Below are 55,248 nucleotides of genomic sequence, written 5' to 3' on the forward strand. Positions count from 1 at the left end.
CTCTACTGGGGGAAACCCTGAACGGCCCCTGACCCGTCCCCGGGATGCGGCCGGATGCGGTCCGGGCAACCCTGATCCATGTTTGGATTGATCCATGACAACCCTCCCGGTGCGCCCGCCCCTGGCGCGGAGCAGCGACCGCGTCATCGCGGGAGTGTGCTCTGGCCTCGCCGCGCACCTGGGCTGGCCGGTCCGTAACGTCCGGGTAGGTATGGTTCTTGCCGCGTTCGCCGGAGGGGCCGGCCTGGTCTTCTACGCCTGGCTCTGGATCATGGTGCCCACCGCGGATGAGGCCGCGCGGCGCAACGCCCGCCGGCCGGCGTCGCCCATTGCTCCCGCCGTAAGCCAGCCCGCACAGGGTCAGACGTTGCAAGGCCAGCCCATGCGGGAAGCACCGTCCGACGGCGGAACATCCGCAGGTGCCGCCGGACCCGCTGACGGGGCCGCGGAGTCCCCCTGGTTCCGGGTACGCGGGATGCGGTACGGCAAGGAAATCCTGCTCGGCTGCGGGCTCCTGCTGGTGGCCGGCATCATGATCGCGCAGATGCTGGGCGTGGATGTGTCCCTGGGGACGCTGATCCCCGCGGCGGCGGTGCTGGGCGGCGCGTCAATCGCGTGGATGCAGCTGGATGAAACCCGGCGCGCAGGGCTGGTGGACAAAACCAAAGCGGACCAGGCAGGCGGGTGGGGCAGGCTCGCTGCAGGTCTGGCGCTGGTGGTGGCCGGGGTCCTGGTGATGGTGTCCGGCTCGGGCTCCTGGGAACAGACATGGCTGGCCCTGCTGGCTTCCGTGGCCGTCCTGGGCGGCGTGGTGCTGGTCCTGCTGCCGTGGGCGCTGAAGTTTTGGCGGGACCTGGAAACCGAACGGGCCGGCAGGATCCGGGAGACGGAACGGGCGGAAATTGCTGCCCACCTGCACGATTCCGTGCTGCAGACCCTCGCGTTGATCCAGCGGCGCGCGGGCAATGAGCATGACGTCGTCCGGCTTGCGCGTGCCCAGGAACGCGAGCTGCGCGGCTGGCTGTTCCAGGATCCCGGCCGCGAAAGCGGACAGCTTTCAGACAGGATCAAGGCTGTTGCCGCCGAGGTGGAGGACCTGCTTGGCAATCCCGTGGAAGTAGTCACCGTTGGTGATGCCGCCATGACCGAGGCGCACGAGGCCCTGGTCCAGGCAAGCCGGGAAGCCATGCTCAACGCCTCACGGCACGGCGGCGGAACCGTGTCGGTCTACCTTGAAGCATCGGAAGGCCAGGCCGAGATCTTCATAAAGGACAGGGGACCCGGTTTCCAGCTGGGGGATGTCCCGGCGGACCGGCTTGGCATCAGGGAATCAATCATCGGCAGGATGAAACGGCACGGCGGCTCGGCGGCCATCCTCAGCACGGGCGACGGCACCGAGGTCCGCCTGGGGCTGCCCGCCGCAGCAGAACATGTGGAAGGAAAATCATGAACACCATCCAGGGGACAGCTGCCGGAAGCACCCGCCCGGCCAACTCCGTGCGGGTTGTCATTGTGGACGACCACGCCATCTTCCGGTCGGGACTCAAAGCGGACCTGGATTCCAGCATCCAGGTGGTGGGTGAGGCTGCCACTGTTGAACAGGCCATCGCCGTGATCGCCCAGCAGCGGCCCGACGTCGTGCTCCTGGATGTCCACCTGCCCGGCGGCCTGGGCGGCGGCGGCCGCGAAGTCATTGCCGGCTCCGCGCCGCTTCTGTCCACCACCCGCTTCCTTGCCTTGAGCGTCTCCGACGCGGCAGAGGACGTGGTGGCCGTGATCCGCGCCGGCGCCCGCGGCTACGTCACCAAGACCATCTCCGGGGCCGAGATCACCGACGCCGTGTTCCGGGTGGCCGGCGGCGACGCCGTCTTCTCCCCGCGCCTTGCCGGGTTCGTCCTGGATGCCTTTGGCACCGCTCCGGCGGATATTGCCGACGACGAGCTGGACAGGCTCTCCGCCCGTGAACTCGAGGTCATGCGCCTCATCGCCCGGGGCTACAGCTACAAGGAGGTGGCCAAGGAGCTCTTCATCAGCATCAAGACCGTGGAGACCCACGTATCAGCGGTACTGCGAAAGCTGCAGCTCTCAAGCCGCCACGAACTGACCAAGTGGGCCGCGGAGCGCCGCCTCCTCTAGCCCAACGCCCGCTCACCTTTGGCAGCTGTTTCCCAACGCCCGCTCACCTATGACGTTTTAAACACCAACGCCCGCTCACTTTCCTCAAGGAAGTGAGCGGGCGTTGTTGTTTGGGCTGCCGGAAGTGAGCGGGCGTTGTTGTTTGGGCTGCCGGAAGTGAGCGGGCGTCTACTGGGCCTTGCCCAGGAAGTCCTGCAGGCGCTGGACGCCGGTGGCCAGATCCTCATCACCCAGCGCGTAGGAGAGGCGCAGGTAGCCGGAGGGGCCAAAGGCTTCGCCCGGAACCACTGCCACCTCAACCTCGTCAAGGATGAGCGAGGCCAGCTCGGCGGAGGTCTGCGGCGTTGCGGTGCCGGACGCCGTCGGGAACTCCTTGCCCAGCAGCCCACGCACGTCCGCGTACACGTAGAAGGCGCCCTTCGGCGTCGGGCATTCCACCCCGTCGATCGCGTTCAGGCCGGCAACGATGGCCTTGCGGCGGCGGTCAAAGGCAACCTTCATCTCGTCCACCGCGGTCAGCGGGCCCGACACCGCGGCGAGGGCGGCGATCTGCATGATGTTGGAGACATTGGAGGTGGCGTGCGACTGCAGGTTGGTGGCTGCCTTGATGACGTCTGCCGGGCCGATCATCCAGCCCACGCGCCACCCGGTCATGGCGTACGTCTTGGCCACGCCGTTGAGGATTACCACCTTGTCGCCCAGTTCGGGGGCGGCGGTGGCGATCGACGTGAACGGCACGCCGTCGTAGGTCAGGTGCTCGTAGATTTCGTCCGTGACCACCCACAGGCCCTTGGCGGCGGCCCACTTGCCGATCTCCGCCACCTGCTCAGGGGAGTAGACGGCGCCGGTGGGGTTCGACGGCGAGACGAACAGCAGGATCTTGGTGCGGTCCGTCACGGCTGCTTCGAGCTGTTCCACCGTTACGAGGTAGTCCTGTTCGGGCCCGGCGAAAACCTCCACGGGGACGCCGCCGGCGAGCCGGATGGCCTCCGGGTACGTGGTCCAGAAGGGGGTGGGAACAATGACTTCGTCGCCCGGGTCCACCAGGGTGGCGAAGGTGTTGTACACGGCCTGCTTGCCGCCGTTGGTCACCAGGACCTGGGAGGGGTCCACCTGGTAGCCGGAATCGCGCAGCGTCTTCTCCGCAATGGCCTTCTTCAGCTCGGGCAGGCCGCCGGCAGGGGAGTAGCGGTGGTACTTGGGCTGACCGGCAGCTTCGATGGCCGCCTGCACAATGTAGTCCGGGGTGGGGAAGTCTGGTTCGCCCGCGCCGAAACCAATAACGGGCCGGCCGGCTGCCTTCAGCGCCTTGGCCTTGGCATCGACGGCCAGGGTTGCGGATTCGGCAATTGCGGAAATGCGTTGGGAAACGCGGGCGGCAGACATGGCAGGTCCGTTCTTCGCAGGCAGCCGGGAGGCTGGAATGTGGGATTCGACGAGTTCTACTCTATGCTGTTCACCGGACCCTCCGGGGAGCCGGTTTTGATTTATGACTGCCCCGCGCAGCACCTTTCAGGCCGGACTTCGGACGGACCGGGCAAGGCTGGTTTTACCTACGCGAAGTTCTTGCGTAGACTGGTTCACCGGTGTTGAAACACGGATGATGACGTGCGCCCCAGTTCAAGCTGGTGCCGGGTTGTCAAAGAGTGGATTTCACTCCATAGGGTAGTGGCGCAATTGGTAGCGCAGCGGTCTCCAAAACCGCAGGTTGCAGGTTCGAGTCCTGTCTGCCCTGCGCAAGCTGCTCCGGGCGAAAGCCCGGAGCAGGCGCAGCAACCATGGTTCTGATCAGGGCCGGGTAATCCACCATTGCAAAGATGAGCGAGGACCAGGTGACCGAAACAGCTGCCAGCAGCTCCAAGGGCCGCCCAGCTAAGAAGGAAGCCAAGGCAAACTTCTTCGCCCGCATTGCACTCTTTGTCCGCCAGATTATTGGCGAGCTGAAGAAGGTTGTTGCCCCCACCCGCAAGGAACTGATCAACTACACGCTCGTGGTGCTGGTGTTCGTGGCCATCATGATGGTCATCGTCAGCCTGCTGGACATCGGTTTCGGAACCGCTGTCGGCTGGATCTTCGGCGGCACCGGCCCCAAGGACAGCTAAGGCTGCACGGTCCGCAGGCCGCGTGTTCCGCCCGGGAAGCCGGAAGGGACGCGACGGCGTGCGGGATTGAGCCATTTAAATAGGCATGTTAGGCAATGAGGAAGCAGGAGACCAAGTGTCTGAGCAGGAGCTCGAGGTAACCGAGACGGGGCTGGAAGAATCCCCGGACGTCACGGCAGAAGCCGGTGAAGAGTCCGAGGTTGAGTCCTCCACGCCCGAATTCGACGACGCCGCCTCCGACGATGCAGAAGCCGCCGAAGGCGACGCTTCAGACGCTGACGGGGAAGACGAGCCCGCCGACGCCCTTGCCGCCGCGGCAGCAACCGCAGCCGTGGACCCCGCAGAGGAGTTCAAGGCCAAGCTGCGCCGCCAGGAAGGTGACTGGTACGTCATCCACTCCTACGCCGGTTACGAAAACCGCGTGAAGGCCAACCTTGAAACCCGCATCCAGACCCTGGACATGGAAGATTACATCTTCGAAATCCAGGTGCCCATGGAGGAAGTCGTGGAGATCAAGAACGCCCAGCGCAAGGTGATCAACCGCGTCCGCATCCCCGGCTACGTCCTGGTCCGCATGGACCTGACCGACGCCTCCTGGGGCGCCGTCCGCCACACCCCCGGCGTCACCGGCTTCGTGGGCAACGCCCACAACCCGGTCCCGCTGCGGCTGGACGAGGTCTTCTCCATGCTCGCCCCTGTCTTCGAGGAGGAGCAGGCCGAGAAGGGCAAGCCGGTCAACAAGCAGAACCAGGCTCCCGTGGCCGTCGATTTCGAGGTCGGCGAGTCCGTCATCGTCAAGGAAGGCCCCTTCGAGACCCTTCCCGCCACGATCTCCGAGATCAAGCCCGAGTCCCAGACCCTCGTGGTCCTGGTTTCCATCTTCGAGCGCGAAACGCCCGTCACCCTGGCGTTCAACCAGGTCACCAAGATCTGAAAATCCTAGAATTCGTCCCGGCGCCGCCTGCTTAGCGGCACCGGAACGGCCGGCCGCCTTGCCATGGCGGCCACAAACCTGAGGCACGCTCCTGTGCCCCAGGACGTTATTGAGAGAAGGACCCTACATTGGCTCCCAAGAAGAAGGTCACCGGCCTCATCAAGCTGCAGATCCAGGCAGGTGCCGCCAACCCGGCCCCGCCGATCGGTCCTGCGCTTGGCCAGCACGGTGTCAACATCATGGAATTCTGCAAGGCGTACAACGCTGCGACGGAAGCCCAGCGCGGAAACGTCATCCCCGTGGAAATCACGGTCTACGAGGACCGTTCCTTCACGTTCATCACCAAGACCCCGCCGGCTGCAGAACTCATCAAGAAGGCTGCAGGCGTCGCCAAGGGTTCAGCAACCCCGCACACCGTCAAGGTTGCCAAGCTGACCCAGGCCCAGGTCAACGAGATCGCCTCCACCAAGATGGAAGACCTCAACGCCACCAGCCTCGAAGGCGCAGCGAAGATCATCGCCGGCACCGCCCGCTCCATGGGCATCACCGTCGAGGGCTAATACCCCTTTCCGCTGTCCAGCGTCAGGCTAATTGACGACGACGGGCGGCACCGCCGGGACACCGGCACCAAACAATTGAAATGTTGGTCATCCGGGCCGGATAACGAACCGGATCACCGACTGTGGCAGGGCCCAGCGCGGTCCGCAGACCACAACTGCACAAGGAGAAATAAGCAGCATGGCAAAGCGCAGCAAAGCATATGAGGCAGCAGCCGCCAAGATCGACGCGGAGAAGCACTACGCACCGTTCGAGGCAGTAACGCTGGCCAAGGACACCAACCCGTCCAAGTTCGACGCCACGGTTGAGGTTGCCTTCCGCCTCGGCGTTGACCCCCGCAAGGCTGACCAGATGGTCCGCGGCACGGTCAACCTGCCCCACGGCACCGGTAAGACCGCCCGCGTCCTGGTCTTCGCCACGGGCGACAAGGCTGAAGCCGCAATCGCAGCCGGCGCCGACTTCGTTGGTTCCGACGACCTGATCGAAAAGATCGCAGCCGGCTGGACCGACTTCGACGCCGCAGTTGCCACCCCTGACCTCATGGGCAAGGTTGGCCGCCTCGGTAAGGTCCTGGGCCCGCGTAACCTGATGCCGAACCCGAAGACGGGCACCGTGACCCCCGATGTCACCAAGGCCGTCAACGACATCAAGGGTGGAAAGATCGACTTCCGCGTCGACAAGCACTCCAACCTGCACTTCATCATCGGCAAGGTTTCCTTCGACGCCGTCAAGCTGGCTGAGAACTACGCAGCAGCACTGGAAGAGGTGCTTCGCCTGAAGCCGTCCGCTTCCAAGGGCCGCTACATCCAGAAGGCAACCGTTGCCACCACCTTCGGTCCCGGCATCTCTGTTGACCCCAACGTCACCAAGGTGCTCACCGACGCATAGTCGTTGAAAGAAGTTCCTGCACCGGATTGATTCCGGCGCAACCGAAGACCGTCCTGGCCCAAACGCCGGGACGGTCTTCTTTTTTGTCCGTACCCTCTGCCTAAGCTGACTGAATGGACCGGACCGAGCCAACCGAACCAGCGCCAATTCCTGGCCCCCATGCTTTGGCGATTGCCGCCGTCGGCCTTCCGCCGGGAGGGGATCCGGGCAGCCGTGGTGACGCCGCCGGACTGTCCCCGGACTTCCTGGCCTGCCAGGCCATGAAGGAGGCCCACGCCCTGGCTGTCTGGGGAAACCTGGAGCGTTGCGCCACCGTGGCCGAGGCGCTGGAGTTCTGGCGTGGGAGCCGGTATGAGGAGCGGCATCTGTTCCTGGCACGGATCGGCCCGGAACCCGTGGGACTGTGTTCCGTCACGTTGCCCCTGCGGGAGAACCTGGCCACCGCAGGAATTGATGTCCTGGTGGTTCCCCAATGGCGGCGCAGGGGAGTGGGGCGCGCCCTGCTGGACCACGCCGAAGCGATGGCGCGGACTCACGGCAGGTCCTCCCTCGATTCCTTCCATGAACTGCCGCTCGACGCAGTGCGGGCTGGATCGCAATTGGTCACCGCCGCGTCCGGGGCGGGTGGACTGCCGCTGGATGACCCGGCCACCGCATTCGCACTGGCCGTCGGCTACCGGCTGGAACAGGTGGAGCGTTCCAGCCGGCTGGAGCTTCCACTTCCGGAAGGACTGCTCGACCGGCTCGAGTCTGATGTGCTTGCCCGTGCAGGGGACTATGTGCTCACGGGCTGGGACGGACGCTGCCCGGAATCGCTCGTCGCCGCTTATGCCGGGCTGCGGGCGCGAATGAGCGCAGATGCCCCCACCGCAGGCATGGATTGGGAGCGCGAGGACTGGGACGAAGACCGCGTGCGTGACGACGAGCTAGTGCTGGTCCGGGGCGGTGTCCAGTCAACTGTGACGGCAGCCCTGCACCGCAGCAGCGGCGAGCTGGTGGCCTACACCGTCCTGACCTGGCGCCCGCTGGTGCCGGAGTCGCTGATGCAGCAGGACACTTTGGTGGCGGAGGAGCACCGCGGTCACCGGCTGGGCATGCTGGTCAAGGCGGCCAACCTCCGCCGCGCGCAGGAAAAGTGGCCCCGGGCGCGCTCGGTCCTCACATGGAATGCCAGCGAAAACCAGCATATGCTGGCGATAAATACCGCACTTGGATTCAGGCCCGCTGGCTATGAAGGTGAGTGGCAGAAACGGCTGGGATGATGCCCGAATGGCAATAGACGTAAAGATCGAACAGCTATGGATCCCCGACTCACTGGACACGCCCGACGCAGCGGAATTCCTCGCCGCCGTCGAAGTGGGCCGCAAGGTACGGATGGCAACGTGGGGCAGCGACGACCTGGCCTACGGTCCGCTGGAGAAGCTGCTTGAGTTCGCGGACCCCTATGAGCGCCAGCTGATCCTCGTGGCCAAAGTGGACGGCGTCATCGTTGGAACGGTTGACATTGCGCTGCCGCTGACGGACCACCTGGACCTCGCCGAGCTGACCCTCGACATCCTGCCTGAATTCCAGCGGCAGGGCGTGGGCCGGCGGCTCCTCGAGGCTGCCGAACAGCTGGCCAAGGGCGAAGGCCGCTCCATGATCCTGGTGGACACCAACCATCCCGGCGCATCCCTGCACGAGTTTGAACAGGCACAGCTGGTCCCCGGCTCCGGCCAGGGGTTCGTGCCGCTGGAGAGCCGGGAAGTGGAGTTCGCCCAGAAGACCGGCTACACGCTGCAGCACATTGAACAGTTCAGTTCCTGCCTGCTGCCCCTGGATACCAAGCTGGTGGCCGACCTCCAGGCTGAGGCCGACGAAGCGAACAATGGCAGATACCGCCTGCACCACTGGACCGACCGTTGCCCGGAGCGCTGGCTGGAGGCCGTGGCCGTCCTGGAAAACCAGGCGGGGGCCGAACTTGACCCGTCGCTTGACGCGCCCGTTGAGCAGGAGATGGTGTTCGACGGCGGTCTGCTGCGGGAAGCGGAGGACGTCGCCATCGCGCAGGGCCGCAGAACGGTGGTCACCGCCGTCGAGCACATTGCCACCGGAGCCCTGGTGGGCCTGACCACCATCACGGTGCTGGCGCACCGCGCCGACGTCGTCTTCCAGGACGATACCCTGGTGCTGCAGGAACACCGCGGCAACAAACTGGGCCTGCTGATCAAGGTGGCCAACATGGAGCGGCTCAGCGAACAGTTCCCGGACGCCCGCATCATTTACACCTGGAACGCGCCGGAGAACCGGTACCTCCTGACCGTTAACCGGCAGCTCGGATTCCAGACGGCCGGCGTGACCGGGATCTGGCAAAAGGAGCTTCCCACGCTGCATACCAGCACCAGTTGAGTGCCCGATTTGGTGGAGGGGCAACGCCTCGCGTAAGCTGGGAGTACCAAAGACCGTCGGTTGTTGGAAATCCACTCTCCTGAACATGGCTCAACTCTGCAGTTGTGCGCTGGAGGCCACAGTGGCTTTCCGGACGAAGGACCCTCAACGCAGGGCGGCCGGCGCAGGTGAACGAAGCAACGTTCCACGGTACAGCCGTGTTGAGCCAAGCCCCGTGCATCTGCGCGGGGCGTTTTTAGTTTTAGCTCTCTTGAGCGGGGACCGTCGAATACCGGCACTATCCCCGGAAGGAGGGTTATGGCAACGCCTACCAAGGTTTCAGCAGTAGCTGAGATCACTAACGATTTCAAGGAATCGAACGCCGCTGTCCTGACCGAATACCGCGGGCTCACCGTTGCACAGCTCAAGCAGCTGCGTGTTTCTCTCGGCCAGGACACCAAGTTCGCGGTCGTCAAGAACACCCTGACCGCCATTGCAGCCAAGGAAGCCGGCGTCGAAGCATTCGACGGCCAGCTTGCCGGCCCCACTGCAATCGCGTTCATCAAGGGTGACGCAGTTGCCGCTGCCAAGAGCCTGACGGATTTTGCCAAGGCCAACAAGCAGCTGGTCATCAAGACCGGTTACTTCGAGGGCAAGGCGCTGGACGCCACCGAGGTTGCCGCACTTGCTGCCCTCGAGTCCCGTGAGCTGCAGCTCGCCAAGGTTGCAGGTGTCCTCAAGGCACCCGCCGCCGCAGCCGCACGCATCATCGACGCACTGCGCCTCAAGCTTGAAGAAGAGAACGGTGCACCGGCAGCTGCCGAAGCGCCCGCCGCTGAAGAAGCCCCTGCCGCTGAAGCTGAAGCTGCCGCTGAAGCTCCCGCTGCCGAAGAGAACTAATTCTCTTACCCCCACCAGACTCCGGTGCCCGTCCGGCCACGCGCCGTTCGGACACCACAACAGGAAGGACGCCTACCATGGCGAAGCTCAGCAACGAAGAGCTCATTGAAGCTTTCAAGGAACTGACCATCATCGAGCTCTCCGAGTTCGTCAAGCTCTTCGAAGAGACCTTCGAAGTTACCGCCGCTGCTGTTGCAGTTGCCGGCCCCGCCGGTGGCGGAGCTGCTGAAGAGGTTGAAGAGAAGACCGACTTCGACGTCATCCTCGAAGCTGCTGGCGACAAGAAGATCGCAGTGATCAAGGAAGTTCGCGCCATCACCTCCCTCGGCCTCAAGGAAGCCAAGGACCTGGTTGACGGTGCCCCCAAGGCTGTCCTCGAAGGCGCCAACAAGGAAGCTGCCGAGAAGGCCAAGGAGCAGCTCGAGGCTGCAGGCGCTACCGTTACCCTCAAGTAACAACGCCTTTTCCTTCGGAAACCCCGTCCACTCCGGTGGGCGGGGTTTCCTGCTTTAAAACGGCAGTCCTGCGTTCCGCGGCGCTCCTCTGCTTAGGCGGGATCGCTGATGTCCGCCACCACTGCTTCCAGGGCTGCGGTGAGGGCGTCGGCGTCGACGAAGGCGCTGTAGCCGTGGGCGCCTGCTCCCATGGAGATCCGGCGCCCGGTTATCGTCGCGTCGGCATAAACCGGCCAGGCGGTGGTGCTCCCCAACGGGGTGATGGTGCCCCGTTCGTAACCGGTCGCCTCCAGTGCGGTATCGGCGGGCGGGAGGGACAGCTTGTTGACTCCCACCAGGGCCCGGAGCTTGGGCCAGGAGATCTGCCGGTCGCCCGGGATCAGGGCAAACAGGAAGGTCCCGTCCTTGTGCTTGACCACCAGGGACTTGACGATGTCACCTGGGCTGATGCCCAGGATGCCGGCGGCCTCTTCAAGGCTTCTGGCGGCGGGGCGCTCCACCACGTCAACCTGCAGGCCCCGGGCCGCGGCGTCGGCCAGGAAGCGTTCCCGTCCGACGCCGTCCGTCCCGTTTCGGGTTGGGCCCGCCATCAGTCGCGGTACAGCAGGAGGGCTTCGCCCTGCCCGCCCCCGCCGCAGAGGGACACCGCGGCCTTGCCGGTTCCGCGCCGTTTCAGCTCATGGGCGGCATGGGCCGCAAGCCGTGCCCCCGATGCCCCGATCGGGTGTCCCAGGGCGATGGCCCCGCCGTGGATGTTGCACTTCTCCAGGGGGTAGTCCAGGTCCTTGATGGACTGCACGGCCACGGAGCCGAAGGCCTCGTTGATCTCGATGAAGTCAAGGTCCGCGGTGCTCCACCCGGCCTTGCCCAGGGCGTTCATGATGGCGTTTGACGGCTGGGAATGCAGGGAGTTGTCAGGGCCAGCCACCTGCCCCGGCTTTCCCACCACGGCCAGGTACTCCAGTCCGTGCTCCTCGGCGTAGCCGCGGGATGCGAGCACAAGGGCGGCCGCGCCGTCGGACAGGGGAGAGGAGTTGCCGGCGGTAATGGTCCCGTCAGTCACGAACGCTGCCCGCAGGCCGGCCAGCGACTCAACCGAGGTGTTCGGGCGCACGCCTTCGTCGGTGTCCACCACAAAGGGATCACCCTTACGCTGCTTGACGCTGATGGGTGCGATCTCGCCGTCGAACGTTCCGTTCTTTGCCGCCAGCGCCGCGCGCTGGTGGGACTGGGCCGCAACGTTGTCCTGGGAGGCGCGGTCGATGCCGAGCGTAAGGTTGCGGGTCTCGGTGGACAGGCCCATGGACTGTCCGTCAAAAGCGTCGGTCAGTCCGTCATGGGCGGCAGCGTCCAGCGCCTGGATGGAGCCGTACGTCCACCCCTGGCGGGAACCCGGGAGCAGGTGCGGCGCGCGGCTCATGGATTCCTGGCCGCCTGCCACCACCACGGCGGCCTCGCCGGCGCGGATCATCCGCGCAGCATCGATCACGGCAGTCAGGCCGGACAGGCACACCTTGTTGACCGTCACCGAGGGAACGTTCCATCCGATGCCGGCGCCGACGGCGCTCTGCCGCGCGGGATTCTGCCCCGCTCCTGCCTGCAGGACCTGGCCCATGATCACGGCCTCCACGTCACCGGCGTCGACGCCGCTCGATTCCAGGGCGGCCCTGATGGCGTGCGCGCCGAGGTCCACTGCAGTAAGGCTGGACAGTTGGCCGTTGATCCGGCCCTGCGGAGTCCGCGCTGCCCCAAGGATGACAACGTCATTGCTGTCAGGAGAGTTGGCCATGGTTACCACTTTCAATCCGGTTCCGGTGTAAGCCACCAAGGCTATCGTGAGCCTGGTCACCCATCTATTCAAACGCTGGAAGCGTTATGTGCATTCCTCAGGGGCAGGGGGAGAGGTCCCCATCGCCGGGGTTATGCGCGACGGCGGCCGCTTGCGTAGGGTGGACGGCGAGGCTTTGCAGGGGGAGTGCTTTGCAGCGGGACACAAGGTCCGGGGCCGGGACGGACGGAGAGAGAACGTGAAGAAGGCCTTTACCGCAGGGGTCATCGCCGCCACGGCCGCACTGACCGGCGGGGTGCTGGCAGGTTGCTCGGTGTCCACGCCGGCGCCGGCAGAACCGGTCAAGCCGGCGTCGTCCCCGGCGTCAACGCGGGACGGTGCCGCCAGCCCTGCAGCCGGCGGCACCGCAAGCCAGGGCGCCAAGGCAGCCGGAACCCGGGAAGCCTGCGAACTCTTCAACAAACTGGTGGTGGATTACGCCGCGGTTTCGCCCGCCGACTCCAAGGGCTACGAGGACGTTTACCTGAAGGCCCAGGACGCCAAGGACAGCGTCACCGGGGACCTGCAGGGCCTGTTCGCCTCCCTGGGCCTGCTGGCCATCGACCACTCATCGGCAGCGGAGTCCGGCGGCAAGCCGTCCCCGGAGTCGCAGGACGCCGTGCGGGATGCAGTCTTCGCAAACTCCGCGGCCTGCACGGCGGAGGGCGTTACGCTGCGGCTCTAGCAGGCGCAAGCGCAGGATCCTGGAGGCTGCGGCGGAAGCCCCGAAATCAAGTGCTTGCAATCCGGCCGGAAGTGGGGTAGACACGTAGGTTGTTTTGCCGTATCGTAGATATTTGCGTCTTCCCTGTTTACCTTCAGCCTTCATATAGCGGTGGGCTTTGCCTGGCAGCTGGCAATCAACGTGCCGTAACAACGGTCACAGCATAGTCAGTTCAGGCCCCGGGTCATATAGCGGAACCGGATGGTAGCGCTGCGGAGTCACTTCGCAGGGTGCACAGCGGGGGAGATCTGAAAACGCCTGAAGGTCTGTGGAAGGATCCCTCTTGGTCGCCTCGAGCACCTCTAATAACGAAACCGCTAACACTGCCGACAGCACTGATGGTGCCACTCGCCGGCTCTCATTCGCAAAGATTCACGAACCTCTTGACGTTCCGAATCTGCTTGCCCTGCAGACGGACAGCTTTGACTGGCTGGTCGGCAATGAGCGCTGGCAGGCACGCGTGGCAAAGGCTGTCGAAGAAAACGATCTCAGCGTCGCCACCACGTCCGGCCTGTCGGACATCTTTGAAGAGATCTCCCCGATCGAGGATTTCCAGGGCACCATGTCCCTGAGCTTCTCCGATCCGGAGTTCGCTGACCCCAAGTACACCATGGCCGAGTGCAAGGACCGGGACGCAACGTACTCGGCTCCGCTGTACGTCAAGGCCGAGTTCATGAACAACAACACGGGCGAAATCAAGCAGCAGACCGTGTTCATGGGTGACTTCCCGCTGATGACCGAGAAGGGCACCTTCGTCGTCAACGGCACCGAGCGTGTCGTCGTCTCCCAGCTGGTCCGTTCGCCGGGCGCCTACTTCGAGCGCGCCGCCGACAAGACCAGTGACAAGGACATCTTCACCGCGAAGATCATCCCGTCCCGCGGTGCGTGGTTCGAGCTCGAGATCGACAAGCGTGACCAGGTCGGTGTCCGCCTCGACCGCAAGCGCAAGCAGTCCGTCACGGTGCTGCTGAAGGCCCTTGGCTGGACCGAAGGCCAGATCCTCGAAGAGTTCGGCCAGTACGACTCCATGCGGGCAACCCTGGAGAAGGACGCCACCGAGACCCGCGAAGACGCCCTGCTGGACATCTACCGCAAGCTGCGTCCGGGCGAGCCGCCCACCGTCGAGGCTGCCCAGTCCCTGCTGGACAACCTGTACTTCAACTCCAAGCGCTACGATCTGGCCAAGGTTGGCCGCTACAAGATCAACCGCAAGCTTGGCATCGACCGCTCCCTTGGTGACAAGGAAGCCTCTGTCCTGCACGTTGAAGACATCGTGGCCATGATCAAGTTCCTCGTCGCGCTGCACGCCGGCGAGAAGACCATCAAGGGCACCCGCGATGGCCAGGAAGTGGATCTGCGCGTCGAGATCGACGATATTGACCACTTCGGCAACCGCCGCATCCGCGCCGTCGGCGAGCTCATCGAGAACCAGGTCCGCACCGGCCTGTCCCGCATGGAGCGCGTTGTCCGCGAGCGTATGACCACCCAGGACGTCGAGGCCATCACGCCGCAGACCCTGATCAACATCCGCCCCGTGGTTGCTGCCATCAAGGAGTTCTTCGGAACTTCCCAGCTGTCGCAGTTCATGGACCAGAACAACCCCCTCTCGGGCCTGACCCACAAGCGCCGCCTGTCGGCCCTTGGCCCCGGTGGTCTGTCCCGTGACCGCGCCGGCATGGAAGTCCGTGACGTGCACCCGTCCCACTACGGACGTATGTGCCCCATCGAAACTCCTGAAGGCCCCAACATTGGCCTGATCGGTTCGCTGGCATCGTACGGACGCATCAACCCGTTCGGCTTCATTGAGACCCCGTACCGCCTGGTCAAGGACGGCGTCGTGTCCGACGACGTCCAGTACCTGACCGCCGACGACGAGGCCGAAGTGCTGATCGCCCAGGCCAACGCGCCGCTGGACGAGAACAACAAGTTCGCTGAAGACACCGTCCTGGTCCGTGCCCGTGGTGGTGGCGGCGAGCCCGTCCTCGTTCCCGCTGCGGATGTCGAGTTCATGGACGTCTCCCCGCGCCAGATGGTGTCCGTGGCTACCGCCCTGATCCCGTTCCTGGAGCACGACGACGCAAACCGCGCACTCATGGGTGCCAACATGCAGCGCCAGGCTGTGCCGCTGGTCCGTTCCGAGGCTCCGTTCGTGGGCACCGGCATGGAGCGCGCCGCCGCCGTCGACGCCGGTGACGTTGTCATCGCCAAGAAGGCCGGTGTGGTCACCGAGGTTTCCGCCGAGCTCGTCATCATGCTCAACGACGACGGCACCGAGACCAACTACCGCATCAACAAGTTCGCCCGCTCCAACCAGGGCAACTGCTACAACCACCGTGTCCTGGTGAACGAAGGCCAGCGCCTGGAAGTTGGCGGCATCATTGCCGACGGCCCGGCAACGGACCAGGGTGAACTTGCACTGGGCAAGAACCTGCTCGTGGCATTCATGTCATGGGAAGGCCACAACTTCGAGGACGCCATCATCCTCTCGCAGCGCATCGTTGCCGAGGACGTCCTTTCCTCCATCCACATCGAGGAGCACGAGATCGATGCCCGCGACACCAAGCTTGGTGCCGAGGAAATCACCCGTGACATCCCCAACGTGTCCGAGGAAGTCCTGGCCGGCCTGGACGAGCGCGGCATCATCCACATCGGTGCCGAGGTTGAAGCAGGGGACATCCTGGTTGGAAAGGTCACCCCGAAGGGTGAAACCGAACTGACCCCGGAAGAGCGCCTGCTGCGCGCCATCTTCGGCGAGAAGTCCCGCGAAGTCCGCGACACGTCCCTGAAGGTGCCCCACGGCGAGTCCGGCACCGTCATCGGCGTGCGCGTCTTCGACCGCGACAACGACGACGAGCTGCCCCCGGGCGTGAACCAGCTGGTCCGCGTCTACGTGGCCGCCAAGCGCAAGATCACCGACGGCGACAAGCTCGCCGGCCGCCACGGCAACAAGGGTGTTATCTCCAAGATCCTCCCCGTTGAGGACATGCCCTTCCTTGCCGACGGCACCCCCGTTGACATCGTCCTGAACCCGCTGGGTGTTCCGGGCCGTATGAACGTGGGCCAGGTGCTCGAAACCCACCTTGGCTGGGTTGCCAAGACCGGTTGGAAGATCGAGGGCGAGCCCGAGTGGGTCAAGCAGCTGCCGAACCTGCCGCGCGAAAGTGGTCCCACCACTGTTGCAACGCCGGTGTTCGACGGTGCCCGCGAAGAGGAAATCACGGGCCTGCTGGATTCCACCAACGTGACCCGCGATGGTGACCGCCTGATCAACTCCTCCGGCAAGACCCGCCTGTTTGACGGCCGCTCCGGCGAGCCGTTCCCGGATCCGATCTCGGTCGGCTACATGTACATCCTGAAGCTCCACCACCTGGTGGACGACAAGATCCACGCACGCTCCACCGGCCCGTACTCCATGATCACGCAGCAGCCGCTGGGTGGTAAGGCACAGTTCGGTGGCCAGCGCTTCGGTGAAATGGAAGTGTGGGCGCTCGAAGCTTACGGCGCCGCCTACACGCTCCAGGAACTCCTCACGATCAAGTCGGATGACATCCACGGCCGCGTGAAGGTCTACGAAGCGATCGTCAAGGGCGAGAACATCCCCGAGCCGGGCGTTCCCGAATCCTTCAAGGTCTTGATCAAGGAAATGCAGTCGCTGTGCCTGAACGTGGAAGTTCTTTCCACGGACGGAACCACAATTGAAATGCGTGACTCTGATGACGCAGTCTTCACGGCTGCGGAGGAACTGGGCATCGATCTGTCTCGCGCAGAGCCCAGCTCCGTAGAAGAGGTCTAGCAGGCGGTTGACGACGGCGGGTGACCACCCGCCGTCGTACGCCCCCTCCCTCATCCCGCACCTAAGACTTCAGAATTTAGAGAACAAGAGAGAACAGGGACCATATGTCCAGCGAATCCTCCTTCGGCCTCATGCAGATCGGCCTCGCCACCGCGGAAGACATCCGCGGCTGGTCGTACGGCGAGGTTAAGAAGCCGGAAACCATCAACTACCGCACGCTCAAGCCCGAGAAGGACGGCCTCTTCTGCGAGAAGATCTTCGGCCCGTCCCGGGACTGGGAATGCTACTGCGGCAAGTACAAGCGCGTGCGCTTCAAGGGCATCATCTGTGAGCGCTGTGGCGTTGAAGTCACCCGCGCCAAGGTCCGCCGTGAGCGCATGGGCCACATCGAACTGGCCGCACCTGTAACCCACATCTGGTACTTCAAGGGTGTTCCGTCCCGCCTGGGCTACCTCCTTGACTTGGCTCCGAAGGACCTCGAAAAGGTCATTTACTTCGCTGCCTACATGATCACCAGCGTCGACGAGGCTGCCCGCCACGAGGAACTGCCCAACCTGCAGGTTGAGCACGACATCGAGAAGAAGCAGCTGATCGACAACCGCGACGCCGACATCGCCGCGATCGCCCGCGACCTCGAAGGCGAAATCGCACGCCTCGAGGGCGAAGGCGCCAAGGCTGCCGACAAGAAGAAGGCCCGCGACTCCGCAGACCGCCAGATGGCCAACGTGCGCAAGCGTGCCGACGCCGACATCGAGCGCCTCGAGCAGGTCTGGGACCGGTTCAAGAACCTCAAGGTCGCCGACCTCGAAGGTGACGAGGGCCTGTACCGCGAACTGCGCGACCGCTACGGCATGTACTTCGAAGGCTCCATGGGTGCCGAAGCCATCAAGAAGCGCCTTGAGAACTTCGACATGCAGGCCGAGTCCGACCTGCTGCGCGACGTCATCGCCAACGGCAAGGGCCAGCGCAAGACCCGTGCCCTCAAGCGCCTGAAGGTGGTCAACGCGTTCCTGACCACCAACAACAGCCCGCTTGGCATGGTCCTGGACGCCGTCCCGGTGATCCCGCCGGAACTGCGCCCCATGGTCCAGCTGGACGGTGGCCGCTTCGCGACCTCCGACCTCAACGACCTGTACCGCCGCGTGATCAACCGCAACAACCGCCTCAAGCGCCTGCTTGACCTGGGTGCTCCGGAGATCATCGTCAACAACGAGAAGCGCATGCTTCAGGAAGCTGTTGACAGCCTCTTCGACAACGGCCGCCGCGGCCGTCCGGTCACCGGACCGGGCAACCGTCCGCTGAAGTCCCTGAGCGACATGCTCAAGGGCAAGCAGGGCCGTTTCCGCCAGAACCTCCTCGGCAAGCGCGTCGACTACTCCGGCCGTTCGGTCATCGTCGTCGGCCCGCAGCTGAAGCTGCACCAGTGCGGCCTGCCCAAGCAGATGGCCCTGGAGCTCTTCAAGCCGTTCGTGATGAAGCGCCTGGTTGACCTCAACCACGCCCAGAACATCAAGTCGGCCAAGCGCATGGTTGAGCGCTACCGTCCGCAGGTCTGGGACGTGCTGGAAGAGATCATCACCGAACACCCGGTGCTGCTCAACCGTGCACCCACCCTGCACCGCCTGGGTATCCAGGCGTTCGAGCCGCAGCTTGTTGAAGGCAAGGCAATCCAGCTTCACCCGCTGGTTTGTGGCGCTTTCAACGCCGACTTCGACGGCGACCAGATGGCAGTCCACCTGCCGCTGAGCCCCGAGGCCCAGGCTGAGGCCCGCATCCTGATGCTGTCCTCGAACAACATCCTGAAGCCCTCTGATGGACGTCCGGTCACCCTGCCCTCGCAGGATATGATCATCGGCCTGTACCACCTGACCACCAAGCGCAAGGGGTCAGCCGGCGAAGGCCGCATCTTCGGTTCGGTTTCGGAAGCCATCATGGCGTTCGACGCCCGCGAGCTGCACCTGAACTCGCAGGTCAAGATCCGCCTCGAGGGCTTCGTGCCCTACGCCGGCTGGGAAGCTCCGGAAGGCTGGGAGCCGGGTCAGCCCGCGCTCGTCCAGACCTCCCTGGGCCAGGTCCTCTTCAACGAGACCCTGCCCGAGGACTACCCCTGGGTTGAGGCTGTTGCCGACAAGGGCGAACTGTCCCGCATCGTCAACGACCTCGCCGAGCGTTACCCGAAGGTTGTCACCGCCGCAACGCTGGACAACCTGAAGGATGCCGGTTTCTACTGGGCCACGCGTTCGGGCGTCACCGTCGCCATCTCCGACATCGAGGTCCCGGCTGCCAAGCCGGAAATCCTTGCCGGGTACGAGGAGCGGGCCGCCAAGATCCAGGGCCAGTACGACAAGGGCCTGATCGACGACGACGAGCGCCGCCAGGAACTGATCGAGATCTGGAACAAGGCCACCAACGACATCGCCTCGGTGATGCGCGAAAGCCTGTCCCCGATGAACACCATCAACCGCATGGTGTCCTCCGGTGCACGTGGTAACTGGATGCAGGTCCGACAGATTGCGGGTATCCGTGGCCTGGTGGCCAACCCGAAGGGTGAGATCATCCCGCGCCCCATCAAGTCCTCCTACCGTGAGGGCCTGTCGGTGCTGGAATACTTCATCGCCACGCACGGTGCCCGTAAGGGTCTGGCCGATACCGCCCTGCGTACCGCCAACTCGGGTTACCTGACCCGTCGTCTGGTGGACGTCTCGCAGGACGTTATCGTCCGTGAAGAGGACTGCGGCACCGAACGTGGCCTGGTCACGCCGATCGCCGTCGCCGACTCCAACGGTGAGCTCGTCCTGGACGAGAACGTCGAGAACAGCGCGTACGCACGTACGCTGGCCGTCGACGTCGTGGACTCCGAGGGCAACGTCCTAGCAGCCGCCGGCACCGACTGCGGCGACGTCGTTATCGACGAGCTCTTCAAGGCAGGCATCACCGAGGTCAAGGTCCGCTCCGTACTCACCTGTGAGTCCAGCGTCGGCACCTGCGCCCTGTGCTACGGCCGTTCGCTGGCCACCGGAAAGACCGTCGACATCGGCGAGGCCGTGGGCATCATCGCCGCACAGTCCATCGGTGAACCCGGTACCCAGCTGACCATGCGTACGTTCCACACCGGTGGTGCTGTCTCCGCCGGCGGTGGCGACGACATCACCCAGGGTCTGCCCCGTATCCAGGAGCTCTTCGAAGCCCGTACTCCCAAGGGTGTTGCCCCGATTGCTGAAGCAGCCGGCCGCATCACCATTGAAGAGTCCGAGCGCCAGATGCGCCTGGTCATCACCCCGGATGACGGAACGGAAGAGATCGCTTACCCGGTCCTGCGCCGTTCACGCCTGCTGATCGAAGACGGCGACCACGTCTCCGTTGGACAGAAGCTGATCAACGGCCCGGTGGACCCCAAGCAGGTCCTGCGCATCATGGGTCCGCGTGCGGCACAGAAGTTCCTGGTGGACGAAGTCCAGGGCGTGTACCGCAGCCAGGGCATCGGTATCCACGACAAGCACGTCGAGGTTATCGTCCGCCAGATGCTGCGCCGCGTCACGGTCATCGAGTCCGGCGAATCGGACCTGCTGCCCGGCGAGCTCGCCGAGCGCAGCCGGTTCGAGGACGCCAACCGCCGCGTTGTGTCCGAGGGCAAGACTCCGGCTTCCGGACGTCCTGAGCTCATGGGCATCACCAAGGCGTCGCTGGCCACCGAGTCCTGGCTGTCCGCAGCTTCCTTCCAGGAGACCACCCGCGTCCTGACGCAGGCGGCCATGGAAGGCAAGAGCGATCCGCTGCTGGGCCTGAAGGAAAACGTCATCATCGGTAAGCTGATCCCGGCCGGCACGGGCCTCCCGCGCTACACCGAGGTCACCGTGGAGCCCACTGAGGAAGCAAAGGCCAACCTGTTCACCGGCCCCAGCGCATTCAGTGACTTCTCGTACGACACCCTGGGCGGTGATGGAGCTCCCGAGTTCCACGCCATCCCGCTGGATGACTACGACCTGGGCAACGACTTCCGGTAACCAACTCCGGTAGAGCCTTACCAAGGGATGGTCCCGCACCGCAAGGTGGGGGACCATCCCGCTTTGACCCAGGGGGAGGGGCCCCGATTAAGGCATGGAGCCCGTCCATGCTAGACTTGTTACCAATTGTTATTGTGGCAGTGGATGAGAGCGCCGGTTTCAGCTGAAAGGCTGGGCCAGAGCGACGTTTCCGGTTTGCAGGGTTCTTGTGCAACGTATGCCACATTTTTGCATGCCTAGGGACTTGTTCGACACCAGTCGCCCCCCGGAATGCGATCCGACTATTAAGGCTTCGCCTTCGCCGCCCTGGAGATCTTCTTCAAGGCCCGGGCGGCGGGGCAACGCAACAGGAGAGTGGCCGGAAACAGCCACTCCGGAAAAACGGAGAACACGAGAGTGCCTACGATTAACCAGCTGGTCCGCAAGGGCCGCACGCCTAAGGTCTCAAAGACCAAGGCTCCCGCGCTTAAGGGCAGCCCCATGCGCCGCGGTGTCTGCACCCGCGTCTACACCACCACCCCGAAGAAGCCGAACTCGGCTCTGCGTAAGGTGGCCCGTGTGCGCCTCAACGGCGGCGTGGAAGTTACCGCCTACATCCCCGGTGTTGGCCACAACCTGCAGGAGCACTCCATTGTGCTCGTTCGCGGTGGTCGTGTTAAGGACCTCCCGGGTGTCCGCTACAAGATCGTCCGTGGCGCCCTCGATACCCAGGGTGTGAAGAACCGTAAGCAGGCCCGCAGCCGCTACGGCGCAAAGATGGAGAAGAAGTAATATGCCTCGCAAGGGTCCGGCCCCCAAGCGGCCGCTCGTTTCGGATCCGGTATACGGGTCCCCGCTGGTAACCCAGCTCATCAACAAGGTGCTCGTTGACGGCAAGAAGTCCACGGCAGAGCGCATTGTCTACGGTGCACTCGAAGGCGCACGCGCCAAGTCCGGCGGCGACCCCGTTGCAGCCCTGAAGAAGGCCATGGACAACGTCAAGCCTTCGCTTGAGGTCCGCTCCCGCCGTGTCGGTGGCGCCACCTACCAGGTTCCGGTTGAGGTCAAGCCGGGCCGCTCCACCGCACTCGCCCTGCGCTGGCTGGTTGGCTACTCCAAGGCCCGCCGTGAAAAGACGATGACCGAGCGCCTCCAGAACGAAATCCTGGATGCCTCCAACGGTCTCGGTGCCGCTGTGAAGCGTCGCGAAGACACCCACAAGATGGCCGAGTCCAACAAGGCCTTCGCACACTACCGCTGGTAATACTCCCCGGACGCCGCCGGCTCGATCGAGCCGGCGGCGAACGCGTAGTCCATCCCAAAAGGAGACCCCGTGGCACAGGACGTGCTTACCGACCTTAGTAAGGTCCGCAATATCGGCATCATGGCCCACATTGATGCCGGCAAGACCACCACAACCGAGCGCATCCTGTTCTACACGGGTGTGAACCACAAGATCGGCGAAACGCACGACGGCGCTTCGACCACCGACTGGATGGAACAGGAAAAGGAACGCGGCATCACCATCACGTCTGCCGCCGTGACCTGCTTCTGGGAAAACAACCAGATCAACATCATCGACACCCCGGGCCACGTGGACTTCACGGTTGAGGTAGAGCGCTCCCTGCGCGTCCTCGACGGTGCAGTTGCCGTGTTCGACGGCAAGGAAGGTGTTGAGCCGCAGTCTGAGACCGTTTGGCGCCAGGCTGACAAGTACAACGTTCCGCGTATCTGCTTCGTCAACAAGATGGACAAGCTGGGCGCTGACTTCTACTTCACCGTCGACACCATCATCAGCCGCCTCGGTGCCAAGCCGCTGGTCATGCAGCTGCCCATCGGTGCCGAGAACGACTTCATCGGCGTCGTGGACCTGCTCTACATGCGCGCCCTGGTGTGGCCCGGCGATGCCAAGGGTGACGTCACCATGGGTGCCAAGTACGAGATCCGTGAGATCCCGGCTGACCTCCAGGAAAAGGCCGAGGAGTACCGCGCGAACCTCGTCGAGACCGTCGCAGAGTCCTCCGAAGAACTCATGGAGAAGTACCTCGAGGGTGAAGAGATCTCGATCGACGAGCTCAAGGCCGGCATCCGCAAGATGACCATCAACTCCGAGCTGTACCCGATCTTCTGTGGTTCCGCCTTCAAGAACCGCGGCGTTCAGCCCATGCTCGATGCAGTTGTGGACTACCTGCCCAACCCGCTCGACGTCCCCCCGATGGTCGGCCACGACCCCCGCGACGAAGAGAAGGAACTGACCCGCAAGCCTTCTTCCGAAGAGCCGTTCTCGGCCTTGGCGTTCAAGATTGCTGCTCACCCCTTCTTCGGCCAGCTCACCTTCATCCGCGTGTACTCCGGTCACGTTGAGGCAGGCGCCCAGGTGGTCAACTCCACCAGGGGCAAGAAGGAGCGCATCGGCAAGCTGTTCCAGATGCACGCCAACAAGGAAATGCCTGTTGAGGGCGCTACCGCCGGCCACATCTACGCAGCGATCGGTCTGAAGGACACCACCACGGGTGACACCCTGTGCGACTCCGCCAACCAGATCGTCCTCGAGTCCATGAGCTTCCCGGAGCCCGTGATCTCGGTTGCCATCGAGCCGAACACCAAGGGTGACCAGGAGAAGCTCTCCACGGCCATCCAGAAGCTCTCCGCTGAGGACCCCACCTTCCAGGTGTCCCTCAACGAAGACACCGGCCAGACCATCATCGCCGGCATGGGCGAGCTCCACCTGGACATCCTGGTGGACCGCATGCGCCGCGAATTCAAGGTCGAGGCCAACGTGGGCAAGCCCCAGGTCGCCTACCGCGAAACCATCAAGCGCGCTGTCGAACGCCACGACTACACGCACAAGAAGCAGACCGGTGGTTCGGGTCAGTTCGCAAAGATCCAGATTGCCATCGAGCCGCTGGACACCGCCGAGGGCGAGCTGTACGAGTTCGAGAACAAGGTCACCGGTGGCCGCGTTCCGCGCGAGTACATCCCGTCTGTTGACGCGGGCATCCAGGACGCACTGAACGACGGCGTCCTGGCGGGTTACCCGGTTGTCGGCATCAAGGCCACGCTGATCGACGGCGCGTACCACGATGTTGACTCCTCGGAAATGGCCTTCAAGATCGCCGGCCGTATGGCTTTCAAGGAAGCTGCACGCAAGGCGAACCCGGTCCTGCTCGAACCGCTGATGGATGTCGAGGTCCGCACCCCTGAGGAATACATGGGTGAAGTTATCGGTGACCTCAACTCCCGCCGTGGCCAGATGCAGTCCATGGAAGATGCACAGGGCGTCAAGGTCATCCGTGCGCACGTTCCGCTGTCCGGCATGTTCGGCTACATCGGTGACCTGCGCTCCAAGACCCAGGGCCGCGCTGTGTACTCCATGACGTTCAACAGCTACGCCGAGGTCCCGAAGGCTGTTGCCGACGAGATCATCCAGAAGTCCCGCGGCGAGTAGTCCCCGGACTGTTCAAAGCAACAAACTCGGGTGCGCTTGCCGGCAACGGAAAGCACAGCCTGTGCAGGAGGCCGGGCCCATCGGATTCATCCGGCAGCCGGTCCGGCCCCTGCACGAACAGGATCCTGGGACTAGTATTAGTTCCTGAATCTGCAATTTCACCAAACCAAAGCCCCCCAAGTAGACTTACCTGAGTTTCTGCCGCGACAAGAGCGGCAGGAGGGTATGTCATTTGAAAACGTTCTAGGAGGAACCTGTGGCAAAGGCAAAGTTCGAGCGGACTAAGCCGCACGTCAACATCGGCACCATTGGTCACGTTGACCACGGTAAGACGACGCTGACGGCCGCCATTTCCAAGGTGCTGTACGACAAGTACCCGGATCTCAACGAGAAGCGCGACTTCGCGTCGATCGACTCTGCTCCCGAAGAGCGTCAGCGTGGCATTACCATCAACATCTCCCACGTGGAGTACCAGACCGAAAAGCGCCACTACGCACACGTAGACGCCCCGGGTCACGCTGACTACATCAAGAACATGATCACCGGTGCTGCCCAGATGGACGGCGCAATCCTCGTGGTTGCTGCTACCGACGGCCCCATGGCACAGACCCGCGAGCACGTTCTGCTCGCCCGCCAGGTTGGTGTTCCCTACCTGCTGGTCGCCCTGAACAAGGCCGACATGGTTGACGATGAGGAACTGCTGGACCTCGTTGAAATGGAAGTTCGTGAGCTCCTGAGCTCGCAGGGCTTCGATGGTGACGAAGCTCCCGTGGTCCGCGTTTCCGGCCTGAAGGCCCTGGAAGGCGACCCCGAGTGGGTCAAGTCCGTTGAGGACCTGATGGCTGCTGTCGACGAGTCCGTTCCGGACCCCGTACGTGACCGCGACAAGCCGTTCCTGATGCCGATCGAAGACGTCTTCACCATCACCGGCCGTGGCACCGTTGTTACGGGCCGCGCCGAGCGTGGAACCCTCGCCATCAACTCCGAGGTCGAGATCGTTGGCATCCGCCCGGTCCAGAAGACCACGGTTACCGGTATCGAGATGTTCCACAAGCAGCTCGACGAAGCATGGGCCGGCGAGAACTGTGGCCTCCTGCTCCGCGGTCTGAAGCGCGACGATGTCGAGCGTGGCCAGGTTGTCGTCAAGCCGGGTTCCATCACCCCGCACACCGACTTCGAGGCCAACGTCTACATCCTCTCCAAGGACGAAGGCGGACGTCACAACCCGTTCTACTCCAACTACCGCCCGCAGTTCTACTTCCGTACCACGGACGTAACCGGCGTTATCACCCTGCCCGAGGGCACGGAAATGGTTATGCCTGGCGACAACACTGAGATGACCGTTGCGCTCATCCAGCCGATCGCTATGGAAGAGGGCCTCGGCTTCGCTATCCGCGAAGGCGGCCGCACCGTTGGTTCGGGACGTGTTACCAAGATCATCAAGTAATACTTGTTGAACTGAAAGAACAGCCCCGCTGCAGTAGCAGCGGGGCTGTTCTTTTTAGTTAACAGGCCACTGATACTGTTGCAGCACTGAAAGGAGATCATCATGGGATGGCTTATTTTCCTGATCATCGCAGTTGCCGTTGTAGCCAGCGTGCTCTGGACCCGCAAATATTTCCGGCATGAGATTGACCGGGCCAAGCGGATCAACAGGTCAAACAAGAACCAGTAGCAGGGACAGCCGCCACATGCCGGTAGGCCTTATTCCTACTTTTCGGTATACCTAAATTCGCGGTATCCTCGTTGTATCGACGCCCGCAACGACGAGGACTACGTGATGGCTGTTTCAACAATGACGGCGGAACCCGCCACCACCAGGCTCTGGTCGCGCCTGCTGCTGCTCGGACCCGCGTTCGTGGCCGCCATTGCGTATGTGGACCCGGGCAACGTGGCCGCGAACCTGACCGCGGGCGCCAGCTTCGGGTACCTCCTGGTGTGGGTCCTTGTGGCTGCCAACGGGATGGCCGTGCTGATCCAGTACCAGTCCGCCAAGCTCGGGCTCGCCACCGGCATGAGCCTGCCGGAAATACTCGGCCAGCGCCTTGGCACGCGCCGCCGCCGCGCCTACTGGGTTCAGGCTGAGATCGTTGCCGGAGCCACGGACATGGCCGAAGTCATCGGCGGGGCAGTGGCCCTCAACCTGCTGTTCGGCCTGCCGCTGCTGACCGGCGGAGTCATCATCGGGCTGGCGTCCATGCTCCTGCTGACGCTGCAGTCGCACCGCAGCCAAAAGTCCTTCGAATTTGCCATCCTCACCCTGTTGGGCGTGATTGCGGTCGGGTTCGTTTCGGGCCTCTTCGTCGCACCGCCGGACGCCGGGGGAGCCCTGGCCGGGCTGGTGCCCCGGTTCGAGGGAACCGATACGGTTCTGCTCGCGGCGAGCATGCTCGGTGCCACCGTCATGCCGCACGCCATCTACCTGCATTCGGCCCTGGCCCGAGACCGCCATGGCTTCTCGGAAGATCCGGCCGTCAGGACCCGCCTGATCCGAACCACCCGCGTGGACGTCGCCGGCGCTTTGCTGCTGGCCGGCGTCGTCAATATCGCCATGCTGCTGCTGGCTGCCTCCAGCCTTCGGGGCGTGGAGGGAACCGACACCATCGCCGGTGCCCACGCTGCGGTGACGTCCGCGCTCGGGCCGGTGATCGGCGTCGTCTTCGCGGTGGGCCTCCTGGCATCCGGCCTGGCATCCACATCGGTGGGATGCTACGCGGGTGCCACCATCATGGGCGGCCTGCTGAAGGTGCGGATTCCGTTGCTGGCCCGCCGGACTGTCACCTTGATTCCCGCGCTGGCGGTTCTCGGCGCCGGCATCGAACCCACACTGGCTTTGGTGCTCAGCCAGGTTCTCCTGAGTTTCGGCATTCCGTTCGCCCTGATTCCATTGATCCGGCTCACCGGCAGCCGCAAGGTGATGGGGGTCCACGCCGACTCGAAGCCGCTTCGGATCGCCGGATGGACCAGTGCCACCCTGATCGTCGGCCTGAACTGCGTCCTGATTTTCCTCACGGTGGTGGGACAGGGTTAGCAGCGGGGACCCGGGGCCGGCGCGCCCCGCCGTGCACTACGCCCGGCGGTGGCTCCGCGCCCTGGACAACGCCTGGTACCAGTAGAAGGACCGCTTGGGACTCCGCTCCTGCGTCTCGAAGTCCACGTGCACCAGTCCAAAGCGCTGCGAGTAGCCTGCTGCCCACTCGAAGTTGTCCATCAGCGTCCAGACGTAGTAGCCCCGGAGGTCAACGCCCTCGGCCTTGCCGCCGGGAGCGGTGGCATCCAGTGCCGCTCCCAGATGCGCGGCCAGGTACTCCACCCGGTCGGTGTCCTCAAGTGTTCCGGCAACACGGTCGGGTTCAGGGAAGCTGGCACCGCCCTCGGTAATGTAAACCGGCGGGAGGGCCTCCCCGTACCGGTCCCGCATTTCCTGCAGCAGGATTCCCAAATGGTCCGGCGCCACCGGCCAGCCAAATCCGGTGCTGCCAAACTCCGCGTAGCCCACCTCATGGAAGGGCAGCTTGGCCACTTCCTTGTGCATATCCGCAGGCATCGGCGTGATGCCCGGGCCCAGGGCCACCTTGACCGGGAAATAGTAGTTGAGCCCGTAGAAGTCCAACGGCTGGTGGATGGTGCGGAGGTCGGCATCGGAGATTTTTCCGAGGGAACGCAGCCAGGGCTTCGCGTACAAGGGCAAGGTGGGGTACCGGCCCAGCAGGACGGGGTCGGCGTAGATCCTGTTGGCCAGCAGGTCGTACAGATGGGCCACCAGTCGGTCGCCGATCTTCCGGCTGGCGGGCCGGACGGGCGAGTGCAGGTTGGTCAGGCCGATGCCCCCCAAAACTCCGGCCGCCCGCAGCGCCTGCACACCGAGCCCGTGAGCCAGGAGTTGGTGGTGGATGGACGGAAGGGCGTTGAACATCAGCCGGCGCCCGGGCGCATGGACGCCCAGGGCATATCCGTTCAAGGTGACCGAAACGGGTTCGTTAAGGGTGACCCACTGCGCCACCCGGTCACCGAACCGTTCGCCGGCGGCCCTGGCATACTCGCCAAACCGCTCTGCCGTCTCCCGGTTCAGCCAGCCGCCACGGTGTTCCAGGGGCAACGGGGTGTCCCAGTGGTAAAGCGTTGCCATGGGGGAGATGCCGGCTTCGAGGAGCTGGTCGATCAGCCGGTCGTAGAAGTCCAGGCCCTCCGCATTGAAGCCGCCCCGACCGTCGGGCTGGATACGCGGCCAGGAGAGCGAGAACCGGTAGGAGTCGACGCCCAGCTCCTTGAGCAATGCCACGTCCTCCGGGAACCTGTTGTAGTGATCGCAAGCCACAGCGGGGGAGTGACCGTCCTGGATGGCGCCAGGTTTCTCCGCAAAGGCGTCCCAGCCAGATGGTCCACGGCCACCGGCCTTGAGCGCGCCTTCGATCTGGAACGCCGCCGCCGCGACGCCAAGAGTGAACGACGGCGGCACGCGTCCGGCCAGTTCCGTCACCGATTCAGTGCCTTCGAGGGTCATGCCCCTATCATCCAGCGCGTTCCTGTCCCCGGCAATGGGCTGCAATGGCCCTTGACCAGGCCGGACCGGGAGCCGATTCGCATCTGCCACGGATTTCCGGCATACTAGATGAGTTGTTCAAGCGCTTCTTCGCGTCCCGATCCGGATAATGCCGGGTGCAGGGTCCAAGCTGAAGACCAAACATAACCCACCCCAATGGAATTGCGGATTTGTATGCGTGTTCAGCGCGACACGCCCGACCGCGGGGGTCGGTTGCGCCGGCAGGTTGAGGAACCCGGAGTCATCCGGATTCAGCTTGTGCGGCGGATGGTGGTTACGACCTCAAATGCTTCGGCAGCCATACAACGAGTAAGTGAACAGGGCAGCCCTAAACCGGGGAAGCACAGACTGAAAGAGAGTCAGGCGACATGGCGGGACAAAAAATCCGCATCCGGCTGAAGTCATACGACCACGAGGTCATTGACGTTTCAGCACGGAAGATCGTTGAGACGGTCACGCGCGCAGGCGCAACGGTAGTCGGCCCCGTGCCGCTGCCGACGGAGAAGAACGTGTACTGCGTGATCCGCTCTCCGCACAAGTACAAGGACAGCCGCGAGCACTTTGAAATGCGCACGCACAAGCGTCTTATCGACATCATCGATCCCACGCCGAAGGCTGTTGACTCGCTCATGCGTCTCGACCTGCCGGCTGACGTGAACATCGAAATCAAGCTGTAGGGAGGTGCTGAGAAACTATGACCGCAACCCGTAACGTAAAGGGCCTGCTGGGCACGAAGCTCGGCATGACCCAGGTCTGGGACGAGAACAACAAGCTCATCCCCGTCACTGTGGTCCAGGCAGACTCGAACGTCATCACCCAGCTGCGCAATGCAGAAGCTGATGGCTACGTCGCCGTTCAGATCGGCTACGGCCAGATCGATCCCCGCAAGGTCACCAAGCCGCTGGCTGGTCACTTTGAAAAGGCAGGCGTCACGCCTCGCCGCCACGTCGTCGAACTCCGTACCGCAGATGCTGCCGAGTACGAGCTGGGCCAGGAGCTCTCCGTAGAGGTCTTCGAAGCCGGCCAGAAGATCGACGTCATCGGCACCACCAAGGGTAAGGGCTTCGCCGGTGTTATGAAGCGTCACGGCTTCCACGGTGTTGGAGCTTCCCACGGTGCCCACAAGAACCACCGTAAGCCCGGTTCAATCGGTGGCGCATCCACCCCGAGCCGCGTCTTCAAGGGCATGAAAATGGCCGGCCGCATGGGCGCCGTTCGTCACACCACGCTGAACCTCACGGTCCACGCGGTTGACGTCGAGAAGTCGCTGCTCCTTATCAAGGGTGCCGTTCCCGGCGCCCGCGGCCAGGTCGTCCTCGTACGCACCGCCGTGAAGGGAGCCTAATCCAATGGCTAACACTGTCCAGGTTGACCTGCCTGCAGAGATCTTCGACGTTCAGACCAACGTGCCGCTGCTGCACCAGGTTGTCGTTGCCCAGCTCGCTGCTGCCCGCCAGGGAACCCACAAGACCAAGACCCGCGCTGAAGTTTCCGGTGCAGGACGCAAGCCGTTCAAGCAGAAGGGCACCGGCCGCGCCCGTCAGGGTTCAATCCGTGCTCCGCACATGACCGGCGGTGGCATTGTCCACGGTCCCACCCCGCGTGACTACAGCCAGCGCACCCCCAAGAAGATGATTGCTGCTGCACTGCGCGGCGCACTGTCTGACCGGGCACGCAACGGTCGTATCCACGTTGTCGCAGAACTGGTTGAAGGCACCAAGCCCTCCGCCAAGACCGCACTGGCAACGCTCCGCGGTGTTTCCGACCGCAAGAACCTGCTGGTCGTCATCGAGCGCGATAACGATGTTGCCGCACTGTCCGTGCGCAACCTCGCCGGCGTTCACGTTCTGTACGTAGACCAGCTGAACACCTACGACGTTCTCGTCTCTGATGACGTTGTCTTCACCAAGGCTGCCTACGACGCATTCGTTGCCGCTAAGGCAGCTAAGAACGAGGAGGATGCCAAGTGAGTGCAGCCACCATCAAGGATCCCCGCGACGTCGTGCTTGCACCCGTCGTGTCGGAAAAGAGCTACGGCCTGATCGACGAGGGCAAGTACACCTTCCTGGTGGACCCCCGTTCGAATAAGACCGAGATCAAGCTGGCCGTGGAGAAGATCTTCTCCGTCAAGGTCGAATCGATCAACACCATCAACCGTGCCGGTAAGCGCAAGCGCACCAAATTCGGATGGGGTACCCGCAAGAACACCAAGCGTGCGATTGTCACCCTCAAAGAAGGCACCATCGACATCTTCGGCGGTCCGCTCGCGTAGCGGAGACCACTTTAACGAGGAAATAAATTATGGGAATCCGTAAGTACAAGCCGACTACCCCGGGCCGTCGTGGCTCGAGCGTAGCGGACTTCATCGAAATTACGCGGTCGACGCCGGAAAAGTCGTTGGTACGTCCGCTGCCCAAAAAGGGCGGCCGTAACAACACCGGTAAGATCACCACCCGTCACAAGGGTGGTGGACACAAGCGCCAGTACCGTCTGATCGACTTCCGTCGCCACGACAAGGACGGCGTCAACGCCCGCGTTGCCGAAATCGAGTACGATCCGAACCGCACGGCTCGCATCGCCCTCCTGCACTACGTTGATGGCACCAAGCGTTACATCATCGCTCCCAACAAGCTCTCCCAGGGTGACGTTGTAGAGGCAGGTGCCGGTGCTGACATCAAGCCCGGTAACAACCTCCCGCTGCTCAACATCCCGGTGGGTACCGTCATCCACGCAGTGGAGCTGCGTCCCGGCGGCGGCGCCAAGATGGGCCGCTCCGCCGGCGCATCGATCCAGCTTGTTGCCAAGGAAGGCCGCTTCGCCCAGCTGCGCCTGCCTTCCGGCGAAATCCGCAACGTTGACGTGCGCTGCCGCGCAACCGTCGGCGAGGTGGGCAACGCCGAGCAGTCGAACATCAACTGGGGCAAGGCCGGCCGTATGCGGTGGAAGGGCGTTCGCCCGACCGTCCGTGGTGTTGCCATGAACCCGGTTGACCACCCGCACGGTGGTGGCGAGGGTAAGACGTCCGGTGGACGTAACCCCGTCAACCCGAACGGTAAGCGGGAAGGCCGCACCCGCCGCCCCAACAAAGAGAGCGACAAGCTTATTGTGCGTCGCCGTCGTACTGGCAAGAACAAGCGATAGGAGCCTGGACACATGCCACGCAGCCTGAAAAAAGGTCCTTTCGTTGACCAGCACCTCTTTGTGAAGGTAGCCAGGGAAAACGAAAAGGGCACCAAGAACGTCATCAAGACCTGGTCCCGCCGTTCGATGATCATCCCCGACATGCTCGGGCACACGATCGCCGTGCACGACGGACGCAAGCACATCCCGGTGTTTGTCACTGAGTCGATGGTCGGGCACAAGCTCGGCGAATTCGCTCCCACGCGGACATTCCGCGGCCATGTCAAGGACGACCGTAAGGGCAAGCGCCGCTAGGCGCCTGCGTTTACGTCAAAGACGAGAGAAGGAAAGCAATGGAAGCCAAGGCAATTGCGCGCCACATCCGCGTAACGCCTATGAAGGCCCGGCGCGTCGTCAACCTTGTTCGTGGATTGCAAGCGAATGAGGCTCTGGCAATTCTGAAGTTTGCCCCCCAGGCAGCTTCGGAGCCGGTATTCAAGGTAGTTCAGTCGGCAATCTCCAACGCCCGGGTCCTCGCGGACCGCGACGGCGTGGCGTTTGACGAAGGCGACCTCATCATCAGCGAAGCGTTTGTTGATGAAGGCCCGACCATGAAGCGGTTCCAGCCGCGTGCCCAGGGTCGTGCATTTCAGATCAAGAAGCGCACCAGCCACATCACCGTGGTAGTCGCTACCCCGGAGAAAGAGGAGGCTCGCTAAGTGGGACAGAAAGTAAACCCGCACGGGTTCCGACTCGGCATCACCACCGATCACGTATCGCACTGGTTCGCTGACAGCACCAAGGCCGGCCAGCGGTATAAGGACTTCGTTCGCGAAGACATCCGCATCCGCCAGCTCATGTCCACGGGCATGGAGCGTGCCGGTATCGCCAAGGTCGAAATCGAGCGCACCCGTGACCGTGTCCGCGTGGACATCCACACGGCCCGTCCCGGCATCGTCATCGGCCGCCGTGGAGCAGAAGCAGACCGCATCCGCGGCGAGCTCGAAAAGCTCACCGGCAAGCAGGTCCAGCTGAACATCCTCGAGGTCAAGAACCCCGAGATGGAAGCCCAGCTTGTGGCCCAGGGCGTTGCAGAGCAGCTGACTTCCCGCGTGGCGTTCCGCCGTGCGATGAAGAAGGCCATGCAGTCCGCACAGCGTGCAGGTGCCAAGGGCATCCGTATCGCCTGCTCGGGCCGCCTGGGTGGCGCTGAAATGTCCCGCTCGGAGTTCTACCGCGAAGGCCGTGTGCCCCTGCACACCCTCCGCGCGAACATCGACTACGGCTTCTACGAAGCCAAGACCACCTTCGGCCGCATCGGTGTGAAGGTTTGGATCTACAAGGGTGACGTCACCGCCAAGGAACTGGCCGCACAGGCTGCTGCCGCACCGTCCCGCGGTAACCGTGGCGACCGTCCCGGCCGCCCGGGTGGCGCTGACCGTGGTGACCGGCGTCGTCGCAACGACCGCCCGGCCGCTGACGCAGCTCCTGCTGCCGAGGCACCGGCAGCTGAAGCAGCACCTGCTGCTGTAGAAGGAGGACAGGCTTAAATGCTTATCCCACGTCGAGTCAAGCACCGTAAGCAGCACCACCCGGGTCGTTCCGGCGCTGCCACGGGCGGCACCGAGGTCTCGTTCGGTGAGTGGGGTATCCAGGCACTGAGCCCGGCATACGTCACCAACCGTCAGATCGAGTCCGCTCGTATCGCGATGACCCGCCACATCAAGCGTGGCGGTAAGGTCTGGATCAACATCTACCCGGACCGTCCCCTGACCAAGAAGCCGGCCGAAACCCGCATGGGTTCCGGTAAGGGTTCACCGGAATGGTGGGTCGCCAACGTAAAGCCGGGCCGGGTTCTCTTCGAACTCTCCGGTGTCAATGAAGAGGTAGCTCGCGAGGCCCTGCGCCTGGCAATCCACAAGCTGCCGTTGAAGGCACGCATTGTGCGTCGCGAAGGTGGTGAGTAGAAATGGCAGTAGGATCCAAGGATCTGGCTCCCGCACAGCTGGACGGTTTCGACAACGAGCGTCTCGTTGAAGAACTCCGCAAGGCCAAGGAAGAGCTGTTCAACCTGCGTTTCCAGTCCGCCACCGGACAGCTGGAGAACCACGGTCGCCTGCGCGCGGTAAAGAAGGACATCGCCCGCATCTACACCGTTCTCCGCGAACGCGAGCTGGGCATTCGTGCCGAGGTTGCCGCACCGGTTGTGGAAGCCAAGGAAGAAAAGAAGTCCAAGAAGGCTTCAACCAAGAAGGCCGACAAGGCTGAAAAGGCTGAGACCGAGGAGGACGCCAAGTGAGTGAAAAGGACCAGAACGTGACCGAAACTGCTACCGCAGCCAAGGCTGGGCAGCGCGGTTACCGCAAGACCCGTCGCGGCTACGTGGTCTCCGACAAGATGGAAAAGACCATTGTTGTCGAGGTTGAAGACCGCGTGAAGCACGCACTGTACGGCAAGGTCATCCGCCGCACCTCCAAGGTCAAGGCGCACGACGAAGAGAACACCGCCGGCATTGGCGACCTCGTAGTCATCGCCGAGACCCGTCCGCTGTCCGCCACCAAGAACTGGCGGCTCGTGGAAATCCTCGAGAAGGCCAAGTAGCACCTGCTGCTTAGCTGTTGCCCCTGCTCCCTTCCGGGAGCGGGGGCTTCCTCGTTTAACCGGCAGTGTGGTTGCCCCCCCACGTCACGCCAGGCCGGCTTTGGAGCCAGCGGCCGACCGCGGGGCGCGGGTTGGCGGGGGAGTGGCACCCCGGTGCGCCGAAAGACTGCCGTCCGTGACGCCGTCGTGCACCCCACACAAACGCCCGCTCATTTCTGACGCCTTTTCCTTGGACGCCCGCTCATGTCTGGCGAGGGTTCCCCCGACGCCCGCTCACTTTCCTGCCATAACTCTTAAAAAGCGGAATTGATGTGAGCGGGCGTTGGGTTGGGGGCTGCCAAATGTGAGCGGGCGTTGGGTTGTGGGATGCCAAATGTGAGCGGGCGGACGACGGCGGGGCCCGGGCTGGCGGGGGAGTGGCACCCAGGGCGCGCTGAAAGACTGCCGTGCGTTGCGCCGTCGTCCGTCTTGCCGGACTGGTGCTTCCGTTTTGCAGGGCAGGGGACGGTGGTGATATGGGGACTGGCGGAAAACGTGCTAGGATATTGAGTTTGTATGGCGCCTTTCGCGCGCCATCATCAACCTCGTAAACAAGCGTGCCACAGCATAGTGCCCCTGTGCGCCCGGGATCCGTCCCGGACCGGATGGGAGCAACTGCTTCTGGCACGGGCGTTTAGGCCTGGTCTGGCAAAATCCAGGCAGGTCAAGAGACACCCCGATCAACCGTTCCGCAAGGCTCATTCCGTAGCAAGACCACGGCCTGAGAACCGGCGCGACGCAAGGAGTAAATAGTGATTCAGCAGGAGTCGCGACTGAAGGTCGCCGACAACACGGGTGCTAAGGAAATCCTTACCATTCGCGTTCTCGGTGGATCCGGCCGTCGCTACGCAGGCATTGGTGACGTCATTGTCGCCACCGTCAAGGATGCAATCCCGGGCGGCAACGTAAAGAAGGGCGATGTGGTTAAGGCCGTCATCGTCCGTACCAAGAAGGAACGCCGCCGTGCGGATGGTTCCTACATCAAGTTTGACGAGAACGCAGCTGTGATCCTGAAGAACGACGGTGACCCCCGCGGTACCCGTATCTTCGGACCGGTTGGTCGTGAACTGCGTGACAAGAAGTTCATGAAGATCGTTTCTCTGGCTCCGGAGGTGCTCTAGTCCATGGCTGCAAAGATCAAGAAGGGTGACCTGGTTCAGGTCATCACTGGCGCCAAGGCGGAGCGCGGCGGCGACCGCGGCAAGCAGGGCAAGGTTCTGCGCGTATTCACCGACACCAACCGCGTGCTGGTTGAGGGTATCAACCGCGTCACCAAGCACACCCGTGTTGGACAGTCGCAGCGCGGCACCAAGACCGGCGGCATCGAGGTCGTAGAGGCCCCGATCCACATTTCCAACGTGGCCCTGGTTGACCCGTCGACCAAGAAGCCGACCCGCGTGGGCTTCCGCCTCGACACCGTGGAGAAGAACGGCGTCAAGAAGACCGTTCGCATCCGCGTGTCCAAGAGCTCCGGGAAGGACATCTAATGACTGAGACTCTCGAGACTCCGGCAACGAAGATCGTTCCTCGTCTGAAGACCAAGTACGCCGACACCATCAAGGGCCAGCTCCAGGATGAGTTCAAGTACGCCAACGTGAACCAGGTTCCCCGTCTGGTCAAGGTTGTTGTGAACATGGGTGTTGGAGATGCCGCCAAGGACTCCAAGCTGATCGACGGCGCCGTCCGCGACCTCACCCAGATCACCGGTCAGAAGCCGCAGGTTACCAAGGCCCGCAAGTCGATCGCACAGTTCAAGCTGCGCGAAGGCATGCCCATCGGTGCACACGCAACCCTGCGTGGCGACCGTATGTGGGAATTCGTGGACCGCCTGGTCACCCTTGCACTGCCCCGTATCCGCGACTTCCGCGGCCTCAGCGGCAAGCAGTTCGATGGCAACGGCAACTACACCTTCGGTCTGACCGAGCAGGTTATGTTCCACGAAATCGACCAGGACAAGATCGACCGCGTCCGCGGTATGGACATCACGGTCGTCACCACCGCCAAGACCGACGACGAAGGCCGCGCGCTGCTCAAGGCGCTTGGTTTCCCGTTCAAAACCGAAGCTTAATTAACTACGTAAAAGGTCCGGCCGCTCCGCTCCGTCAAGGACGGAACGGCGGAAACCGTTACGAGGAAGGGCATGAGCCCACATGACAATGACAGATCCTGTCGCAGATATGCTTACGCGCCTGCGTAACGCAAACTCGGCATACCACGACTCCGTGTCTATGCCTTACAGCAAGCTCAAGGCACGCGTTGCCGACATCCTCAAGGCCGAAGGTTTCATCGCCGGCTGGAAGGAAGTGGACGCTGAGGTTGGCAAGAAGCTGACCCTCGAACTCAAGTTCGGTCCGAACCGCGAGCGTTCCATCGCCGGTGTACGCCGTATCTCCAAGCCGGGTCTCCGCGTTTACGCGAAGTCCACCAACCTGCCTCACGTGCTCGGTGGCCTGGGTATCGCAATCCTGTCCACCTCTTCCGGCCTCCTGACTGACAAGCAGGCCGGCAAGAAGGGCGTGGGCGGCGAAGTCCTCGCGTACGTCTGGTAACGGGAAAGGAAGAGAATAATGTCACGTATTGGACGTCTCCCCATCACCGTTCCTGCCGGCGTTGAGGTCAAGGTTGACGGCTCTGTCGTCAGCGTCAAGGGTTCCAAGGGCGAGCTGAGCCACACTGTGGCCAGCCCGATCGAGGTTGCCCTGGACGAGAACACCCTGACCGTCAGCCGCCCGAACGACGAGCGCGCCTCCCGTTCACTCCACGGCCTGACCCGCACCCTGATCGCCAACATGATCCAGGGCGTCACCGCAGGCTACGAGAAGAAGCTTGAAATCGTTGGTACCGGTTACCGCGTTCAGGCCAAGGGATCTGACCTTGAGTTCGCTCTCGGCTTCAGCCACCCGGTCAGCGTTGCAGCTCCGGCCGGCATCACCTTTGCAGTAGAGGGACCGACCAAGCTCTCTGTCTCAGGTATCAATAAGCAGCAGGTCGGCGAAGTTGCTGCCAACATTCGTAAGCTGCGGAAGCCTGACCCGTACAAGGGCAAGGGTATCCGTTACGCCGGCGAAGTCATCCGCCGCAAGGTCGGAAAGGCTGGTAAGTAACCATGGCCATCTCCATTAACAAGAAGCGTACGAACAAGAGCAAGGCTGCTGCCCGCAGCCGCCGCCAGCTTCGTATCCGCAAGCGCATTTCCGGTACGGCTGTCCGCCCCCGCCTGGTGGTCAACCGCTCCGCACGCCACGTATTTGTCCAGGTTGTCGATGACAGCATTGGCCAGACCGTAGCAAGCGCATCCACCCTGGAAGCCGACCTTCGTGCATTCGACGGTGACAAGACCGCCAAGGCCAAGCGCGTTGGCGAGCTCGTTGCCGAACGTGCCAAGGCTGCCGGCGTCGAGGCTGTCGTGTTCGACCGTGGTGGCAACAAGTACCACGGCCGCATTGCCGCCGTCGCCGACGGTGCACGCGAAGGTGGGCTGTCACTGTGACCGAAGCAAACAACGAAAAGGACACTGTGTCTGCAGATCAGAAGGCCCCCGAGGCCGCCGCTGCTGAGACCACTGCCCCCGCTGCCGACGACCGCCGTGGTGGCGCCCGTCGCGGCGAGCGTGGCGACCGCGGCCAGGGCCGTGGCGACCGCGGTGGCCGTGGCGGCCGCGACGGTGGCCGTGAAGCCGAAAAGAACCAGTTCGTAGAGCGCGTTGTCACCATCAACCGCGTTTCCAAGGTCGTCAAGGGTGGTCGTCGCTTCAGCTTCACCGCACTGGTCGTCGTTGGTGACGGTAACGGCATGGTCGGCGTGGGCTACGGCAAGGCCAAGGAAGTTCCCGCTGCTATCGCCAAGGGCGTTGAAGAGGCCAAGAAGTCCTTCTTCCGCGTTCCCCGCGTTGGCAACACCATCCCGCACCGCGTTCAGGGTGAAGCCGCTGCCGGCGTCGTAATGCTGCGTCCGGCTTCCGCCGGTACCGGTGTTATCGCCGGTGGTCCGGTCCGTGCAGTACTGGAGTGCGTGGGCATCCACGACATCCTCTCCAAGTCGCTCGGTTCCTCCAACGCCATCAACATCGTTCACGCGACCGTTGATGCACTGAAGCGCCTCGAAGAGCCGGCAGCAGTGGCAGCACGCCGCGGCCTGCCGCTGGACGAGATCGCTCCGGCTGCACTGGTGAAGGCTCTCCTGGCTCCGAAGGCAGGTGTTTAGTCATGGCTAAGAACCTGGTCCCCTCCGACGCTCAGTTGGAGATCACTCAGATCAAGTCCGCCATTGGCGGCAAGCAGAACCAGCGCGACACCCTGCGGTCCCTCGGCCTGAAGCGGATCGGACACACCGTTGTCCGCACCGCCGATGCCGTGACCGTTGGCATGCTCAACACGGTTCCGCACCTGGTAAAGGTAGAGGAGGCGAAGTAAATGGCAGAGAACACTGCTGATAAGGCACAGGCTGCTGAGAAGCAGAACGCCCTGAAGGTTCACCACCTGCGTCCCGCTCCGGGTGCCAAGACCGCCAAGACCCGTGTTGGTCGTGGTGAGGCATCCAAGGGTAAGACCGCCGGTCGCGGTACCAAGGGTACTGCTGCCCGCTACCAGGTGAAGGCTGGCTTTGCCGGCGGCCAGCTGCCGCTGCACATGCGCCTGCCGAAGCTGCGTGGCTTCAAGAACCCGTTCCGGGTTGAGTTCCAGGTTGTAAACCTGGACAAGCTCAGCGAGCTGTTCCCGGAAGGTGGCGCAGTCACCGTGGAGAACCTGGTCGAAAAGGGTGCCGTTCGCAAGAACCAGCCCGTCAAGGTGCTGGGCACCGGCGACATCACCGTCAAGGTTGACGTCACCGCCCACGCATTCTCGGCCAGTGCCGCTGAAAAGATTGCTGCAGCAGGCGGAAGCACCACCGCCCTCTAAGGGACGGCGCCAGCTGTTGAAACTCCCGGTATCCATGGGCTTCGGCCCCGGATACCGGGAGTTTTCCATATCCACCGGGCGTATTTTTCCCGCCTTCCGGCGCATCGGCGCCGGCTCGGATTGTTCGCACGGCACATTGAACCGTTAGACTCGGTTGTCGGGATTTATCAAGTTCCGCCACCCCACTCTTATTGACACCACAGGAGGACGCTTGCTTAGCGCATTTGGCCGGGCCTTTCGCACGCCTGATCTGCGACGCAAGTTGTTGTTCACGCTGGGAATCATCACCATATTCCGCTTGGGTGCTTTCATTCCCTCGCCCGGTGTGAACTACCAGAATGTCCAGCAATGCTTGCAGAACGGTCAGACCGCCGGCGGGCTGTACCAGCTCGTTAACCTCTTCAGCGGCGGTGCGCTGCTCCAGGTGTCCATCTTCGCCCTGGGCATCATGCCCTACATCACGGCGAGCATCATCGTCCAGCTGCTCCGGGTGGTCATTCCCCGGTTCCAGCAGCTCTACGAAGAGGGCGCGTCGGGCCAGTCCAAGCTGACCCAGTACACCCGCTACCTCACCATCGCGCTGGGCCTGCTCAACGCCACCACCCTGGTATCGCTGGCCCGCTCCGGGCAGTTGCTTCCCGGCTGCCAGCTCCCGATCATCCCGGATACCAGCATCATCACCACCATCCTGATCATCATCACGCTGACGGCCGGCACCGGCCTGATCATGTGGATGGGCGAGCTCGTCACGGAGAAGGGCGTGGGCAACGGCATGTCGCTGCTCATCTTCACCTCCATCGCCGCGCAGTTCCCCACCTCGCTGGGTGCCATCTGGACCTCGCAGGGCCCCGGGACGTTCTTCATTGTCCTGGCCGTAGGCCTGCTCACCGTGGCGCTGGTTGTCTTCGTGGAGCAGTCGCAGCGGCGCGTTCCCGTCCAGTACGCCAAGCGGATGATCGGCCGGCGCACCGTGGGCGGCACCAGCACCTACATTCCCATCAAGGTGAACATGGCCGGTGTCATTCCGGTGATCTTCGCTTCCTCCATGCTCTACCTTCCCGGGCTGATCGCTCAGTTCAACCAGCCCCGGAACGGCGAGCCAATGCAACCGTGGGTTGAGTGGATCAACAACAACCTCACCCGCGGTGACCACCCGATCTACATGGCGGTTTACTTCGTCCTGATCGTGTTCTTTACCTACTTCTACGTCGCGATTACCTTCAACCCTGAAGAAGTCTCAGACAACATGAAGAAGTACGGCGGCTTCATTCCAGGTATCCGCGCCGGCAGGCCGACCGCTGATTACCTGCAGTACGTGCTCTCGCGGATCACCCTGCCCGGCGCCCTCTACCTGGGCTTCGTGGCACTGATCCCGCTGGTGGCACTGGTACTGATCAACGCGAACCAGAACTTCCCGTTCGGTGGCACCTCGATCCTGATCATGGTGGGCGTTGGTTTGGAGACCGTAAAGCAGATTGATGCGCAGCTACAACAACGTCACTACGAAGGGCTTTTGCGATGACGAGAATGCTGATTATTGGACCTCCCGGTTCCGGAAAAGGAACGCAGGCAGAGCGGATTTCAGAACGCCTCGGCGTTGTGGCCATCTCTACCGGCGACATCTTCCGTGCCAACGTGAAGGGTGAAACTCCGCTGGGCCTCGAGGCCAAGAAGTACATGGACAACGGGGACTTTGTTCCGGACAGCGTGACCAACAAGATGGTCCGCGACCGCCTGGGCGAGTCCGACGTCGAAAACGGCTTCCTGCTGGACGGCTACCCGCGCACCACCGCGCAGGTGGATTACCTTGACGAGATCCTCGCCGATGGCGACGAGAAGCTCGACGTGGTCCTGCAGCTGACCGCCGATGACGAGGAACTGGTGCACCGGCTGCTCGGCCGGGCCAAGGAAACGGGCCGGAGCGACGACAACGAAGCCGTCATCCGCCACCGCCTGGACCTCTACCACGAGCAGACCGAAGCCGTGGTGGCGAAGTACGCCGAGCGCGGCATCCTCACCCAGGTTGACGGAATCGGTCCCATCGACGAAGTTACCAACCGCGTGATGCAGGCCATCAAGGCCGCACAGGCAGCCTGACCAAGGCGCCCGGTTTATTGAGGCTCCTCCCGGCATCCGGGAGGAGCCTCAGCCATTTGAAAGGAAACACCATGGCCTTCGGCCAGCCCCGGATCGAATTCAAGAACAACGCCCAGATGCGCACCATGCACGAGGCCGGCCTGGTCCTCAGCCGTGCACTGGATGCAGCCGTTGCCGCCGCGGTGCCGGGGGTTACCACCAAGCACCTGGACGACGTCTTTGCCGCCGTCCTCAACGAGGCGGGCGCCAAGTCCAACTTCCTGGGCTACCACGGCTTCCCGGCCACCATCTGCACGTCCGTCAACGAGGAAGTGGTGCACGGCATCCCCGGCAGCCGCGTCCTGCAGGACGGCGACATCATCTCCATCGACGGCGGCGCGATCGTCAACGGCTGGCACTCGGACTCCGCGCGCACGGTGATCGTGGGAACCGCGGACCCCGAGGACCAGCGGCTCTCCGACGTCACCCGGGCAGCCATGTGGCGGGGGATCGCGGCGCTGGCCACCGGCACCCATGTGGGGGACATTGGCGCCGCCATCGACGACTACGTCTCATCCGTTCCGGGCAAGCCGTTGGGCATCCTGGAGGACTACGTGGGCCACGGCATCGGTTCCGAGATGCACATGGCCCCGGATGTCCTGAACTACCGCACCAACCACCGCGGTCCAAAGATCAAGCCGGGCCTGTGCCTGGCCATTGAGCCCATGCTGGTGCGGGGCAGCATTGACACCGCAGTCCTGGACGACGACTGGACCGTGGTCACCACTGACGGCAAGCGGTCCTGCCAGTGGGAGCACTCCGTGGCCGTGCATGAAAAGGGCATCTGGGTGCTGTCAGCGCCCGACGGCGGCGCGGAGCACCTGGTGCCCCTCGGCGTCACCCCGGTGCCGATCCCGTAGTTTGGGGCCCGGCAGCCCAACCAGGTAGCGCCAGGTGTCGTTTTGATCCGTCAAAACGACACCTGGCGCTACTCAGTTGGGGCAGGTGTCAGGACTTCAGCTTCGGCTTCACGTCGCGGTCGTAGATGCTCTGCAGCGTGTTCTTCAGGTCCGTCATGGTGGACTTAACGTCGCCCTGCTGGGTGAGGATCTTCGCGGCAGCCTTTGCCATTTCCTGATCGGCGCCGGGCAGGAACACCCGGGCGTTGTCCTGGACCTTTGTTACTGAGAGCTGGTCCATGGCGGTCTTGATCTGCGGCGTCTTGGCCAGGACGGCCGCCATGTCCGCCGACTTGCGGGTGGGCATGTAGCCGGTGGCTGCAGAGAACTCAGCCGTGCTGGCCGGCTGAGTGACGAAGTCCAGGAACTTTCCGGCCGCGAGCTGCTCCTCTTTGGTGATGCCGCTGGGAATCCCCAGGCCCGCGCCGCCTGTGGGGCACACGTTTGACTGCGCCTTGGGCCCACCCGGCAGGAAACCAACGCCCACATTGAACTTGGCGGACTTCAGGATGCCCAGCAGCGAACCGGTGGAGGAGATGGTGGTGGACGTCAGGCCGGCAGAGAAGTCATCAGCGGCTTCCTTGGACGAGACGCCGGCCCACTTGTCCTTGTAGATCGAATCCTGCGCCCACTGCAGCGCGGCCACGGACTCGGTGGAGTTGCACGTGATGTCCCATTCCTTGGACCAGCCGCCGCCCCAGCCCCACAGCATGTTCTGCAGTGTCCAGCCCGCGTACCCGGCGAGGGCGGGATAGATGTAGGCGTACTGCGCGCCCGAACTGGCCTTCAGTTTGGGAGCCCACTGGCTGAATTCGTCCCAGGTCTTCGGTGCCCGGTCCGGAAGGCCCGCCGCCGCGAAATGGTCCTTGTTGTAGTAGAACAGCGGCGTTGACCGGCCGTACGGCAGCGCCCACTGCTTGTTGTCGTACTTGTAGTCATTCACCAGCGACTGCTGGAAGTCGTCCATCCTCATGTCCAGCTGCTTGATCAGGCCGTCAACGGGAATGATGCTGCCGTTGGTGTAGTAGCGGAACCACCAGACGTCGGACAGGACCACCACACCCGGCAGGCCCGACTTTGCCGCCTGGGCGGTCTGGAACTTCTGCGCGATTTCCTCGTAGTTGGCCCCGGCGGTCACCAGGTTGACCGTGATGTCCGGGTTCTTGGCGTGGAATTTCTCGATCAGGCTCTTTTCCACGTCCTGCGACTGGCCAGGGTGGCTGGACCAGAAGTCGATCTTGGCCGCCGGCTTCACGTCCTTGAAGTCGATCTCGGCCGCCTGGGAGGTAGCCTGGCCGCCGCCGGTTGTGGAAGGTCCGCCGCATGCGGCAAGGGCAGCGGCAGAGGCGGATACCCCTGCCAGGCCCAGGAAATGCCTCCGGTCCAGGTGCAGTGTCATGACAGTTCCTTTCGGTTGGTGCCTTTGTAAGGGTTGGAAAGTACGACGGCGGCCGGCAGCTTAGCCGGTCACGCTGCCCTGGGTGAGGCCCGCAACGATGTAGCGCTGCAGGGCCGCGAAGATGATCAGGATGGGGACGATGACCAGGACTGCCCCCGCCATCAGGACACCCCAGCCGGCAGCGTTGCTTTCGTTGTTCTGCAGCAGGGTGAGCCCGACGGGCAGGGTCATGGTTTCCGGGCGGTCGGTGATGATGAGCGGCCAGATGTAGTCGTTCCATTCGGTCACGATGGTCACCAGCGCCACCGTGGCGATGGACGGGACCGAAACGGGAACCACGATCTGCCACAAACGGCGCCAGTGGCCGGCCCCGTCCATTTCCGCCGATTCCAGGATGGAAGCCGGGAGGGTGCGGAAGTGCTGGCGCAGCAGGAACGTGCCGAACGCGGTGCCAAGGCCGGGAAGGATGATGCCCCACAGCGTGTTCTTTCCACCGATGCCCGCGATCAGGATGAAGTTGGGCAGGATGGACACCTGCGGCGGCACCATGAGGGCCACGAGGATCAGCAGGAAAATGAAGTTCCGGAACGGGAAACGGACAAACACCAAAGCGTAGGCCGTCAGGATGGCCAGCAGCACCTTGATGGTGGCCCCGGCCAGCGTGACGATGGTGCTGTTCAGGAAGAACTGCCCAAACGGCACCGTGGTCATGGCGGTCCGGTAGTTCTCCAGGTTCAGGCTTTCGGGAAGGATCTTCAGGTCCGTGGTGACGATCTCGCCGGACTGCTTGAAGGAACTCAGGACCATCCACAGCAGGGGCAGGAACACCACCAGGGTGGCCACGAGCAGCGGCAGGTAGCCGCCCACCACCGTCCGGATCAGGTTGCGGCGCGAGAAGGGGCGGTCGCGGTGAAGACCGGGTTCCGGTGCGACGGCGGGAGCTGTGGGGTCGGGACTGACCGGGGACAGGGAGGTCACGAGTAATGCACCTTTCGTTCCACGAACCGCAACTGAAGCACGGTGATCACCAGGAGGATGGCGAACAGGACCACGGAAATGGCTGCCGAGTAGCCTGCCCTGTTGTAGGCGCCGAAGGCCTGCAGGTAGGCCTCGTAGATCAGGGTGCTGGTGCCGGTGCCCAGGGGTGTCATGATCCGGATGAGGTCGAAGGCCTGCAGTGAACTGAGCATGGTGGTGATCAGGAGGAAGAACGTGGTGGGGGACAGCAGCGGCAGCGAGATGCTGGTGAAACGGCGGAAGCCGTTGGCGCCGTCAAGGGAGGCCGCCTCCATGACATCCTGCGGAAGGGACTGGAGTCCGGCGAGATACACCACGGCGCAGTAGCCCAGGTTCTTCCAGACGTACACCAGGATCACCATGACCAGCGAGAGCTGGGGGTCGTTGATCCACTGCGGGCTCTGCTGCCCGATGCCGCGCAGCAGCCAGGCCAGGACGCCGTAGCCGGGGTCGAAGATGAACAGCCACACCAGGCCCACACCGACGCCGGAGAGGACATACGGGGCAAAGACGGCCGACCGGGCGAACGTGGTGCCACGGATCTTCGCGTTCAGGGCCAGCGCCACCAGCAGGCCCAGCACCATGGAACCACCCACCGTAACCAGCGTGAACACGGCGGTGGTTCCCAGGACTTTCGGCGCGTCATTGCTGCTGAAGAAGGTGACGTAGTTGGCGAAGCCAACCACCGTTGCGGTGGGGGAGCCCAGGGTCCAGTCCAGCGTGGAGTAATACATATTGCTGAACAGCGGACGGTAGGTGAAAACGGCGATCAGCACCAGATTGGGCAACGCCATGGCGAGGAAAACGAAGAAATCCCGGCGGGTCCGCGCGGTCCACCGCCGCTTTGGGACTTTCGCCGAGCGGCCCGGAGGCCTCTTGGGTTTGGCGGCTGGGTGCGGGGCGAGTTGACGGGTCATGCGTGTCTCTCCCGGGTTGGGAGCCTGCTTGTGGCCGGCCCTGGCTTGATCTAGGCACTACTACACCAGACCGTCAGAGGGCTGAAACCCGCATATGCCCTTGTCAGGGGACTGTTATCCAAGGCTTCGTCGCCCGTTAACGCTGTGTTGAATGCAGTCTCGCACAAAGTTTCCCAATGCGGCAGGGGCACGCCCGCGGAGGGGAGAATAGGGGGATGGGAAGCATCACCGACGTTCCGGGCATCCGGGTAGGCCACGTCCAAAGGGACAGCGGAGGCTGGCTGACCGGGGTCACCGTGGTCCTGCCGCCCCCGGGCACGGTGGGTTCGGTGGATGTCCAGGGCGGCGGGCCTGCCACCCACGAAACGGACGCCCTTGACCCCACCACCCTGGTCAGCACCGTGGACGCCGTGGTGCTCACCGGCGGCAGCGCCTACGGGCTGGCGTCTGCTTCCGGCGCCCAGCGCTGGTGCGAGGAAAACGGCAGGGGTTTCGCCGTTCCCGGCGGCGTCGTGCCCATCGTTCCCGCCGCGGCCATCTTCGACCTGGGCAGGGGAGGGGACTTCACAGCACGTCCGACGCCGGAGATGGGCTACGCGGCAACGGCCGCCGCGGCGGCACAAAAGGAAGGGCACGACGTCGGGCGCGGCAACGTCGGCGCCGGCACTGGGGCACTCCTTGGCAGGACCTATAAAGGCGGCGTCGGCACGGCTTCGATTAGGCTCGAGAACGGGGTGGTCGTCGGAGCCCTGGCCATCGTCAACGCCCTGGGGCTGCCGACAGTAGAGCACTCTCTGCTCAGGGAGTCAGCAGCTGGACCGCCGCTCAACACCACCCTTGTCGTCGTCGCCACCAATGCTGTTCTTGATGTTGCCGAGTGCAAGCGGACTGCCTCGGCTTCCCACGCCGGGATCGCCCGCGCGCTGAACCCCTCCCACACCCTTGCCGATGGCGACACTGTTTTTTGCCTGGCAACCGGTGCTGTGGCACTTGATCGCTCGGACGAAGCTGCCCGGCAGCTCAGCCTGATTACGCTGCAGAGTGCGGCAGCCGACGTCGTCCGTTCAGCCATCCTGGACGGGGTGGCCAGTGCTGAGGGCATCAGCACGCCAGCGGGTGAATATGGTGCGTACCGCACCGCGTAGGCTACTATGGCCGATTTAACTTTTACCGGCCAAGAGGGTAGTGTTGTTTGTTGGTTGTCTGGACTGCCACGCCCTTTTGGGCCTGGAGCCGGCAATCGATCCAACAAAAACGTTCGTGGCCATGCCCGGTGCAATCCGGCGGGGCTGCGGCAACAACAGTTAGCGGAGGGTATGGCCAAGAAGGACGGGGTCATTGAGATCGAAGGCGTTGTGACCGAGGCGCTGCCTAACGCGATGTTTCGCGTTGAGCTCACCAACAAGCACATCGTTCTGGCACACATCTCTGGAAAGATGCGTCAGCACTACATCCGGATCCTCCCCGAGGACCGCGTAGTGGTGGAGCTGAGCCCGTACGACCTCACCCGTGGTCGTATCGTCTACCGCTACAAGTAAATTGCTGGGCGGCTTCAGCGCACGCTGACCGCTGCTCCAGTTGACCAAACTGCTACGCAAAGGAACGCCATGAAGGTCAAGCCGAGCGTCAAGCAGATCTGCGAAAAGTGCAAAGTGATCCGCCGTAATGGCCGGGTCATGGTGATCTGCGAGAACCCGCGCCACAAGCAGCGCCAGGGCTAATTTCCTTCCCTGAAGGAAATCCTGGGTTGCTAACCCACGCAAGTAAATAAAGGCAGCACAAGCTGACCTGGGACGTATGGAGCCCGGGCAGCTAACCCCCGGTCGGAGGCTGGGGCCGCACGGAACGTGCGGGTGTACTGCCTACGACCTCCGGTTTATCAAGGAGTACTGCCACTATGGCTCGTCTCGCTGGCGTAGACATTCCCCGCGAAAAGCGGCTGGAAATTGCGCTTACTTACATCTACGGCGTGGGCAAGACCCGTGCACACGAAACCCTGGCTGCCACGGGCATCAGCGCTGACGTTCGCGTCAAGGACCTGACTGACGCCCAGTTGGTTGAGCTGCGTGACTACATTGAAGGCAACTACAAGGTTGAGGGTGACCTTCGCCGCGAAGTAGCAGCAGATATCCGCCGCAAGGTTGAAATCGGCAGCTACGAAGGCCTGCGCCACCGCAAGGGCCTGCCCGTACGCGGTCAGCGTACGAAGACCAACGCACGTACCCGCAAGGGCCCGAAGCGTACCGTCGCCGGCAAGAAGAAGGCCCGTTAAAATCCCCGCCCGGGATTTACGGACTTTCCCCAATAACTTTCTGTAGGAGAAAAAATGCCCCCGAAGACTCGTGGCGCGGTTCGCAAGCCGCGTAAGAAGGACAAGAAGAATATCGCGCTTGGCCAGGCGCACATCAAGAGCACCTTTAACAACACCATCGTTTCCATCACGGATCCGTCCGGCGCTGTTATTTCCTGGGCTTCCTCCGGTGAGGTTGGCTTCAAGGGCTCGCGCAAGTCCACCCCGTTCGCTGCGCAGATGGCTGCCGAAGCCGCTGCCAAGCGTGCGCAGGAGCACGGCATGCGCAAGGTAGACGTTTTCGTCAAGGGACCGGGTTCCGGACGCGAAACCGCAATCCGTTCGCTGCAGGCCGCAGGCCTCGAGGTTGGCTCCATCCAGGACGTCACCCCCGCAGCGCACAACGGCTGCCGCCCGCCGAAGCGCCGCCGCGTCTAATTCTTTTCCGCAGCAGGAGCTTGCCCGGACCAGTGATGGTCCGGGCAAGCCCAGCGCGTTAAGTCTTCAGACCGAATTTCCACCACCTGTGTTGCGTCATATAGCGGATGCTCGCCGAAAGGAAACCTAAGTGCTCATTGCACAGCGCCCCACCCTCTCCGAAGAGGTAGTCTCCGAAAACCGTTCGCGTTTCATCATCGAACCGCTGGAACCGGGCTTCGGCTACACCCTCGGAAACTCCCTCCGCCGTACCCTGCTCTCCTCCATCCCCGGTGCTGCCGTAACCAGCATCCGGATCGATGGTGTGCTGCACGAGTTCACCACGGTTCCGGGTGTCAAGGAAGATGTCACCGAGATCATCCTTAACATCAAGAGCCTGTCGGTTTCCTCCGAGCACGACGAGCCTGTCGTGGCTTACCTGCGCAAGCAGGGCCCCGGAGTCGTCACCGCCGCGGACATCGCTCCGCCGGCCGGCGTCGAATTCCACAACCCGGATCTGCACATCGCCACGCTGAACTCGAAGGGGAAGTTCGAACTCGAACTGACTATCGAGCGCGGCCGCGGCTACGTTTCGGCAGCTCAGAACAAGTCCGGCGATGCAGAGATCGGCCGTATCCCGGTCGACTCCATCTACTCGCCGGTGCTGAAGGTTACTTTCCGCGTGGAAGCAACCCGTGTTGAGCAGCGCACCGACTTCGACAAGCTGATTGTCGACGTCGAGACCAAGCAGGCCATCGCCCCGCGCGATGCTGTTGCTTCCGCAGGCACCACCCTGGTGGAACTGTTCGGTCTGGCCCGTGAGCTGAACACCGCAGCTGAAGGTATTGAGATCGGCCCGTCGCCCACCGACGCTGCCCTGGCAGCCGACATGGCACTGCCGATCGAGGATCTGGACCTCACCGTCCGTTCCTACAACTGCCTCAAGCGTGAGGGCATCCACACCGTGGGTGAACTCGTTGCCCGCTCCGAGGCTGACCTGATGGACATCCGCAACTTCGGTGCAAAGTCCATTGACGAGGTCAAGGCAAAGCTGGTTGAACTGGGCCTGTCCCTCAAGGACTCGCCTCCCGGTTTTGACCTCGCAGCACGCGCCGCAGCAATCGAAGAGGACGACGCCGCCTTCGGCGACGACGAACTCTAAACCAGACCTTGGCCGGCGGGCAGCACCATGGTGTGCCGCCCACGGCTTCCACATGAGGAGAAACAATTATGCCTACCCCCACTAAGGGTCCGCGCCTCGGCGGCGGCCCGGCTCACGAGCGCCTCATGCTCGCGAACCTGGCAGCATCCCTGTTCGAGCACAAGCGGATCACCACCACGGTTACCAAGGCCAAGCGCCTGAAGCCGTACGCAGAGCGCCTGGTCACCTTCGCCAAGCGTGGCGACCTCGCTTCCCGCCGCCGCGTTCTCGGCCTGATCAGCAACAAGGGCATCGTCCACGAGCTGTTCACCGACATCGCCCAGGCTGTGGAGAACCGCGATGGCGGCTACACCCGCATCACCAAGATCGGCAACCGCAAGGGCGACAACGCTCCCATGGCTGTCATCGAGCTGGTCCTCGAGCCCGTTTCCGCCAAGCAGGCCGTCGTAGCCGAGGCTACCTCTGCTGCCAAGCGCGATGCGGACAAGAAGGAAGCCGCTGCTGCTCCCGTTGCTGAAGAAGCTCCCGAGACTGAAGCTGCTGAGGCTCCGGCCGAAGAGGCTCCCGCCGCTGAAGAAGCTGCAACCGAAGAGGCTCCGGCCGCTGAGGAAGCTGCCGAAGCTCCGGCTGCCGAGGAGAAGGACGCGAAGTAATTCGCTGATTCTCTTCGCATAGACTTAGGTCTGTGAACCACCAAAAACCCGCGGCCCCCGTTCCAGGGGGCGGCGGGTTTTTGCGTATCCGGATTGATCTTTCCTACGACGGCGGCCCGTTCAGCGGGTGGGCGCTGCAGCCGGGACTGCGCACCGTCCAGGGCGTCCTGGAGGAAGCCCTGCACCTCCTGGTCCGGCGGCCCATCCGCGTGACTGTCGCCGGGCGAACCGATGCCGGGGTGCACGCCCGCGGCCAGGTGGTCCACCTGGACCTCACCGAAGACGAGTGGCAGGGACTGCCGCGCGGGCACGAACTGGATCCCGCCGTCGCCATGATGCGCAGGCTCCGCGGTGCGCTCAGCCGCGTCCTGGGCGACCTGACCGGCGCGGTGGAGGTGCACCGGATCTCGCCGGCGCCCGTGGGCTTTGACGCCCGCTTCTCCGCCCTCTGGCGCCGCTACAGCTACCGCATTGCGGACGGGCCGGCCCTGTGGGACCCGCTGGAGCGGTACTTCACGTTGTGGCACAAGAACCCGCTGGACGTGGCGCTCCTGAACGAGGGGGCATCCAAGCTGCTGGGCCTGCAGAATTTCCTGTCCTTCTGCAAGCCGCGGGAAGGTGCAACCACCATCCGGGAACTGCAGCGCTTCGAGTTCCGGCGCGGCGAGGACGGCGTCATTGTGGCCACGGTCCAGGCTGATGCGTTCTGCCACAACATGGTGCGGGCGCTCATTGGTTCCGCGCTGTACGTGGGTGAAGGCGTTGAGGAGCCGGGCTGGCTGTATGAGCGGCTGCTGCTGCAAAAGCGCGACGCCAAGTCGGTACTGGCCGCCCCGCATCCGTTGGTGCTGGAGGAAGTGGCTTACCCCTCGGACAGTGAACTCCTGGCCCGCGCCGAACAAACCCGCGCCCTCCGCGAGCACTGACCCCCACCCATCCCCTAACCTCACAGCTCGGCCAGGGAACCCTCCGGGCGTGGCCCATTCATCGATTGCTCCGTACCTGCCGTTTTCAAGGCTCAAAACGGCAGGTACGGAGCAATCGATGATTAGAAGGCGGGCGGCGGGCCCTCGGCCGGCAGCGTGACCGTGAAGGTGCTGCCCTGGCCCTCGCCGCTCTGGCAGGCGATGGTGCCGCCGTGCCGCTCCACGATCATCCTGGTAATCGAAAGGCCCAGGCCGGCGCCGGGGATGGCAGCCTTTTGGGCGGACTCCGCGCGGAAGAAACGGTTGAAGGCCCTCGCCGCGTCCTCGCCGGTCATGCCCATCCCGGTGTCCGTGACGCTCAGCCGGACCCACTGCCGGTCCGCGTCTGCACTGATGCTGACCCTGCCGCCGTCGGGGGAGTACTTGATGGCGTTGGAGACCAGGTTGTCCAGCACCTGCCCAATGCGGAGCGGATCAGCGTAGGCCCACAGGGGTGAGGGGACCTCGGCGGCGATCTCCACATGGGACCGTTGCGCCAGGGCCTGGGCCGAACCCACGCTGGTCTCCACCAGGCTGGCCAGGTCCGTCCGCTTGGGGTGGACGTTCAGGGTGGTGGAGGCAGAGGCGGTCAGGTCGGCCACCAGGTCCAGCAGCCTTTCCGCGTTGCGCTGCACCACGAGCAGGCGCTGTGCCACGGGCTTGGGAAGATTGCCGGCGTCGTCCAGCACCAGCTCCACGTTGCCCAGGATTGAGTTCAGCGGGTTCTTGAATTCGTGCGAGACATTGGAGACCAGTTCCTGGTTCGCGGCCAGGGACTCCACCCAGCCGGTGACGTCGCTGTAGACCACCACAGCCCCGGTCAGCTGGCCTTGTTCATTGACCAGCGGGCGGGCGGCGGTGGACACGGCGCGCTGCTCCGGGCCTTCGCCGGCCCATACCAGATAGTCCGCGAAGGACTCGCCGGCCATGGCCCTGTTAATGGGGCGCCGGTCATGGGGGAGCAGGGTACGGCGGTCCTGCCCGAAGATGAGCTGGTCCCCCTGGCCGGGAACGGCGTCATCCGCCCTCGTGACACGGCGGAAGTTGCGCTGGCGGCTGTTGGAGACCAGGAAGTGGCCGGAGCGGTCGACGGCGGCAATACCGACGTCGGTGGCGTCCAGTACCGTCTCCAGCAGCTTCTCCCGTTCCCGGCTTGCGGCCAGCAGGTCCCGGAGTTCACGGTCCTTGTCCGCCAGCTCGGCCTGCTGCTGCCGGAGACTCACGCTCGCGAACCGGATGGCCAGGGACACCGCCAGCATCATGACGGGGAAAAGAACCACGCTGGTGATGTCGGACGCCGTGACGTCGGGGAAGTGGGCCACCACGGAGGGGACCATGATCAGGAAAGGTCCCACGAAACTGAGCACCAGGCTGCTGCGCGCCAGCATGCCGGAGGCGGAGAGCCAGATGACCGGGAAGACCACCAGCACCGCCAGTCCCGGCAGGAGCGGTGCGGCGCCGTTGCGCAGGAACCCGATGGCCGCGAAGTCCAGCACGGGGATCAGGAGGTACGGGCGGTGTGCCAGCCGTTCCCAGGGCACCAGGAAGCAGCCCAGGAACAGGACTGCGTGAAGGACAATGCCGGCCATGTACAAGGGGCTGTTCATCAGCGCGGGCCAGGCGAAGGGAGTTGCCACGGCAATCGCCGCAACAATGAGCGTCAGGGGGAGTTGGCACAACGCCACCTGGGCGCGGGTGCCCAGGCGCCGGAAGATGCGGCCGGGGCCCCGGTGGAACAACGGCTCAGCCATGTTTTTGACTCGTACCCCTTTACGTCCGGAAAGCGGGTGCGCCAAGGTGCAGCAATTCCCCCCGGTTACCTTGGTATCCACCCTTTCCTTTGGATATTGCACATGTCTTGTCATAATAATTGACTTTTCAATTTTCAGCGCCGACTCGGGTGTCATCAGCCCGGCTTACTAGTAGCGTATAAATGGTTGGAGCGGGATTGGCATTGGCGCTGGGCCAATGGGGGGCCATTTCCGCCTGGCGCAGGGATAGCAATGGACGATCTTGGTGTAGCTGTGGTCATCGAGGATGACGACGACGTACGCAACCTCCTTGAGGGTGTTTTGACCCAGGCGGGCTTCGAAGTGCATACGGCTGTTGATGGGCGGGCCGGGGTTGAGGTGGTCCGCAGTAAGCAGGCCAACGTTGTGACGCTGGATATCGGCCTGCCGGACATTGACGGGTTCGAGGTCCTGCGGCGGATCCGCAACTTCAGCAACGCCTACGTGGTGATGCTGACAGGCCGGACCGACGAACCGGACCTGCTGTCCGCCCTGAATGCAGGGGCGGATGACTACATCGCCAAACCCTTCAGGCCCAGGGAACTCCGGGCCCGGGTGGCGGCCATGATGCGCAGGCCGCGCCATGAGGTCAGCGGGCGGAACACGTCACACTGGGGGCAAGCCGCGGCTCCTGCCGCCGCACAGCCCGAGCCAGGGGTCCTGCAGCACAACGGTCTTCTGTTGAACTATCGGACGCGCACCGTGGAGATCAAGGGGGAGCCGCTGGGCCTGACCCGCAGCGAATTCGATCTGCTCCATGTCCTGCTCAAGGGCGGCGGTGCCGTCTGCACCAGGGCCGATTTGGTGCGGGCGGTGCGGGGCGACTTTTACGAGCGGGACACGTACATCAGTGAGGCGGACGAGCGTGCCGTGGAGGTCCACGTAGGTAACCTGCGGCGCAAGCTCAAAGAGGACCAGTTGTCCCCGCGGTGGCTGCAGACGGTCCGCGGGGTCGGGTACCGGCTGGCGCCGCGCCGGCCGGACGATGCGTAACTGCTAGCCGTTTTCCAGGATGTAGGTTGCCTGCAGCTCGGACACAGTACGGGCCCCGTCCATGGCCACACCGGCCATCAACGCCTGGCCCTGGACAAAGTCACCCTGCCGGATCAGGCCTTCAAGAAGTTCCGCGAGCCTGGCCAGCCGGAGCCCGCCGACCATGGCGGAGCTGATCTTGAGGCTGATGACGGCGTCAAGGGCGAGGTCCTCGTCCCGGCTCTCCACTGCTGTTCCCAGCCGGGCCAGCCGCAGGTCCCACATGGCGGCGTAATCACGGGCGAACCGCTGCGCCAGTCCGGATCCGGCCAGCTCATCTTCGAGTTCCGCCAGGACGGCGGCATCAACCAACGGCAAGAGAGCGGCCTCTTCCAGCAGCGGGGCCGCGCCGGCGGCCGGAACGGGAGCGGCGGGCAAACCGACCCCGGACAGCGGGTAGTCCGCAGCGGGGCTCTTTCCGCTGGAACCGGGGTCGGGACTGTTCATTGTTCAAGGCTACTTCCTGGATATCCTTCGGCGTCCGTTTTCTTATCATTCTGTGTAAACCTTGAGGCAACCTTGCCGCCGCACTGAGTATCTTTACTGGCCGCTGAAGGTCGCAATAGTGTTGATCACGGCCGGCCCCAGGATGGCGATAAAGAGGACCGGGAAGATAAAGAACAACAGCGGGAAAAGGATCATGACGGGCAGCTTCATGGCCTTTTCCTCGGCCCGCTGCCGCCGTTTGACGCGCATGACCTTCGCCTGGACCCGGAGGACCCGGCTGATGGCGATTCCGTAGGTATCGGCCTGCACCACGGCCTGCACGAAGCTGCGCAGTTCCGGGATGTTGGTCCGCTCGGCGAGGGCGATGTAGGACTCGCGGCGGCTGCGTCCCACCTGCATGTCCTGCAGGGTGCGGACCAGTTCCTCGGCCAGGGGTCCCTTGCCGTTCTCGCCGGCCCGGGCCATGGCGCCTTCAAAGCCGAGTCCGGCTTCCACCGAGATGAGCATCTGGTCCAGGGTGTTGGCCAGTTCCAGCTGCATCGTCTTCTGCCGCTCCTGGCCCTTGCTGTACAGGAGGAGGTCCGGGATGAAGTAGCCCAGGACAATGAGGAACAGGCCGGCGAGTTTCATGAGGGGGCTCGCGCCGATGCTGACGAGCCAGAGTCCCGCTGCCAGACCAGCCATGCCCAGACCCAGTTTTGATCCCAGCACTTTGCCCATCGGCATGGACGCAGGACGGCCGGCAAGGGCAAGCATGCGGTCCAGGAAGGCAACGTAGGCAGGCGGTGTCAGGCGGCGGCCCACGCT

The 55,248-nt window shown here is 63.6% G+C and carries 61 protein-coding genes and 1 tRNA gene (1 of these 62 running past the window's edge); 52 read left to right on the forward strand and 10 right to left on the reverse strand.

The annotated features are described in order from the left end of the window. Window positions 1-94: 94 nt before the first annotated feature. Together ASG86_RS11640 and ASG86_RS11645 are read left to right on the forward strand one after the other, a co-directional pair. Window positions 95-1,450, forward strand: a complete 1,356-nt coding sequence (locus ASG86_RS11640) for an ATP-binding protein (RefSeq protein ID WP_056334201.1) — start codon at window positions 95-97, stop codon at window positions 1,448-1,450. Beyond that, complete coding sequence (locus ASG86_RS11645; RefSeq protein WP_056334206.1) at window positions 1,447-2,136, forward strand: LuxR C-terminal-related transcriptional regulator; 690 nt, start codon at window positions 1,447-1,449, stop codon at window positions 2,134-2,136. The genes ASG86_RS11640 and ASG86_RS11645 overlap by 4 nt, the downstream gene beginning before the upstream one ends. A 168-nt stretch (window positions 2,137-2,304) precedes the next feature. On the opposite strand, the gene ASG86_RS11650 is transcribed toward ASG86_RS11645, so the two are convergent. After that, window positions 2,305-3,522 (reverse strand): pyridoxal phosphate-dependent aminotransferase, encoded by a 1,218-nt coding sequence (locus ASG86_RS11650; protein ID WP_056334211.1) that lies wholly within the window; start codon window positions 3,520-3,522, stop codon window positions 2,305-2,307. Between the two features lie 276 nt (window positions 3,523-3,798). Between ASG86_RS11650 and ASG86_RS11655 the strand changes: the two genes are divergently transcribed. The 9 genes from ASG86_RS11655 (at window position 3,799) to rplL (ending at window position 10,340) form a co-directional block, all read left to right on the forward strand. Then, a tRNA-Trp gene (locus ASG86_RS11655) sits at window positions 3,799-3,871 on the forward strand. 82 nt (window positions 3,872-3,953) lie between these two features. Continuing rightward, window positions 3,954-4,238 carry a preprotein translocase subunit SecE gene (gene secE, locus ASG86_RS11660; RefSeq protein ID WP_056334214.1) on the forward strand — a complete coding sequence of 95 codons (285 nt, stop codon included), beginning with the start codon at window positions 3,954-3,956 and terminating at the stop codon, window positions 4,236-4,238. 115 nt (window positions 4,239-4,353) lie between these two features. Further along, window positions 4,354-5,172, forward strand: coding sequence for a transcription termination/antitermination protein NusG (gene nusG / locus ASG86_RS11665; RefSeq protein WP_056334217.1), 819 nt, complete (start codon window positions 4,354-4,356; stop codon window positions 5,170-5,172). Window positions 5,173-5,300: 128 nt separating this feature from the next. Then, on the forward strand, window positions 5,301-5,732 hold the full coding sequence (gene rplK / locus ASG86_RS11670) for a 50S ribosomal protein L11 (protein ID WP_003803853.1): 432 nt from the start codon (window positions 5,301-5,303) through the stop codon (window positions 5,730-5,732). Between the two features lie 178 nt (window positions 5,733-5,910). Next, entirely contained in the window at window positions 5,911-6,618 is a 708-nt protein-coding gene (rplA, locus tag ASG86_RS11675) for a 50S ribosomal protein L1 (RefSeq protein ID WP_056334219.1), read from the forward strand. Window positions 6,619-6,731: 113 nt separating this feature from the next. Beyond that, entirely contained in the window at window positions 6,732-7,880 is a 1,149-nt protein-coding gene (locus ASG86_RS11680) for a GNAT family N-acetyltransferase (protein WP_056334222.1), read from the forward strand. A 7-nt stretch (window positions 7,881-7,887) separates the two neighbouring features. Next, the gene (locus ASG86_RS11685) at window positions 7,888-9,006 is read left to right on the forward strand and encodes a GNAT family N-acetyltransferase (RefSeq protein WP_056334225.1); all 1,119 of its coding nucleotides are present in this window, start codon (window positions 7,888-7,890) and stop codon (window positions 9,004-9,006) included. 297 nt (window positions 9,007-9,303) lie between these two features. Then, a complete protein-coding gene (gene rplJ / locus ASG86_RS11690; protein WP_018769122.1) occupies window positions 9,304-9,885 on the forward strand; it encodes a 50S ribosomal protein L10 in 582 nt (193 codons plus the stop codon). A gap of 77 nt (window positions 9,886-9,962) precedes the next feature. After that, window positions 9,963-10,340 carry a 50S ribosomal protein L7/L12 gene (gene rplL, locus ASG86_RS11695; RefSeq protein ID WP_018769123.1) on the forward strand — a complete coding sequence of 126 codons (378 nt, stop codon included), beginning with the start codon at window positions 9,963-9,965 and terminating at the stop codon, window positions 10,338-10,340. 92 nt (window positions 10,341-10,432) lie between these two features. On the opposite strand, the gene ASG86_RS11700 is transcribed toward rplL, so the two are convergent. Then, complete coding sequence (locus ASG86_RS11700; RefSeq protein ID WP_056334227.1) at window positions 10,433-10,930, reverse strand: aminoacyl-tRNA deacylase; 498 nt, start codon at window positions 10,928-10,930, stop codon at window positions 10,433-10,435. Continuing rightward, window positions 10,930-12,129: an acetyl-CoA C-acetyltransferase gene (locus ASG86_RS11705; RefSeq protein ID WP_056334232.1), complete on the reverse strand. Its 1,200-nt coding sequence runs from the start codon at window positions 12,127-12,129 to the stop codon at window positions 10,930-10,932. Before ASG86_RS11705 ends, ASG86_RS11700 begins: the two co-directional genes overlap by 1 nt. Window positions 12,130-12,367: 238 nt before the next feature. Here ASG86_RS11705 and ASG86_RS11710 point away from each other — a divergent pair, with 238 nt between their 5' ends. The 9 genes from ASG86_RS11710 to ASG86_RS11745 all read left to right on the forward strand — a co-directional run bounded on the left by ASG86_RS11710 (window position 12,368) and on the right by ASG86_RS11745 (window position 27,147). Further along, window positions 12,368-12,853, forward strand: a complete 486-nt coding sequence (locus ASG86_RS11710) for a hypothetical protein (protein ID WP_056334235.1) — start codon at window positions 12,368-12,370, stop codon at window positions 12,851-12,853. A 322-nt stretch (window positions 12,854-13,175) separates the two neighbouring features. After that, window positions 13,176-16,685: a DNA-directed RNA polymerase subunit beta gene (gene rpoB, locus ASG86_RS11715; protein ID WP_018760463.1), complete on the forward strand. Its 3,510-nt coding sequence runs from the start codon at window positions 13,176-13,178 to the stop codon at window positions 16,683-16,685. 104 nt (window positions 16,686-16,789) lie between these two features. Continuing rightward, window positions 16,790-20,689, forward strand: a complete 3,900-nt coding sequence (locus tag ASG86_RS11720) for a DNA-directed RNA polymerase subunit beta' (protein ID WP_056334239.1) — start codon at window positions 16,790-16,792, stop codon at window positions 20,687-20,689. A 396-nt stretch (window positions 20,690-21,085) separates the two neighbouring features. Beyond that, window positions 21,086-21,460 (forward strand): 30S ribosomal protein S12, encoded by a 375-nt coding sequence (gene rpsL, locus ASG86_RS11725; RefSeq protein WP_009358312.1) that lies wholly within the window; start codon window positions 21,086-21,088, stop codon window positions 21,458-21,460. A gap of 1 nt (window position 21,461) precedes the next feature. After that, window positions 21,462-21,932, forward strand: coding sequence for a 30S ribosomal protein S7 (gene rpsG / locus ASG86_RS11730; protein ID WP_003803829.1), 471 nt, complete (start codon window positions 21,462-21,464; stop codon window positions 21,930-21,932). 69 nt (window positions 21,933-22,001) lie between these two features. Beyond that, window positions 22,002-24,116, forward strand: a complete 2,115-nt coding sequence (gene fusA / locus ASG86_RS11735; protein ID WP_056334242.1) for an elongation factor G — start codon at window positions 22,002-22,004, stop codon at window positions 24,114-24,116. Window positions 24,117-24,372: 256 nt separating this feature from the next. Beyond that, window positions 24,373-25,563, forward strand: coding sequence for an elongation factor Tu (tuf, locus tag ASG86_RS11740; RefSeq protein WP_056334246.1), 1,191 nt, complete (start codon window positions 24,373-24,375; stop codon window positions 25,561-25,563). A gap of 102 nt (window positions 25,564-25,665) precedes the next feature. Further along, complete coding sequence (locus tag ASG86_RS21110; protein WP_268760595.1) at window positions 25,666-25,791, forward strand: hypothetical protein; 126 nt, start codon at window positions 25,666-25,668, stop codon at window positions 25,789-25,791. 105 nt (window positions 25,792-25,896) lie between these two features. Next, a complete protein-coding gene (locus ASG86_RS11745; RefSeq protein ID WP_056334247.1) occupies window positions 25,897-27,147 on the forward strand; it encodes an Nramp family divalent metal transporter in 1,251 nt (416 codons plus the stop codon). Between the two features lie 36 nt (window positions 27,148-27,183). Here the strand turns inward: ASG86_RS11745 and ASG86_RS11750 are convergent, their stop codons facing one another. Further along, on the reverse strand, window positions 27,184-28,620 hold the full coding sequence (locus ASG86_RS11750) for a GH1 family beta-glucosidase (protein WP_056334250.1): 1,437 nt from the start codon (window positions 28,618-28,620) through the stop codon (window positions 27,184-27,186). Between the two features lie 407 nt (window positions 28,621-29,027). Here ASG86_RS11750 and rpsJ point away from each other — a divergent pair, with 407 nt between their 5' ends. The 23 genes from rpsJ to map all read left to right on the forward strand — a co-directional run bounded on the left by rpsJ (window position 29,028) and on the right by map (window position 42,313). Then, on the forward strand, window positions 29,028-29,336 hold the full coding sequence (rpsJ, locus tag ASG86_RS11755) for a 30S ribosomal protein S10 (RefSeq protein WP_003803825.1): 309 nt from the start codon (window positions 29,028-29,030) through the stop codon (window positions 29,334-29,336). A gap of 17 nt (window positions 29,337-29,353) precedes the next feature. Continuing rightward, window positions 29,354-30,004, forward strand: coding sequence for a 50S ribosomal protein L3 (gene rplC, locus ASG86_RS11760; RefSeq protein ID WP_013601833.1), 651 nt, complete (start codon window positions 29,354-29,356; stop codon window positions 30,002-30,004). A gap of 4 nt (window positions 30,005-30,008) precedes the next feature. After that, window positions 30,009-30,629: a 50S ribosomal protein L4 gene (gene rplD, locus ASG86_RS11765; protein WP_018769134.1), complete on the forward strand. Its 621-nt coding sequence runs from the start codon at window positions 30,009-30,011 to the stop codon at window positions 30,627-30,629. Beyond that, window positions 30,626-30,931, forward strand: a complete 306-nt coding sequence (gene rplW / locus ASG86_RS11770) for a 50S ribosomal protein L23 (RefSeq protein WP_011692807.1) — start codon at window positions 30,626-30,628, stop codon at window positions 30,929-30,931. Before rplD ends, rplW begins: the two co-directional genes overlap by 4 nt. A 29-nt stretch (window positions 30,932-30,960) precedes the next feature. Then, window positions 30,961-31,800 carry a 50S ribosomal protein L2 gene (gene rplB / locus ASG86_RS11775; RefSeq protein ID WP_026264302.1) on the forward strand — a complete coding sequence of 280 codons (840 nt, stop codon included), beginning with the start codon at window positions 30,961-30,963 and terminating at the stop codon, window positions 31,798-31,800. Window positions 31,801-31,812: 12 nt separating this feature from the next. Then, window positions 31,813-32,094 carry a 30S ribosomal protein S19 gene (gene rpsS, locus ASG86_RS11780; protein ID WP_003803803.1) on the forward strand — a complete coding sequence of 94 codons (282 nt, stop codon included), beginning with the start codon at window positions 31,813-31,815 and terminating at the stop codon, window positions 32,092-32,094. Window positions 32,095-32,132: 38 nt separating this feature from the next. Then, on the forward strand, window positions 32,133-32,498 hold the full coding sequence (gene rplV / locus ASG86_RS11785; protein WP_009358304.1) for a 50S ribosomal protein L22: 366 nt from the start codon (window positions 32,133-32,135) through the stop codon (window positions 32,496-32,498). Beyond that, window positions 32,499-33,329 carry a 30S ribosomal protein S3 gene (gene rpsC, locus ASG86_RS11790; RefSeq protein WP_056334253.1) on the forward strand — a complete coding sequence of 277 codons (831 nt, stop codon included), beginning with the start codon at window positions 32,499-32,501 and terminating at the stop codon, window positions 33,327-33,329. Then, the gene (gene rplP, locus ASG86_RS11795) at window positions 33,330-33,746 is read left to right on the forward strand and encodes a 50S ribosomal protein L16 (protein WP_015937848.1); all 417 of its coding nucleotides are present in this window, start codon (window positions 33,330-33,332) and stop codon (window positions 33,744-33,746) included. It abuts the gene before it with no gap. Between the two features lie 2 nt (window positions 33,747-33,748). After that, entirely contained in the window at window positions 33,749-34,078 is a 330-nt protein-coding gene (gene rpmC / locus ASG86_RS21130; protein WP_018769136.1) for a 50S ribosomal protein L29, read from the forward strand. Further along, window positions 34,075-34,380, forward strand: coding sequence for a 30S ribosomal protein S17 (gene rpsQ / locus ASG86_RS11805; protein ID WP_018769137.1), 306 nt, complete (start codon window positions 34,075-34,077; stop codon window positions 34,378-34,380). The genes rpmC and rpsQ overlap by 4 nt, the downstream gene beginning before the upstream one ends. A 791-nt stretch (window positions 34,381-35,171) precedes the next feature. Next, complete coding sequence (rplN, locus tag ASG86_RS11810; RefSeq protein WP_003803789.1) at window positions 35,172-35,540, forward strand: 50S ribosomal protein L14; 369 nt, start codon at window positions 35,172-35,174, stop codon at window positions 35,538-35,540. A gap of 3 nt (window positions 35,541-35,543) precedes the next feature. Next, on the forward strand, window positions 35,544-35,906 hold the full coding sequence (gene rplX / locus ASG86_RS11815; protein ID WP_015937845.1) for a 50S ribosomal protein L24: 363 nt from the start codon (window positions 35,544-35,546) through the stop codon (window positions 35,904-35,906). Next, window positions 35,906-36,487, forward strand: coding sequence for a 50S ribosomal protein L5 (gene rplE, locus ASG86_RS11820; protein WP_056334257.1), 582 nt, complete (start codon window positions 35,906-35,908; stop codon window positions 36,485-36,487). The genes rplX and rplE overlap by 1 nt, the downstream gene beginning before the upstream one ends. An 82-nt stretch (window positions 36,488-36,569) precedes the next feature. Then, on the forward strand, window positions 36,570-36,968 hold the full coding sequence (rpsH, locus tag ASG86_RS11825) for a 30S ribosomal protein S8 (RefSeq protein WP_056334260.1): 399 nt from the start codon (window positions 36,570-36,572) through the stop codon (window positions 36,966-36,968). A gap of 18 nt (window positions 36,969-36,986) precedes the next feature. Continuing rightward, window positions 36,987-37,523, forward strand: coding sequence for a 50S ribosomal protein L6 (gene rplF / locus ASG86_RS11830; protein ID WP_056334264.1), 537 nt, complete (start codon window positions 36,987-36,989; stop codon window positions 37,521-37,523). 2 nt (window positions 37,524-37,525) lie between these two features. Continuing rightward, a complete protein-coding gene (gene rplR / locus ASG86_RS11835; protein ID WP_056334267.1) occupies window positions 37,526-37,909 on the forward strand; it encodes a 50S ribosomal protein L18 in 384 nt (127 codons plus the stop codon). Continuing rightward, the gene (rpsE, locus tag ASG86_RS11840; protein ID WP_056334270.1) at window positions 37,906-38,622 is read left to right on the forward strand and encodes a 30S ribosomal protein S5; all 717 of its coding nucleotides are present in this window, start codon (window positions 37,906-37,908) and stop codon (window positions 38,620-38,622) included. Before rplR ends, rpsE begins: the two co-directional genes overlap by 4 nt. 2 nt (window positions 38,623-38,624) lie before the next feature. Next, the gene (gene rpmD / locus ASG86_RS11845) at window positions 38,625-38,831 is read left to right on the forward strand and encodes a 50S ribosomal protein L30 (RefSeq protein WP_009358731.1); all 207 of its coding nucleotides are present in this window, start codon (window positions 38,625-38,627) and stop codon (window positions 38,829-38,831) included. Next, window positions 38,832-39,317 carry a 50S ribosomal protein L15 gene (gene rplO / locus ASG86_RS11850; RefSeq protein WP_056334273.1) on the forward strand — a complete coding sequence of 162 codons (486 nt, stop codon included), beginning with the start codon at window positions 38,832-38,834 and terminating at the stop codon, window positions 39,315-39,317. Window positions 39,318-39,528: 211 nt separating this feature from the next. Beyond that, entirely contained in the window at window positions 39,529-40,839 is a 1,311-nt protein-coding gene (secY, locus tag ASG86_RS11855; RefSeq protein ID WP_056334276.1) for a preprotein translocase subunit SecY, read from the forward strand. 5 nt (window positions 40,840-40,844) lie between these two features. Further along, entirely contained in the window at window positions 40,845-41,414 is a 570-nt protein-coding gene (locus ASG86_RS11860) for an adenylate kinase (protein ID WP_200830555.1), read from the forward strand. A gap of 71 nt (window positions 41,415-41,485) precedes the next feature. Next, window positions 41,486-42,313, forward strand: coding sequence for a type I methionyl aminopeptidase (map, locus tag ASG86_RS11865; protein ID WP_056334283.1), 828 nt, complete (start codon window positions 41,486-41,488; stop codon window positions 42,311-42,313). Window positions 42,314-42,401: 88 nt separating this feature from the next. Here map and ASG86_RS11870 read toward each other — a convergent pair whose 3' ends face one another. The 3 genes from ASG86_RS11870 to ASG86_RS11880 are packed head-to-tail and all read right to left on the reverse strand — an operon-like array spanning window position 42,402 to window position 45,685. Further along, window positions 42,402-43,751: an ABC transporter substrate-binding protein gene (locus tag ASG86_RS11870; protein WP_056334287.1), complete on the reverse strand. Its 1,350-nt coding sequence runs from the start codon at window positions 43,749-43,751 to the stop codon at window positions 42,402-42,404. Between the two features lie 60 nt (window positions 43,752-43,811). Further along, window positions 43,812-44,729 carry a carbohydrate ABC transporter permease gene (locus tag ASG86_RS11875; protein ID WP_056334289.1) on the reverse strand — a complete coding sequence of 306 codons (918 nt, stop codon included), beginning with the start codon at window positions 44,727-44,729 and terminating at the stop codon, window positions 43,812-43,814. Continuing rightward, window positions 44,726-45,685: a carbohydrate ABC transporter permease gene (locus ASG86_RS11880; RefSeq protein WP_200831424.1), complete on the reverse strand. Its 960-nt coding sequence runs from the start codon at window positions 45,683-45,685 to the stop codon at window positions 44,726-44,728. The genes ASG86_RS11875 and ASG86_RS11880 overlap by 4 nt, the downstream gene beginning before the upstream one ends. Before the next feature lie 215 nt (window positions 45,686-45,900). Between ASG86_RS11880 and ASG86_RS11885 the strand changes: the two genes are divergently transcribed. The 8 genes from ASG86_RS11885 (at window position 45,901) to ASG86_RS11920 (ending at window position 51,133) form a co-directional block, all read left to right on the forward strand. Beyond that, the gene (locus tag ASG86_RS11885) at window positions 45,901-46,830 is read left to right on the forward strand and encodes a P1 family peptidase (protein ID WP_056334297.1); all 930 of its coding nucleotides are present in this window, start codon (window positions 45,901-45,903) and stop codon (window positions 46,828-46,830) included. Window positions 46,831-47,001: 171 nt separating this feature from the next. Then, the gene (gene infA / locus ASG86_RS11890; protein ID WP_009358723.1) at window positions 47,002-47,223 is read left to right on the forward strand and encodes a translation initiation factor IF-1; all 222 of its coding nucleotides are present in this window, start codon (window positions 47,002-47,004) and stop codon (window positions 47,221-47,223) included. A 69-nt stretch (window positions 47,224-47,292) separates the two neighbouring features. After that, window positions 47,293-47,406, forward strand: coding sequence for a 50S ribosomal protein L36 (rpmJ, locus tag ASG86_RS11895; protein WP_009358722.1), 114 nt, complete (start codon window positions 47,293-47,295; stop codon window positions 47,404-47,406). 176 nt (window positions 47,407-47,582) lie between these two features. Further along, window positions 47,583-47,957 carry a 30S ribosomal protein S13 gene (gene rpsM / locus ASG86_RS11900; RefSeq protein WP_003803743.1) on the forward strand — a complete coding sequence of 125 codons (375 nt, stop codon included), beginning with the start codon at window positions 47,583-47,585 and terminating at the stop codon, window positions 47,955-47,957. Window positions 47,958-48,011: 54 nt separating this feature from the next. Then, window positions 48,012-48,413 (forward strand): 30S ribosomal protein S11, encoded by a 402-nt coding sequence (rpsK, locus tag ASG86_RS11905; RefSeq protein ID WP_018760435.1) that lies wholly within the window; start codon window positions 48,012-48,014, stop codon window positions 48,411-48,413. Window positions 48,414-48,543: 130 nt separating this feature from the next. Continuing rightward, complete coding sequence (locus ASG86_RS11910) at window positions 48,544-49,554, forward strand: DNA-directed RNA polymerase subunit alpha (protein ID WP_013601812.1); 1,011 nt, start codon at window positions 48,544-48,546, stop codon at window positions 49,552-49,554. Between the two features lie 68 nt (window positions 49,555-49,622). Continuing rightward, window positions 49,623-50,207 carry a 50S ribosomal protein L17 gene (rplQ, locus tag ASG86_RS11915; protein WP_056334298.1) on the forward strand — a complete coding sequence of 195 codons (585 nt, stop codon included), beginning with the start codon at window positions 49,623-49,625 and terminating at the stop codon, window positions 50,205-50,207. A 32-nt stretch (window positions 50,208-50,239) separates the two neighbouring features. Further along, entirely contained in the window at window positions 50,240-51,133 is an 894-nt protein-coding gene (locus tag ASG86_RS11920) for a tRNA pseudouridine synthase A (RefSeq protein WP_056334301.1), read from the forward strand. A 122-nt stretch (window positions 51,134-51,255) separates the two neighbouring features. Here ASG86_RS11920 and ASG86_RS11925 read toward each other — a convergent pair whose 3' ends face one another. Continuing rightward, on the reverse strand, window positions 51,256-52,923 hold the full coding sequence (locus tag ASG86_RS11925; protein ID WP_056334304.1) for a sensor histidine kinase: 1,668 nt from the start codon (window positions 52,921-52,923) through the stop codon (window positions 51,256-51,258). A gap of 252 nt (window positions 52,924-53,175) precedes the next feature. Between ASG86_RS11925 and ASG86_RS11930 the strand changes: the two genes are divergently transcribed. Beyond that, on the forward strand, window positions 53,176-53,955 hold the full coding sequence (locus ASG86_RS11930; protein WP_056334307.1) for a response regulator transcription factor: 780 nt from the start codon (window positions 53,176-53,178) through the stop codon (window positions 53,953-53,955). A 3-nt stretch (window positions 53,956-53,958) separates the two neighbouring features. On the opposite strand, the gene ASG86_RS11935 is transcribed toward ASG86_RS11930, so the two are convergent. After that, window positions 53,959-54,441, reverse strand: coding sequence for a hypothetical protein (locus tag ASG86_RS11935; RefSeq protein ID WP_056334310.1), 483 nt, complete (start codon window positions 54,439-54,441; stop codon window positions 53,959-53,961). Window positions 54,442-54,534: 93 nt separating this feature from the next. Next, window positions 54,535-55,248, reverse strand: the 3' portion of a protein-coding gene (locus ASG86_RS11940; protein WP_056334313.1) for a type II secretion system F family protein. It continues 171 nt past the right edge of the window; the window shows 714 of its 885 coding nt (coding positions 172-885); its start codon lies off the right edge, out of view; its stop codon occupies window positions 54,535-54,537.

It is taken from the genome of Arthrobacter sp. Soil764 (assembly GCF_001428075.1).
Lineage (GTDB): Bacteria > Actinomycetota > Actinomycetes > Actinomycetales > Micrococcaceae > Arthrobacter.

What these genes read in the sequence shown, in the direction of transcription:
- ASG86_RS11650 (WP_056334211.1), bottom strand. Translation starts at nt 3,522, where the DNA reads ATGTCTGCCGCCCGCGTTTCCCAACGCATTTCCGCAATTGCCGAATCC.
- ASG86_RS11640 (WP_056334201.1), top strand. Translation starts at nt 95, where the DNA reads ATGACAACCCTCCCGGTGCGCCCGCCCCTGGCGCGGAGCAGCGACCGC.
- ASG86_RS11645 (WP_056334206.1), top strand. Translation starts at nt 1,447, where the DNA reads ATGAACACCATCCAGGGGACAGCTGCCGGAAGCACCCGCCCGGCCAAC.
- ASG86_RS11860 (WP_200830555.1), top strand. Translation starts at nt 40,845, where the DNA reads ATGCTGATTATTGGACCTCCCGGTTCCGGAAAAGGAACGCAGGCAGAG.
- rplA (WP_056334219.1), top strand. Translation starts at nt 5,911, where the DNA reads ATGGCAAAGCGCAGCAAAGCATATGAGGCAGCAGCCGCCAAGATCGAC.
- ASG86_RS11745 (WP_056334247.1), top strand. Translation starts at nt 25,897, where the DNA reads ATGGCTGTTTCAACAATGACGGCGGAACCCGCCACCACCAGGCTCTGG.
- ASG86_RS11720 (WP_056334239.1), top strand. Translation starts at nt 16,790, where the DNA reads ATGTCCAGCGAATCCTCCTTCGGCCTCATGCAGATCGGCCTCGCCACC.
- rplO (WP_056334273.1), top strand. Translation starts at nt 38,832, where the DNA reads ATGGCAGAGAACACTGCTGATAAGGCACAGGCTGCTGAGAAGCAGAAC.
- infA (WP_009358723.1), top strand. Translation starts at nt 47,002, where the DNA reads ATGGCCAAGAAGGACGGGGTCATTGAGATCGAAGGCGTTGTGACCGAG.
- rpmC (WP_018769136.1), top strand. Translation starts at nt 33,749, where the DNA reads ATGGCAGTAGGATCCAAGGATCTGGCTCCCGCACAGCTGGACGGTTTC.
- rplE (WP_056334257.1), top strand. Translation starts at nt 35,906, where the DNA reads ATGACTGAGACTCTCGAGACTCCGGCAACGAAGATCGTTCCTCGTCTG.
- rpsM (WP_003803743.1), top strand. Translation starts at nt 47,583, where the DNA reads ATGGCTCGTCTCGCTGGCGTAGACATTCCCCGCGAAAAGCGGCTGGAA.
- ASG86_RS11750 (WP_056334250.1), bottom strand. Translation starts at nt 28,620, where the DNA reads ATGACCCTCGAAGGCACTGAATCGGTGACGGAACTGGCCGGACGCGTG.
- rplD (WP_018769134.1), top strand. Translation starts at nt 30,009, where the DNA reads ATGGCTAACACTGTCCAGGTTGACCTGCCTGCAGAGATCTTCGACGTT.
- rpmJ (WP_009358722.1), top strand. Translation starts at nt 47,293, where the DNA reads ATGAAGGTCAAGCCGAGCGTCAAGCAGATCTGCGAAAAGTGCAAAGTG.
- ASG86_RS11680 (WP_056334222.1), top strand. Translation starts at nt 6,732, where the DNA reads ATGGACCGGACCGAGCCAACCGAACCAGCGCCAATTCCTGGCCCCCAT.
- rplQ (WP_056334298.1), top strand. Translation starts at nt 49,623, where the DNA reads ATGCCTACCCCCACTAAGGGTCCGCGCCTCGGCGGCGGCCCGGCTCAC.
- ASG86_RS11925 (WP_056334304.1), bottom strand. Translation starts at nt 52,923, where the DNA reads ATGGCTGAGCCGTTGTTCCACCGGGGCCCCGGCCGCATCTTCCGGCGC.
- rpsH (WP_056334260.1), top strand. Translation starts at nt 36,570, where the DNA reads ATGACAATGACAGATCCTGTCGCAGATATGCTTACGCGCCTGCGTAAC.
- map (WP_056334283.1), top strand. Translation starts at nt 41,486, where the DNA reads ATGGCCTTCGGCCAGCCCCGGATCGAATTCAAGAACAACGCCCAGATG.
- ASG86_RS11880 (WP_200831424.1), bottom strand. Translation starts at nt 45,685, where the DNA reads ATGACCCGTCAACTCGCCCCGCACCCAGCCGCCAAACCCAAGAGGCCT.
- rpsG (WP_003803829.1), top strand. Translation starts at nt 21,462, where the DNA reads ATGCCTCGCAAGGGTCCGGCCCCCAAGCGGCCGCTCGTTTCGGATCCG.
- ASG86_RS11705 (WP_056334232.1), bottom strand. Translation starts at nt 12,129, where the DNA reads ATGGCCAACTCTCCTGACAGCAATGACGTTGTCATCCTTGGGGCAGCG.
- rplV (WP_009358304.1), top strand. Translation starts at nt 32,133, where the DNA reads ATGGAAGCCAAGGCAATTGCGCGCCACATCCGCGTAACGCCTATGAAG.
- ASG86_RS11700 (WP_056334227.1), bottom strand. Translation starts at nt 10,930, where the DNA reads ATGGCGGGCCCAACCCGAAACGGGACGGACGGCGTCGGACGGGAACGC.
- rplF (WP_056334264.1), top strand. Translation starts at nt 36,987, where the DNA reads ATGTCACGTATTGGACGTCTCCCCATCACCGTTCCTGCCGGCGTTGAG.
- ASG86_RS11935 (WP_056334310.1), bottom strand. Translation starts at nt 54,441, where the DNA reads ATGAACAGTCCCGACCCCGGTTCCAGCGGAAAGAGCCCCGCTGCGGAC.
- rplB (WP_026264302.1), top strand. Translation starts at nt 30,961, where the DNA reads ATGGGAATCCGTAAGTACAAGCCGACTACCCCGGGCCGTCGTGGCTCG.
- rplJ (WP_018769122.1), top strand. Translation starts at nt 9,304, where the DNA reads ATGGCAACGCCTACCAAGGTTTCAGCAGTAGCTGAGATCACTAACGAT.
- ASG86_RS21110 (WP_268760595.1), top strand. Translation starts at nt 25,666, where the DNA reads ATGGGATGGCTTATTTTCCTGATCATCGCAGTTGCCGTTGTAGCCAGC.
- rpsJ (WP_003803825.1), top strand. Translation starts at nt 29,028, where the DNA reads ATGGCGGGACAAAAAATCCGCATCCGGCTGAAGTCATACGACCACGAG.
- secE (WP_056334214.1), top strand. Translation starts at nt 3,954, where the DNA reads ATGAGCGAGGACCAGGTGACCGAAACAGCTGCCAGCAGCTCCAAGGGC.
- rpsK (WP_018760435.1), top strand. Translation starts at nt 48,012, where the DNA reads ATGCCCCCGAAGACTCGTGGCGCGGTTCGCAAGCCGCGTAAGAAGGAC.
- ASG86_RS11685 (WP_056334225.1), top strand. Translation starts at nt 7,888, where the DNA reads ATGGCAATAGACGTAAAGATCGAACAGCTATGGATCCCCGACTCACTG.
- ASG86_RS11885 (WP_056334297.1), top strand. Translation starts at nt 45,901, where the DNA reads ATGGGAAGCATCACCGACGTTCCGGGCATCCGGGTAGGCCACGTCCAA.
- rplC (WP_013601833.1), top strand. Translation starts at nt 29,354, where the DNA reads ATGACCGCAACCCGTAACGTAAAGGGCCTGCTGGGCACGAAGCTCGGC.
- rplR (WP_056334267.1), top strand. Translation starts at nt 37,526, where the DNA reads ATGGCCATCTCCATTAACAAGAAGCGTACGAACAAGAGCAAGGCTGCT.
- ASG86_RS11930 (WP_056334307.1), top strand. Translation starts at nt 53,176, where the DNA reads ATGGACGATCTTGGTGTAGCTGTGGTCATCGAGGATGACGACGACGTA.
- rplP (WP_015937848.1), top strand. Translation starts at nt 33,330, where the DNA reads ATGCTTATCCCACGTCGAGTCAAGCACCGTAAGCAGCACCACCCGGGT.
- rpsS (WP_003803803.1), top strand. Translation starts at nt 31,813, where the DNA reads ATGCCACGCAGCCTGAAAAAAGGTCCTTTCGTTGACCAGCACCTCTTT.
- ASG86_RS11870 (WP_056334287.1), bottom strand. Translation starts at nt 43,751, where the DNA reads ATGACACTGCACCTGGACCGGAGGCATTTCCTGGGCCTGGCAGGGGTA.
- rplL (WP_018769123.1), top strand. Translation starts at nt 9,963, where the DNA reads ATGGCGAAGCTCAGCAACGAAGAGCTCATTGAAGCTTTCAAGGAACTG.
- rplX (WP_015937845.1), top strand. Translation starts at nt 35,544, where the DNA reads ATGGCTGCAAAGATCAAGAAGGGTGACCTGGTTCAGGTCATCACTGGC.
- rpmD (WP_009358731.1), top strand. Translation starts at nt 38,625, where the DNA reads ATGGCTAAGAACCTGGTCCCCTCCGACGCTCAGTTGGAGATCACTCAG.